The following is a 57671-nucleotide window of genomic DNA, read 5'->3' on the forward strand; positions in this document are numbered from 1 at the left end:
AGGTAGATGAAAATGTTGAAAAATATGTTCAGGAATCTGGTAAAGGCGAAGGTGAAGGTCGCGGCGGTATGGAGTCTAAAATAAAGATTGCAAAAGGTACTGCCAATAAAAACATTACCACTTATATAGCCAATGGGAAACAAAGAAATGTGATTTTAGATATCGTGGCCGGTAAGCCGGTAGGTACTAAATTCACCGCCTAAACTAATTTAAAGAACTCTTTTAGCTGTAGCTGCAAAATCAATAGATTTCAGCTAGACTTAAAAAATGTCCTAATGTTCATATTTGAACAATAAATTGAAGTTTAATCAAACTAAAATATAACTAAGTAATGAAATTAATAGATTCTAAAACCAAAAATAACGTGCTGCAATCCATGATAAATATCCTGGATAAAAGACGTGAAGAAATAGTTGCCGAGAATAAAAAGGATCTCGATGCCTTTGGTAATGGAGACCAGGCAATGTACGACAGGCTGGTTGTAAATAATGCCAAGGTAGATGATATGATTCGCTCTGTAAAAGAAGTAATGGAGCAGGAAGATCCTGTAGGCCAGGTTATAGAGCATAGAAAATTAGACACCGGTTTAGATATCACCAATAAAACTGCACCCTTCGGGACCATCATGATTATTTATGAATCTCGCCCTGATGTTACTATCGAAGCTGCAGTACTTGCGTTTAAAGCAAATAACAAGATTTATTTAAAAGGTGGTAAAGAGGCAAACCACTCTAATAAAATTCTTGAAGATTGCTGGCACGAGGCACTTTTAGAAAACAATTTGGAGAAAGACTGGATAGAGCTGTTACAAATGAACAGAACTGAAACACAGGATTTCCTTAAAAACCCACCGCAACATATAGACCTTGTGGTACCAAGAGGTGGAGAAAAACTTATTGCTTTTGTTAAAGAACACTCTACCGGAGCTGTATTGGTAAGTGGGCGCGGAAACAACTTCCTTTATGTATCTAAAAATGCCAATTTCGACACTGCAAAAAAAGTAATGTTGAACGCCAAAATAGATAAGATTTCAGGATGTAATGCCTTAGATAAGGTATTAATAGACAAAAACCTTCCTGATTTTGAAAAAAGAGTCCAAGAACTCTATGATATGTTCAAGGAAAATAAAGTTCATATTCAGGTAGATGATGCTATCGCTGAAATCTTACCAAATGAAGAAAAGATAAGTTCAGAAGATACCTGGTACGAAGAATTTCTAGCCATGAGAATTGTTCTGGGTGCTATTGATGGAAATAACGCTGCCATTAACAAAATCAATAAATATTCAGGAGGACATTCTTCTGTGATTGTTACTGAAGATAAAAATGAAGCAGCCAATTTTATGGAACAGGTAGACAGTGCTGCCGTATACCATAATGCTTCTACTCGCTTCACCGATGGCGGTCAAATGGGAGTTGGAGCAGAGCTTGCTATTAGTACAGATAAACTTCACCACCGTGGGCCACTTGGTTTAAAACAATTGGTAACCAATAAATATTATGTGTTAGGTGAAGGCCATATTAGAGAATAAATATTTCTAATTTCAAAACATTTGGGCCATACCTGGCTTTTAATATAAAGACTGTCTTAACATAATTTAAGGCAGTCTTTTTTTATTGAACATTTCTTTTTTAATAAATGTAACTTTTACAGATTTAGTGAGTCTTATGAAAAAAGAAAAGTTTATACATGAAAAAAGCAATTTATACGCTGGCCTTTATTGGCACTCTCTACAGCTGTAAAACTACCCAAACCCCAAACCAGGATGAACCGGTAATTGCAAGCATAGATCTTGTAAATGTCGAAAACGATAAAGTTTCGGTAGAAATTAATCCCGATAAATTTACCACTGCAAACACTACTTTTTATATTCCCAAAACCGTACCCGGCACCTACTCTACCGATAACTACGGTAAATTCATTGAAAATTTTAAAGCCTTAGATTATAACGGCAATGAGCTGGAATTTGAAAAAGTAGACGATAATTCCTGGTTTGTTCCTAATGCCAAAGACTTAGATAAAGTAAGTTACCAGGTTAATGACACCTACGATATTCAAGGAGAAGAAGGAGTTTTCTCCCCATCGGGTACAAATATTGAAGCCGGTAAAAATTTTATGCTCAATCTTCACGGATTTGTAGGCTATTTTGAAAATGAAAAAGAAGAAGCATACCAATTACAAATAAAAAGACCACACAGCCTTATTCCCGGAACTGCTCTAAGTAAAACAGTGGCAGCTTCTACCAGTATGGAATTCAAAGAAGACATCTTTTCCTTAAAAAGATACTTTGAGGTTATTGATAACCCAATTATGTATGCCACTCCCGATACTACAAGCTTTATGGTAGAAGGAATGGAAGTGCTTATTAATGTGTATTCGCCAAACAAAAAATACACTTCAAAAAGTATAAAACCCGGAATTGAAAAAATGATAAGTGCCCAAAAACAATTCCTGGGCGAGATAGATAATACCGGAAAATATGCCATCCTGCTATATCTTTCAGATAGCGAGACGCAAGATGCCCGTGGTTTTGGAGCTTTAGAGCACCATACCTCTACCGTGGTAGTACTTCCCGAGTCTATGCAACCGCAACAATTAGAGGAAACAATGACAGATGTGGTTTCTCACGAATTTTTTCACATATTAACCCCTCTTAATGTCCACTCAAAAGAAGTACATTATTTTGATTATAATGATCCAAAAATGTCTCAACATCTATGGATGTATGAAGGAGTAACCGAATATTTTGCTAACCTGTTTCAAATAAATCAGGGGCTTATAGATAAGCAGGATTTCTATGATAGGATATCAGATAAAATAAAAACTGCACAACAGTTTGACGATACAATGCCATTTACTGAAATGAGCAAAAATATCCTTGAAGAACCTTATAAAGACAGTTATTACAATGTGTACCTAAAAGGCGCCTTAATTGGTATGGCCCTGGATATTCGTTTAAGGGAACTAAGCGATGGCGATATGGGAATTCTAGACCTTATGAAAGCTCTTAGCAATAAATATGGTATGGATAAACCTTTTAACGACGAAGAACTTTTTAATGACATTGTAAGCCTTACTTATCCTGAAATAAGAACGTTTTTAGAAACTTATATTAGTGGATCTACCCCTATTCCCTACCAGGAATTTTTCGAGAAAGTAGGTTTAACAGAATCTGAAGCGCAGGTAAACACCGGCTATTTTATTAAAGGTCAAATTCCTTATATAGATGGTGACCCTGCCACTAAAGAGTTGTTTTTTAGAGAAAACATTGAATTTAATTCCTTTCTTAAAAAACTTGGAGTAAAAGGTGGAGATATTATTAAGTCTGTAAACGATGAGGAGTACAATATTCAAAATGTTTACAATTTAATCATGACAGCTGAATCCTGGGAAGAAGGGGAAAAAGTAAATTTTGTAGTAGTACGAGATGGCGAAGAAGTTGAGCTTGGTACAACTGCTTCCCAACCAATAGATACTGAAACTACACTTACCGAAGAAGAATTATCAGAGAATAGTCAAGAAGTTAAACTTAGAAATGCTTGGTTAAAAGGTTAATAGATTTTAATGTAAGTATTCTGGGCGGCGGGAGATTCCCGCCGCTTTTTTATTTCCATAATCGGGTTATATCCTTTAAATTAGGGCGGCCAACTATCTTTAAAATTAATTTATGGAAATACCTATTTTACAGGACATTGTAATTATTCTTGGACTATCAATTTTGATAATTCTTTTATTTCAAAAAATAAAAGTGCCTTCTATTCTAGGCTTTCTTCTGGCAGGAATAATTGCAGGCCCCCATGCTTTTAACCTTATTAGTTCTTCGCATGAGGTAGAATTGCTTTCTGAAATAGGTATTATTTTTCTTTTGTTTGTTATTGGAATTGAGCTGTCTGTAAAAGAGCTCATTTCTATGAAAAACACGGTACTAATTGGGGGAGGACTCCAGGTTGGGGGTACCATTCTGTTTACTAGCCTAATTGCTTACTTTCTAGGTTTACCATTAAATTCGGCCATCTTTTTAGGGTTTTTATTCTCTTTAAGTAGTACGGCCATTGTTTTAAAGCTCATACAGGAACGGGGTGAAATTACCGCCCCTCACGGCAGGGTAGCTCTTGGGATTCTTATCTTCCAGGATATCATTGTGGTTCCCATGATGCTGCTAACTCCTATTTTAGCAGGTGATGGCGGCGATATTGCAACTACCGTATTGTTTCTTATTCTTAAAATTTTGGGTGTTGGAGCGGTAATATTTTTATTGGCGCGCTATATTGTACCACGCATTTTTAGTATGGTGGTAAAAACAAAAAGTAAAGAACTTTTTATTTTAACTACAGTCGTTTTCTGTTTTGCAATTGCATGGCTTACTTCTTCTGTTGGATTATCCCTGGCATTGGGTGCTTTTTTCGCCGGACTTATTATTTCGGAATCTGAATATAGCCACCAGGCAACCGTAAATGTATTGCCGTTTCGTGAAATATTTATTAGTTTCTTTTTTATCTCTGTAGGAACGCTGCTGAATTTAGAATTTTTCATTCAAAACATTTTGATAATCCTGGCCCTTGTTATTGGCGTTGTTTTACTAAAAATGCTGGTTGTAGGTGCTACCGTTCTATTACTAAAATACCCTCCCAGAACCATCTTTTTAAGTTTGTTTAGTCTTTTCCAGGTTGGGGAATTTTCCTTATTGCTCTCGGGAGTAGGCCTGGACAATAATATTATTCCAGATAGTATTTACCAGTACTTCCTGGCAATCTCTATTATTACCATGGGCCTTACCCCCTTTCTTATTGATGCCGCACCAAAAATCACCTACGCTATTTTAAAGGCCAGGGTTCCTTCTACGGTAAGGCATAGATTAGAAAGATTTAATAAACAAAAATCTGCGGAAGAAAATACTACTGAACCAAAGAAATTAGAAGACCACCTAATTATTATCGGCTACGGAATAAATGGTGAAAACATTGCAAAAGCAGCCAGAAATGCCGAAATACCTTATGTTGTTCTAGATACCGATCCCGTAACTTTTAAAAAGGCAAAAAATAACAACGAACCCGTTATTTTTGGAGATGCAACCAATTCGCTTATCCTAAAACACCTTCACGTACAGGAAGCACGGGTGGTGGTAATTGCCATTTCGGACCCGGGAGCGACTAAAAAAATTATAAATAATGTTCGGTTATTTACTAAAACAGCTTTTATAATTGTAAGAACCCGCTATGTAAGGGAGATTGAAGAAAATATTAAACTGGGAGCAGACGAGGTAATTCCAGAGGAATTCGAAACATCTATAGAAATCTTTACCCGGGTGCTAAAACAATATCTGGTTCCCTATAACGAAATAATGGATTTTACAGCTAATATCAGGTCATCAGATTACGAAATGCTTACTTCTGTAAAAGGAAGACCACATAAGCCTTCGCTACAACACCTTCATATCCCAAATCGGGAAATTGTAACCTTAAGCGTTCAACAAAACAACAGGGAAATTGTAGGTAAAAGCATTGAAAGTTCAGGAATTGGTAAAAACTTCAGGGTTACCGTATTGGCCATTAAAAGAGACACCCAATATATTACCGAAGTACTTCCCGACACTAAGATAAAACAAGGAGACTTACTTTATATTTTTGGGAATCCAATAAACATAAGCAGGTTAAACGAAAAGCTTTCTTATTAAATACACTAAAGTAAACTACCTCGGAGCAAGCCCACGAGGCACTCGTTGGAAACAAATTTTTAATTTCAAGGCAAACCTCGAGTTATTACACCCTTTGGCGGTGCCAATAAAAGGCTTGTAAATTATTTATAATAAGCACAAATTAGACGTTTTAAAACTTAATACCAAATAGCAACAAAAAGCTTTCTTAAATATTAGCAAAAAACACGTATGTGTTCCTGAACCTATTGGTGTTATAATTTTAAATAAATATCTTTAATAATTAGATAACTTAACACCAATAAACTATATGTCTGTACTCCCCGATCATCTTTTACGCTATCAGAAATTTATAGGCTTTATGCTTAAATACTGGAATAGCGATTTGTTTGGAAATGCTGCTTCTAAGGCGATGGAAGGGAATACAGCAAATTCTGAAAACAGCTACGAGCAAACGCCCAACGAGCTGGTAGAAGACCTAAAAAATATGGGGCCTACCTATATAAAAATGGGGCAATTGCTTTCTACCCGCCCCGATCTTTTACCCGATGATTACTTAAAAGCTTTGGCCACTTTACAGGACGATGTCCCTGCCATTCCTTATAACGAGGTTCAACAAATTGTTGAAGAAGAAATAGGGACCAAAATTTCAAAAGCATTTAAAAGTTTTGAAGAAAAACCACTGGCAAGCGCATCTATTGGGCAGGTACATAAAGCTAGTTTAAGATCGGGAAAACCGGTAGCGGTTAAGATACAACGCCCGGGAATAAAAAAGCAATTCCTGTTAGACCTTGATACCTTAAAAGAATTGGCCGAACTGGCCGTTAAACACAGTACCACCGCGAAAAAATATGCTTTCGACGATGTTTTAGCTGAATTGAGACGAATTTTATTGCAGGAGCTGGATTACAACAGGGAAGCGCAAAACCTAATTACCTTGGGTGAAAATTTAAAAAGCTTTAAAGATCTAATCGTTCCTCAACCTATTCAGGATTATTCTTCGGGTAAGGTGCTTACTATGGAATATATTGAAGGACAAAAAATAACTTCTATTTCGCCGCTTAAACAAATTGAAGTAGACTATGCTCCTTTGGTAGATCAATTGGTGAATGCCTATTTAAAGCAGGTTATCAATGATGGATTTGTACACGCCGATCCACATCCCGGTAATATTCAATTTACAAAAGACGATAAAATTGCACTTATAGATTTAGGCATGGTGGCCAGGTTTAGCCCTGCCATGAAAAATTATATTTTAGAACTTTTATTGGCTATTAGCAGCAATAATGGCGAAGAAACGGCCAGGATACTCCTAAACATGAGTGAGGTAACCGAGAATGCTAATCTAAAATATTTTAAAAAGACCATTAGCGATATTATTATGGCCAGTGAGCATAGTACAGCAAAAGATATGCAAACCGGCCGTTTGCTAATACAATTAAATCGACTCGCTGCTGAAAACGGGATTCACCTCCCGGTTGAAGTTAATATTCTTGGTAAAATTCTTTTGAATATGGATCAGATTATTGCGGTATTAGACCCCGATTTTGATCTTAGGGATGCCATTAAAAGACACGCCAATAAAATAATGCGAGATAAAATGTATGAAGAGTTGAAACCTGAAAATTTCTTTTCTTCGGTATTGGCTTCCAAGAAGTTTATAGAATATTTGCCCGATAGATTAAACACCATTTCAAAGAATCTTTCAGAGAATGAATTCAGTATTAAAATAGATGCTTTTGACGAGAAACGGGTTACCGATGGTTTCCAAAAGGTTGCCAACCGTATCACCCTGGGATTAATTATAGCCGCTATGATTATTGGAGCCGCCATGTTAATGCAGGTGCCCTCAGATTTTATGATATTAGGATATCCGGGACTGGCCATGATTTTCTTTCTATTGGCCGCTATTGGCGGAATTATTCTAAGCTATATTATCGTTTTTAGAGATGAAAACCTTAATAATAAAGATTGAGGTATTTGGGTAATTGTGCTTTTCAGTGTATTTTTCGATTCTAAAAATTAGAGCACATGAAAAAAATCTTTACCCCAGTATTTTTACTTGTCTTAATAGCTACGGCCTGGAGCCAAAAAGTTGAAGTTCCTGTAGATACAAGTATCACTACCAAACATTCGGTGAACATTAATTCAAAGAATATAGATTATACCGCTACCACCGGAATGCAGCCACTTTGGAATAATGATGGTGATCCTATTGCCAGTCTTTTTTATACCTATTACAAAAGAAGTGATATAAAAAATACCGAAAATCGTCCCCTGGTAATTTCATTTAATGGGGGCCCCGGTTCGGCCTCGGTATGGATGCATATTGCATATACCGGCCCAAGAGTTTTAAAAATTGATGATGAAGGATTTCCTATTCAACCCTACGGAATTAAAGAAAATCCGCATTCTATTTTAGATATCGCCGATATCGTTTATGTAAATCCAGTAAATACAGGGTTTTCCCGCCCTATCCCAAATAAGGAAGGAAAGGTCCATAAAGAAAAATTCTTTGGCGTAGATGCAGATATTAAATATTTGGCCGAATGGTTAAATACTTTTGTAAGCAGAAATAACCGCTGGTTATCACCAAAATATCTTATTGGAGAAAGCTATGGCACTACCCGTGTTTCAGGATTGGCCTTAGAGCTGCAAAACAGCCAATGGATGTATCTTAACGGAGTAATTTTAGTTTCTCCAACCGAATTGGGAATTAAACGCGACGGGCCAGTAGAAGTTGCCAACAGGCTTCCATATTTCGCAGCCGCTGCATGGTATCACGATGCTTTACCGGCAGAACTTCAAAATAAAGAATTAAAAGACTTACTGGAAGAAGTTGAAGATTATACAATTAACGAGTTAACCCCGGTACTTGTAAAAGGAGGATTTACCGAACCTGCAATAAAACAAGCTGCCGCCGAAAAAATGGCTTATTATTCCGGAATTTCCAGGGAAGTGATTCTTCAGAATAACCTGGATGTTGGCTATCGTTATTTTTGGAAAGAGTTAAAAAGAAAAGATGGGGTTACCGTAGGAAGACTGGACTCCAGGTACTTAGGAATAGATGCAAAAGAAGCCGGAGATTCACCAGATTACAATGCTGAGTTAACTTCGTGGTTACATTCCTTTACACCGGCAATTAACCATTACTTGCGTAATGATCTTAAATTTAAAACCGATCTAAAGTACTATATGTTCGGGCCTGTGCATCCCTGGGACCGTAGCGGTAACAATACCGGTGAAAATTTAAGGCAGGCCATGGCACAAAACCCAAACCTGGATGTACTGGTACAGGCCGGATACTTTGATGGTGCTACCACTTATTTTAATGCCAAGTATACCATGTGGCAATTAGACCCGAGCGGTAAAATGAAAGACCGTTTAAGTTTTAAAGGCTATGAAAGCGGCCACATGATGTATTTGAGAGCTGAAGATCTTAAAAATGCCAATGAAGATATTCGGGAATTTATAGAAAACAGCCTCCCTGAAGAAGGTGCTCCTGCAAAGTATTAATAATTCTCACGCAACCCTTTTAAGGTATCTACATCTAATAAGTGAAAATCTTGTAAACTTATTATGAAAAGATTATTTTTTATTTTAAATGTTTTTCTATTAGTATCCTGCTCTTCTGATGATGAAGTTAGGACTAACATAAAAGATGTTGTTGGAGTTTGGGAAAAATCTAGCGATATATCTACGGAAATTTATCCCGAACTTGAGGAGGGAAATTATGAATTTGTACTACAGTATAAATTTCTAGAGGATTCCACCTTTGAAAGTTTCTTTTTTGTTAGAAATTCCGACACAGACAATATTATTGGCTATAGATCTCGTTCTGAAGGTAGTTTCTTTATAGAAAAAAATAGAATGAATTTAAATTATAATCAATACAACTCTAATGTTGAGGCTTCACAACTTGTTGATAGTGCAGATTTAGTTTTAATTGACCAGGATGTAGATTGGAGCTTTAATTTTTCGGTAAATAAAAATGAATTATTATTCGATTTTGATCCCTGTGGACCTTACGCAGATTGTATTGGAGAGTTAAAGTTAAAACGGGTAAAAAAGAATCAATAAAAGAAAAAGCAATTTTTATTGAAACACCATCAAAAAATATCCTTGACAGTAAAAAGGTGCTCCTGCGAAGTATTAATAATCAAGCTGTTTGGGAAGTCTTTAAAACTTGTAATGCTCGTCATTCTGAATTTATTTCAGAATCTAAGTTGAAATACATATTAGACCCTGAAACGAGTTCAGGGTGACGTTACATTCAAAAGACTTACCAAACAGCTTTTACTTTATACTATTGCATCAAATACTCCTTCAATTCAGCATAATTTGAAATCTCTATAGACTTTTTCTCTTTTTGCATCACCTCTCTAATCGATGCGGGAATTTCTACCTTCTCTCCTATTACCTCTTCTACCGTTTCAAGAAATTTAACCGGGTGTGCAGTTTCCAGGAAAACACCATAATACTCAGGGTTTTCAGCTAAAAACTCCTGGAGTCCCAAATATCCAACCGCACCGTGAGGATCCATCGTATAATCATAGTTATTTTTAACCGCTTTAATTGCCTTTCGCGTTTCTTTATCTGAATAACTGAAAGAAGAAAGTTGTTGTGATAGCGAATCAAATTTATTTTCAAACAATTCCAGTATCCGTACAAAATTACTGGGATTTCCAACATCCATCGCGTTAGAGATGGTTTGTACGCTTGGTTTTGGAGCGTATTCTCTAGATTGCAAATAGCGCGTCACCACATTATTTTCGTTATTGGCAGCGATAAAATGAGCTATGGGCAAGCCCATCTTTTTAGCCAGCATCCCGGCACAAATATTCCCAAAGTTCCCACTGGGCACCGAGAAAGCCAGTTTCTTATCTTTTCCTGCTAATTGTTTATACGCGAAAAAGTAGTAGAACATTTGCGGTAACCAACGAGCTACATTTATAGAATTCGCCGAAGTTAATGGTCGTTTTGCACTTATTTCCTCATCGGAAAAAGCTTTTTTCACCATATCCTGGCAATCGTCAAAATTGCCATTTACTTCCAGAGCTGTAATATTTTGTCCTAAAGTTGTAAGTTGTTTTTCCTGAATTTCACTAACTTTTCCTTTAGGATATAAAATCACCACATCTATACCTTCTACTCCTAAAAATCCGTTGGCCACTGCCCCACCGGTATCGCCCGAAGTAGCTACCAAAACGGTAATTTTACACAGGTTTCCTTTTTTCACAAAATACCCAAGACAACCGGCCATAAACCCGGCCCCTACATCTTTAAAAGCCAGGGTTGGACCGTGAAAAAGCTCCAGGGTACCGGTATTTTCAGAAACTGGTACCACCGGAAAGTCAAAATCCAATGTCTTGCTTAAAATACTGCGTAAGCCATCTTCATCAATTTCATTGCCCACAAAAGTTTTTATAGCTTTATAAGCAATTTCCTCTTTAGAAAGTTTATCCAAATTTTGAAAAAACTCTTTGGATAAAACTGGAATTTCTTCGGGAAAATAGAGCGCTTTTCCAGGCGCCAGGCCTTTAACCACAGCACTTTCAAAAGAAACTTTATGATTTTTATCGTTTAAACTAAAATATTTCATCTATATATTATTTAAGCCAAAATTAGTACTGAACACAGCTCAAAAATGGAAGCCTGTTTCATTCTAATTATTGGGTTTAGCATTTTAAATTTCAATCGGATACTATTTTTATTCCTTCCGCATTAATTTTAGACAGGTGTAGATCAAAATCAATATTTTTATCCTGGTAAAACTCCTGAAATTCAGATTTTAGCTTTTGAGCGACAACATCTCCTTTACACATGGCAAAAACCGAAGGTCCCGAACCTGAAATGCCAAACCCCAGGGCTCCGTTTGCTATAGCTAAAGCTTTAAGCTCGTCGAAATAGGGAATTAATATAGAGCGTACTGGCTCTATAATCTCGTCTTTTAAACTTCTTCCAAATAGTTCATAATCCTTAGTGTATAGTGCACTTACCAACGCGCCCAGGTTTCCCCATTGATTAATCGCCTTAGTCAATGCCACATTCTGCCTAATAATTGAACGAGAATCTTTTGTTTTTAGCTCGATTAAAGGATGCAAGACCAATATTCGGAATTCTGGTAAACTCGGTAAACTCAATATTTCTAAAGGCTCGTAACTTCTTACCAGGCTAAAATTGCCCAGTAAAGCCGGGGCCACATTATCGGCGTGCGCATTTCCGCTGGCAAGACGTTCCCCTTCCATAGCAAATTTTATCAATTGATTTGTGGAAAAAGGTTCTCCCAAGAGTTTATTGATTCCAAAAACAGCACCGGCAGCACTAGCTGCGCTACTACCAATTCCGCTGCCTGCCTTAATATTCTTTTTTATTTCTATATCAAAACCCTGTTTTTCACCTAATTCATCTAGTAAAGCTTTGGCAGCAACACCTGCTACATTCTTATCTACTTCCAATGGCAAGTCCTGCCCGGTAATTTTGGGTATTCTAAGCTTTTGTTCTGAATTCTTAGAAATAAGCATTTCATCGCCCACTCCGTCTAAACAACATCCAAGTACGTCAAATCCGCAAGAAAGATTGGCCACAGTTGCCGGGGCAAAAAGTTTTATCTTATCCATAAGCCTACTTTTTTCCTATTCTTATTACATCGGCAAAAATCCCTGACGCCGTAACCTCAGCTCCTGCCCCGGCACCTTTTACAATTAAAGGTTGCTCTGGATACCTTTCGGTAAAGAACAATACTATATTATCGCTCCCGCTTAAGTTATAAAAAGGATGCTCTGAGCCTACCGATTGTAAACCTACCACGGCTTTTCCATCTTCTAATTGGGCGACATATTTAAGTTGTTCAGCTTTTTCTTCCGCCGACTTATATATTTCCTGAAATTTTGGTTCATCTTTCTGTAGCAATTCAAAAAAGTCGTCATTATTAGTGGTGGCCAAACTTTCTTCCGATAAAAAATCTTCGCTTTCAATATCTTCCAGTTCCATCTCATAACCACATTCCCGGGCTAGAATCAAGATTTTACGGGCTACATCTACCCCACTCAAATCAATTTTAGGATCGGGTTCGGTATAGCCTTCTTTCATGGCCATTTCTACGGTTTTATAAAAAGGCTCTTTGGCTTTATAAGTATTAAAAACAAAGTTTAAACTACCGGAAAGTACTGCCTGAATTTTGGTGATTCTATCTCCGGAAGCGACCAGGTTTTTAAGGGTGTCTATAATTGGCAATCCCGCACCAACATTGGTTTCATATAAAAATGATGCGCCATATTCCCGAGCCAGGTTTTGTAATTCGAGGTAATTTTCAAAACTATCTGCACAGGCAATTTTATTGCAGGTTACCACAGAAACCGAATTAGCCAGATATTCTTTATACCAGGCAGAAATATCGGCACTTGCAGTGTTATCTACAAAAATGCTGTTGCGTAGGTTAAAAGTGTTCACTTTTTTGAAAAATTCAGCTTTATCGGCTTTTTCTCCATTTTCCAAGACTTTTTCCCAATTATCCAGGTCAATTCCATTTTCATCAAAAAGCATTTTTTTTGAGTTTGATAATCCGTGTACGCGAACTTTCAACCTTAAATTTTCCAAAAGAAATTGTTCCTGCTTCTTTAACTGCCCCAGTAGTTTACTACCCACATTACCCACACCGGTTATAAATAGATTTAATTCTTTAGAGGGTACTTCAAAGAACTGTTCGTGCAGGGTATTTAGCGCTTTTTTCACATCTTTTTTGGCTATTACAGCTGAAATATTTCGCTCTGAAGAGCCCTGGGCAATGGCGCGAATATTAATATTATTATTTCCTAATGCACTAAACATTTTACCACTTAAGCCATGATGACTTTTCATTCTGTCACCAACCAACGCAATAATGGCTACATTTTCTTCAATTGTTACCGGCTTAATTTTTTTATACTGAATTTCAACCTCAAAAGCTTCGTCTATTGCTTCCTTTGCAAATTGAGCTTCATCGTCTTTTACCGCAATACAAATACTATGTTCTGAAGAAGCCTGGGTAATTAAAACCACATTTATATTTTCCTGAAATAAAACTTCAAAAAAGCGTTTGGAAAAGCCCGGAATGCCCACCATACCACTTCCTTCTATATTGAGTAGTTTTATGGAATCTATATGGGTAATTCCGGTAACCCAGCGAAAGTTCTTTTCGGAAGATCTGGAAATTAAAGTTCCATCTTCATCGGGCTTAAAAGTATTTTTAATACGGATACTAATTTGTTTATCCAACAAAGGCTGTAAAGTTGGCGGGTATAGCACTTTAGCCCCAAAATGTGATAATTCCATCGCTTCCTGATAAGAAATATCTTTTAACGGATAAGCGTGCGGTACAATTTGAGGGTTTGCCGTGTACATCCCGTTCACATCGGTATAAATATCTACTTCTTTTACCGCTAAAGCACCACCAAACAAGGCTGCGGTAAAGTCTGATCCGCCTCGACCAAGAGTACTGGGAACTCCCTGTTCATTTCGGGAAACAAAGCCCGGAACAATATACAATGAGGCCTCATTTTCGTTAAAATAGTGCTCGATATTAGTATAGGTTAGTTGATAATTTACCTGTACTTTCTCGTTGGTGTTTTTGCAAACAATTAATTCCCGGGAATCTACATATTGGGAGTTAATTCCTAAATTTTTAAAATATTCAGCAATAATTATCGAGGATAAAATCTCCCCAAATCCAGACACTACGTGGCGGGTTTTATTGGAAAGCTCGTTAAGTAAGTACACACCCTCATATAAGGTTTCCAACCTATTAAGCTCGGTTTTTACTTTACTTAAAATACTACTTTGAGCCTGTACAGGAATTAATTCTTTTACTGCTTGAAGGTGACGTTTTTCATTTTCCAGTAGTAAATCTTTATAAGATGGATCTTCTTTGGAAGCCAAATCTGCCATTTTAAGCAAATTGTTGGTTACCCCACCAAAGGCAGAAAAAACTACCAGCGTTTTATCTTTTTTTAAATGTTTTTGAACTGTTTTAGCTACAAGTTTTATGCGTTCTGGAGATGCCAAAGAGCTACCTCCGAATTTAAGGACTTTCATAAGTCAAGATGGTTAAATTAGAATGATTGTGTTTTAAAAAAACAGGTGTATACCGAAGCGCTATGTAGAATTATACCCCAAAAGGGGTAATACGAATAATTGTCATACCACCAATGCTCAAGCCAGGAATGCTTGCTGCAATATTGAAAAGTATGTTTTTTGTGGTCTTCATCTATGACTTTATTCTGTTGTTAAAAGTATATATTTTAATGGGTAACACAAATAAAATTTAGCATTTGAGGAAAGAATTATGAATTTCCTTCTATATCACAAAAAAAATTCCCCGATTATTAAAATAACCGGGGAATCATCTTCTTGAATTATCAAATAACTAAAGATCACTTATATAGCTTCCATAGAGATCTTTAAATTGAAGGCTTTTAGCAAACCTGTGCTTGCTTAATTTTTTAAATTCTACCAAAGCCCAAAGCAAAAACTCTTTTAAAAAGTAACTATCTTTTTCTGAAATTTCCGGATGGTACTTTTTGATAAGCTCATTTAAAGGCTTCACAGAATTAAGTTTTTGCTTGTATTCTGCATCTGAGAGATCGTCGGGTAATTCGAAACCGCTTTGTTCAAAAAACCAGGCTATCAAATCGTCGTAAGGTGTGGTTTCGTCTGGTCTTTGCAACTTTTCAATTTTAGGAAAATATGGCGGGAATAATGTCTTTATCGCATTGCCAATTAACTGTAAAGCTACGCTGGCTGCTCCTTCTTCTTCCCCTTCATATACCAACTCTACTTTTCCCGTAATAGCCGGTACAACCCCAATGAAATCGCTTAATCGCAACAAAGTACTATCGTCTCCAGAATTTAAAGACCTCCTCTCTGCAGTACTTAAAAGGTTCTCGTAAGCAGTAATACTTAACCTGGCACTAATTCCGCTTTTTTCGTCTATAAATTCACTCTCCCTGGCTTCAAAGCTAATTTGTTCCAATACATCTTTGGCCAATTCCGGAATATAAACCAAATCACTTTGCCTTTTATCTAGTTTGGCTTCCTGTTCGGTAATGGCTTTAGCAATCTCAATATTTTCTGGATAATGTGTTAGAATTTGAGACCCAATTCGGTCCTTTAATGGGGTAACAATGCTTCCCCGGTTGGTATAGTCTTCAGGATTAGCGGTAAAAACAAACTGCAGATCTAACGGCAGCCTTAGTTTAAACCCGCGAATTTGAATATCGCCTTCCTGTAGGATATTAAATAGGGCTACCTGAATGCGTGCCTGTAAATCGGGTAGCTCGTTAATTACAAAAATACTTCTATTGGCACGGGGAATCATCCCGAAGTGAATTACGCGGTCATCGGCATAGCTTAATTTTAAATTTGCGGCTTTAATTGGGTCTACATCACCTATCAAATCGGCTACCGTTACATCTGGGGTGGCCAGTTTTTCAAAAAACCTATCTTCTCGGTGTACCCATTTAATTGGAGTTTCATCGCCTTTTTCGGTAATCAATTCTCTGGCGTACCTGGAAATTGGATGTAAAGGATCATCATTAATTTCCGAACCTGCCACAATCGGCATAAACTCATCCAACAGATTTACCATTAGACGGGCTAATCTCGTTTTAGCCTGCCCTCTTAAACCAAGCAAATTAATATTATGACGAGACAGAATAGCCCTTTCTAATTCTGGGATCACACTATCTTCATAGCCGTGAATACCTGAAAAAGTTTGCTTTTTATTTTTAATTCTTTCAATTAAATTTCCCCTAAGTTCTTCTTTAATACCCCGGCTTTTATAGCCGGCTTTCTTTAATTCCCCTAAGGTTTTTATGTTTTCAATTTTCATATTTTTTATTTTTCATTCTGTTTGAAATCTGAAGAAAATTTTCCTGATAATCAATTAGATCAAATTGAACCTGCTCATTTATTCAGGCAGAAATACCATTATAAATTATCAAAAACTCAATATTATAAGATTAAAATAGGTGAACTTTATTTTCTCTCAAGCTTACTAAGCCCTTTTCCTATATTGATTTTATAAACTTTTCGTCCTTTAAATTATATTTTTTAGATTGAATTCAGAAATATAAGTTCACCAGAATTAATTTCTACTGCTCGTTAGTTTACCCATACTAAAAACTAACTCCACTAATTGCCCCTAATTCTTTTTTTCCTATTGGTCTCATAATCTTCAAAAATCATTTCACCCAAACCTTTAAGTCCGGTATAAAAAGCCTTTCCCTGGTTGGCATAAGTAAACTCCCTAACAAACTGCATCAAATAAGGGTCTTGCGCTATCATAAATGTGGTAATTGGAATATGTAATTTACGAGCTTGCCGGGCCATGGTATAGCATTTTCCGATAATATATGGATCAAGCCCCATACTGTTTTTATAATAAGAACCATCTCGCTCTCTTAGGCAACTGGGTTTACCATCGGTAATCATAAAAATTTGCCGGTTGGTACTTCGCTTTCTTCTTAAAATATCCATAGCTAATTTTAAACCTGCTACCGTATTGGTATGATAAGGCCCTACTTTAAGATAAGGAAGATCTGCTATGGAGACCGGCCAGGCGTTATTTCCAAAAACAATAATATCCAGACTGTCTTTTGGATACCTGGTCGTTATTAATTCGGCAAGTGCCATAGCCACTTTTTTGGCAGGGGTAATACGGTCTTCGCCATAAAGTATCATACTATGGCTAAGGTCTATCATTAGCACTGTGCTCATTCGGGATTTATAGTGCGTTTCTTCTACCACCAGGTCTTCTTCACTCATGTTAAAATCACCTATCCCATGATTAATTTGAGCGTTACGCAAGCTTTCGGTAATTGAAATTTTATCGGGTGCATCTCCAAACTGAAATGCTTTAAAATCTCCGGTATGTTCATCGCCCCTACCTACGTGGTTAGTTCTATGGCTTCCTGAGGCACTTTTCTTTAGTTTTCCAAAAATTTGATCTAAAGCCTGCTTTCTAATAGCACGTTCGGTTTTACCCGTAATTGCCATCCCACCACCATCATCTTCATTTTCTTCTTTTATATAGCCCTTCTTTTTAAGGTCTTCTACAAAATCATCTAACGTATAATCTTCAGTGGTTAATTTATACTCTTCATCAAGTTGTTTTAGCCAGTCTAAAGCTTCATCTAAATCGCCTGAAGTATGTGTAATCAATTCCTTAAAAACCTCAAATAACCTATCAAAAGGTGACTTTTCCAGTGCTTCAAACTTATTAAAGACAAATCCGCTGCCCTGTCTGTAATCTTTCTTTTTCATAATCTTAAAATTACAGTATTTTGGGTAGAATTGGAAAATCTTTAACTGCAACAGAAACTAAACTTATGTTAATCTATAAGTTTAATCCTTATAAAACTCTTTTTACAAGCCCGCTTCTTTTCTCAATTATAATTGTTTTAAAACTAACTAGCGTAATATTATAAGGGATATTGAAAAAATCACGACCAACTTATAAAGTGAACAGCATTAACTTACAAGAGATAAGAGCAAGCTGAAATAGCGAGCTAGACACCTATATTCTATGTTTTATAACTTAATTTAGAGTGATTAAGGCTAAATAATTGCTTCCAGAATTTTAAATGGAACGTGACAAAAAGATAAAGGTTTACTACACCTAATCTCAACTCCAAATTCAAAAAGTTCACTCAAAACATCTGGTTGACTTGCCTCTCTTATTTTGCTTAAGGCTCATCATTCATCATTCTATTTGATTTACCTAATTATTGTATAGCCCTGCATTTGGTAAGTGGGAATATCTATTAAAGCAGATAAAGTTAATTTGATTAAGGGATTCATTTCGGTTTCCGGGTTAATACCTCTTTCGGCAGCTGCCTGTCCGCAAATATTAATAGGAACCCCATAATCTGTCAATTTTTTAATAAGATCCAGGTTAGGATTGCTCTTCCCTTTTTTTAGCTTATAAGCTTTTTCGGTAAGAACAATAGGCGAAGCTTCGCCACTGATAACCGCTGCTACCTGAATGTTCTCTTTAGGAACATGGTTAGCTTCCAACAGATTAATAAGTCGGGCTATTTTCCACAGTGAAGCATTTACTCCATCACGTTCCTTTTTATTTGTTATATGGAAGAACATTTTATATTCCTTTTGTGGGTTAGGCTTTATAGCAACCTCTTCATATTCTATAATTCTACCGTAACCCTCAATAGCCGGTGTTTTCCAACTTTGTGCCTGTATAGGTAAGCTTATAATTACTAATAGAAAGAAAACAAATCTTATCATTTTTTTACTTGAATTTATATTTTTAAGATACTTATCAACTCCTACCGGTTTATTTCCCATAATTCTTTAAGGATTTACCGCCTCACTTAAAATAACATTTTATTGATCGTAAAAGTGATAAAATCCTCTTATCTCTCAATAGCGATTAATTTATATACTTTCGGCAAAAATATATTCAAATTTAAATCGCCAGCTATGTTACAAAAGTGCAATAAAAACTAGTTTAGACCGAGACAGTTCCTACTTTTCTTAAATAAATTACCGTAATATTAATGAGACTATAGTTAATTTCGAGGCAAGGCTAGGAGTATTAAATCCTGAGTATGGAGTAAAAATATACACTAAGCATAATTTTAGGTTTATAGTAGTTTTCACTCAGCAAATATGCGATTCTTTTAATAAGTTTTTCAGCTTTAAAATTTATTTTCTGGGTATCGCTGGCAATGATTTTTTTTTAAACTTATATACCCTTGTCCAAACAGAATATTAGATTTGAGTTTTATAGTGTTATTCTTTTCTTAAATGCTTCAACAATTCCTAAAGAGTTTAGAGATTTGACTGTTATAATATACAGATACATGAAAAAAATAATATTAAGTATTTTTTGCTTAGGCCTGGTTTTTAATTTTTATGGCCAGAACTCACCTTACGAGACCAATACCTGGAAAGACGGTGCTTACATTGCAGGAACTGTGGGTATAAATATCTTAGGCCTCACTTTAATTCAAAATAAGGATGCGCTCACAGAGTCCGAACTACAGGCACTCAATAAAAATGATATATGGAAAATAGACCGATGGGCTGCCGGAAATTATTCTGAAAAAGCAGATGCCATAAGTTATATTCCTTTTTATGCGGCCTTAGGAATGCCCCTGGCGTTTTTACCCGGAGAAAACGAACGCAAGAATTTTGGACAAATAAGCGTTCTATTTATTGAAACAATGGCTACAACAGGGGTGTTTTATACTATGACTGCCGGTTTAATAGATAAAAGTAGACCTCTAGTGTACAATAAAAACCTTCCTGTAGACACACGTGCCGAGGGAGGTGCACAACGATCTTTTATTGCAGGACATACTGCCGTGGCAGCAGCGGGTACATTCTTTGCTGCAAAGGTCTTTAATGATTTTCATCCAGATTCTAAAGCAGTACCTTACATATGGGGAGGTGCCGTTGGAGTTTCGGCACTTATGGGGTATTTAAGAACAAAAGCCGGCAAACACTTTTTAACAGATAATATTGCCGGTTTTATAGTAGGAGCAGCTAGTGGTATTTTAATACCTGAACTACATAAGAAAGACAAGAAACACATTGATCTTTATCCCACTGCAAGTTTTAATATTAATGGTACGGGCATAAACACTAAAGGACTGGCATTAAGCTATAAATTTTAATTGAATTCGCCATGGAGATTTCAGAACTAATAATGCTGGTGGCTTGTGCCGTTTTATTAATACCCAGTATAGCATCTGCAACACGTTTTGATAAATGGTGGATAAGGGCTTTTGACTTTCCGCGTATCCAAATTTCAATACTAAGTAGTGTTGTGCTTGTTATAGCTATTTTTGTTTTTGATTTTTCTGAGGTAATTCATTTTATAGCAATAGGCTTACTAATTTTAAGCTTATTATACCAATTAGATAAGATCTACCCATATACCTGGTTTGCAAAAAAAGAAGTAATGCAATTTGAAGATGGAGATCCTACCGATAATATTTCTATTCTAGTAAGTAATGTTCTTACCCCAAACAAAGACTATCATAAACTTCTTGAAATTGTAAACAGAAGACAGCCGGATATTTTATTAACGCTTGAATCTGATAACAAATGGGAAGAAGCGCTTAAAGATCTTGAAAAAGACTACAAATATTGTGTAAAAGTGCCCCAGGATAATCTTTATGGAATGCATTTATATTCTAAACTTAAATTAGAGGAAACTGAAGTAAGATATCTGGTAAAAGAAGATATTCCTTCTATTCACGGGTTTGTACGCTTAGATGACAACTCAAAAATTAGAATACATTGTATGCATCCCAGGCCACCCAGTCCTTCTGAAGCTCAAACATCTACTAACCGTGATGCTGAATTATTGATGTTGGGCAGAGACGTAAGAAAACAAGATGAGAGTGTCCTGGTATTTGGAGATTTAAACGACGTTGCCTGGTCCAGGACCACCAGGTTATTTCAACAAATGAGCGGCTTACTGGACCCCAGGATTGGAAGGGGCTTTTTTAACACCTTTCACGCCGATTATTTGTTCTTTAGATGGCCACTTGACCATGTCTTTCATAGCAATGATTTTACCCTTATTGATATTGCCAGGGAAAAACATATAGGATCCGATCATTTCCCTATGTATATTAAGTTGAATTTTGAGCGGAAAGCAGAGCTGGAACAAAATAAACCGGAAGCCGAAGACGAAGAGAAAGAATGGGCTCAAAAAAAGATTGATGATGCTAAACCTCGCGAAAACGGAGTTTAAACCCGCTCAAAAAAATGGCTTATTTCAGGAATTTCTTTAATCTTTTCACAATCTAAAGACGCTATTGGCTTTTCAATAAAAGACCGCACCATACTATATTTTTCGACTTCTTTTCTATCTTTATCGTTAATTGAAGAGGTTACCATTACCACATGATAATTAGAGTTTTCCTTATGCGACTCCAAATGTTTTAGAAAATCCCATCCATTTATATTCGGCATATTAATATCTAAAAAAATCAGAAAGTTTTTATTTTCATTTCGCTGTTGTTGCTCATCTAAATAATTTAAAGCAACCGTAGCCTTGCGGAAACTAATAGGGTTTGAGGCAATATCATGGTTTATTATCATTTTCTCCTGAATAAAAATCACAATCTGGTCGTCATCTACAATAATTACTTCAAGCATTTTAAAGGATTTAGGACAAAAGCTTATAATTCTTCTTCAGTTTTATTGGTAATTTTTCTAATTACCTTATCTAGCTCTTCCGACGAATTTAATATATTATCTATAACTTCATCTATATTGTCCAGGTTATTTCTTTGATTTTTTAGTAAATCAATAAGCCCCATTATTCTGGCCAGGGGCGCCCTAACCACATGAGATTGTGTCCAGGCTATTTCCCGAAGCCTTTCGTTACTACGCTCTATGGCATTAATATACTGTCTTCTTTCAGTAATATCCTGTATAGAGCCAATAATTCGGGAGGGCTTGTTGTTAGCATCGGTTATTACATAACTTCGGTCCAGAATATATTTATAGTTTCCATCGGCACATTTAAAACGATATTCAATATTCAATAGCTTTTTATGGTTTGTAAATATTTCGGAAGTAGCGTTAATTACCCGTTGGTAATCGTCTGGATGGAGTTTCTGTTTCCACCACGATCTAGATACATTGAGTTCCTTTGGACTATAACCGAAGATATCATAAATAGCATTGCTAAATTGAAAAGAATCTTTTTCTATATCGTAATCTGTTATTAAATCGGTGGTAGCTTTAGCAACAATATCATAACGCTCTAAACTTTCCCTCAGCTCCTTTTCCTGTAACTTAAAACGGGTAATGTCTCTCGAGTTTGCCACCAAACCATTTACGGCAGGATCGTCTCTTAGGTCACTAATAATTGTTTCCAGCCATCGCCAATTACCCGCTACATCTTGATACCTGTAAGAAGGCAATTGATAAGATTTAACTTTACCGATAAATTTAATCTTATCTTCAATGAGAGGGCGATCTTCTTTATGAATAAATTGAAAAACATTTGTTCCCTCCAGTTTTTCCGGGCTTACGCCTAGAATGTTCTTAGCGCTCGGACTGATGTAAGAGTAATGAAAATTTTCATCTATAATACTTATTACATCACTGCCGTCTTGCACCAGTGCTTTAAAACGCTGCTGGCTATGTCTAAGTTTTTCTTCCGCCTTGAGTTTTTCGGTTATATCGTGAGCCAGGGTAACCCTTGCTTCACGCCCACCAAACATAATTGGATTGCTTTGTACAGCTATATGGAGTACTTTTCCTGCCTTAGTGAAATGTTTTACATTTATAACAAAAAAATCATGGAAATTATTTTCTACGGTTCTTTCAATTCTATCTTCATCCTCTACCCAAAGATCTCTAACCGTCATTTGCATAAACTCCTCACGTGAGTAGCCATAAAGATTAATTGCAGCCTGGTTTACACTTAAAAACTCAAGAGTATTCCTGTCCAGAACCCACATAGGTAAAGGGCTTGATTCAAATAGGGTACGATATTTTTCTTCAGATTCGTACAACTGTCGCTGTACTCTACTACGCTCTATACTATAGTGAATGCTTTTTGAAAGATTGGACGCATTAATTTCATCTTTTAGAAGATAATCTGAAACTCCCCAGGAAAGGGTTTTCATTCCATAATCTTTATTTGCATATCCTGTAAGAACTACCACGGGTGTAGCATTAGCTAAAGCCAGCACCTCCTTAACAAGAACTTCAGGGCTCTTAATATCTGGAAGCGATAGATCTAATATTACGGTGTCAAAGACTGTTGAATAAAGGAATTCTATTGCATCCTTAAAGTTTTTAGCATGCTTTATTTCCAGGCTTGCATGCTCTTCAGAAAGATAATCCTCAATAAGAATAAAGTCACCAGGGTTGTCTTCAATAACTAATATCTTTAATTGCCCGGTTTTTCTTTTCATTTAATTTAAATATACCTATAATATATTGATAAACGTAAAATTATTCTGTGATTAGAAAACAATATTAAGTAAAGATACTAAAATTGTTCTTGCGTTATAAATTAAAACTTTTTATCAGACTAAAATTTGAACATCATCATTTTCTGTATTGATTATCAATACCTATCATTTATTAAACGTCCTATACAATTTATGGCTATCGCTTTATAAAAACACTTTAGAGATAGATACACCGGCACCAAAATTAGGGGTAGCAATTTCACTAAAATCACCACCTAAATGAAGATTTAAATTCACTATATTTTGCAGTAAATTTAAATCTATATAAGTAGAAAACACGTGCTTACCATTTATGTTTGAACTACCTTTCCCACCGTAGTTTTTTCTAAAACTGCCTAAAAATCTATATGGGATTTTATTAAAAGCCATTCCGCTTAAACCTAAGTGATGTGCAATTATTTTATTATTGGCAATCCTAAACCTGTCCGGGTCAAGGCTAATAAATGGAAGCCCTAAAACCCTATTTTCATAAGTCCAACCAGATCTATAAAGGTTATTATTAAAATAATTATCCTCCCCATCGGTAGTTGGCGTGTTTTTACTTTGATTTTTGGTATAGTAAAATTCGTACATTAAAGCTTGAAGCCAGGAATCTAATGGAGCCCTTGTATTTTCTACAAAAACACCATATCGGCCATCGGGTGTATTTCTAAGTAAACTTCCAGAGCCGTCTTCAAACAAATGATTATAAATTAGCTCAATATTATACCCCGATAATTTGGTTTTCATATTGATCTCATAACTTCCAAGATGATTTCCCAACCCATTAATTTCCTGTTCAGAAATTGCATCTCCGGTATTATTGCCTACACCTCTTCCGGTTACCACTCTTGTATATGCTTCAAAATTAGAAGGTAGATCTCCATATTCAGGATGGGTTCCTCCCCATTGCACAAAATGTCTTAAACCTGCAGAAATCTGGAATTTAGGTGATGACTTATACACCAGGTGAAAGCTTTTATGATGTAATCGGGTATTATCTACAAAGCGTTCATCGTCCATAAGATATTCTTCCAGTGAGGCCCTGAATCCTAATCCTGTATTATTTTTAAAAAATATTGGACGCTTTGTAAAAAACCGAATTCCGGGAAGAGGTCTGGCGTTTAAAGACCATAATACACTTTGATTCGTGGCACTTAAACCTTTATACAAATCTCTTCGCTGTTTACGACCAATTACTACTCCCAACCAGGAATTATTAAAAGTAAGGTAAGACTCGTCTAATTGTAATTTATCGGTATACCCATCCTGATAGAGCGCAGCAAGACCAAGTTCTAACGTGGCGTTTTCAGAAATTTTATAAACTCCATTTGTGCTTATAAAACCGGAAAAATTGGTACGTTCATCTACTCTTCCCCTTTTATTGGTATGAAACCAAAAAGGAGAATCTTCTCCAGTGTATGTTAAACCAAAACTATGAACCTCGCCACTAAAGTCGATTTCTTGCGAATGTAGGCTTAGAAAAAATGAGAGAAATAAGAATACTAGTAATTTTTGTTTCATAAGTAGGCATTAAGGCTTTTAAAAGATGCTAAATTCGATTTAAAATTATGTAATTTTATACTTCTAAAACTTAGAAATGCTATCTATTTTTCAGAAAAAATATTTTTTGGCCGATTTGTTGGGCGGTTTTACCGATTTTCATAACCATTTATTACCGGGCATAGACGATGGAGCAATTAGCGTAGAAGATTCTATAGCTATGATTCAGAAGTTTAATGAATATGGGGTCACAAATTTTGTAGCCAGCCCACACGTGATGGGCGAATTTTATCAAAATACCCCTGAAACCATTTTCCCGGCTTTAGAAAAAGTAAAGAAAGCATTACCCAAAGGAAATTCTATTAAGGCAGCAGGTGAGTATATGATGGACTTGTATCTCATAGAGCAACTGGAAAAAAACAAGGTACTGCCAGTTACAAGTAATTATGTTTTAGTAGAAATGTCTTATTTCCAGGCTCCAATAAATTTAACCGAGATCTTATTTAAAATACAGAATAGTAATTTAAGACCAATACTTGCACACCCAGAACGTTATGCTTTTTATCACGACAGCAATTTTAGCAAATATAAGGATCTAAAAGAAAGAGGCTGTGATTTTCAATTAAACATGCTGTCCTTAAGTTCTCATTATGGAAGCAGTATACAGAAAAAAGCCTTTCAACTACTTGAAAACAGAATGATAGATTTTATTAGTAGCGACGCACACCGAATGGAACACCTGGAAAAAATTGGAAATATAAAATTAAATAAAAAGCAAGTTTCTGCCCTAGAGCCTATAATTGAAAAATCTAAAGCCTTATTTCAATAAAAATTTGAATCTATAATTAGATATAAAATTAAGATAGCTAACTACAAAACACTTCGACTTTCGACTCCTGTGGCGTTGGCTGAGTGTGACAATACGTTTTAATAATTAGCTTCTCAGAAACCAGGAATGTAGGTTCAACCACCTGCAACGCGGAAAAGTTTGTTCTGAAGGCATAGCAGGCGAAGAATCAAAGCGATGTCAGGCTGAGCCCGAATAGACGGGCCGGGAGGACGAATATTAGGAAAGTCGAAGCCGGGCTTCCTAAAAACATCAAATATAGTGGCTTACGACCAAGCATTTCGACTTCCCACTCCTGTGGCGTCGGCTAGCTTTAAAACGAGTTCAAGGTAACTTTAGCCTCTTAAAGTACGACTACTTTTTGTAGATATTCAAAAAATATAGCCTGAAAACCCTTATTTATTACCAGATACTTTATTCTTTATTCGCTGCCAGCGAGAGTCCTTATCTACTCCATAACCATATCCATAACCATACGAGTAGCCATAATTAGCTCCATAAGAGAACTTTGAATAATCTACATCGTTAAGAATAATAGCAGGACTTTTAAGCTTGCCCTGTTGTTTTAGTTCTTTAGGGAAATCCAACATTTTCTTATCGGTAAAATCAGATCGCACTACATACAAAGTTGTATCAGCCAAAGGACTAATCAATAGTGTGTCAGTTACTATCATGGTTGGAGCGGTGTCTACCAATACAAAATCGTAAATTTGAGCGGCATACTCTAATAAACTTTCCAGTCTATCGTTCATTAACAATTCTGCCGGGTTAGGTGGAATAGGCCCTGAAAGCACCATATCTACTTTTATACCAGCCTCCTTTTCCACCGAAATAATTTCTTTTTCGGTCACATCCAAATCGTAAAGATAATCGGAAAGACCTTTTGGAGCAGTATCGCTAATTTCTCCATATCTATGAAGTTTCGGGTTCCGAATATCAGCACCTACCAGCAATACTTTTTTACCGGTACTAGCCAGAGTACGTGCCATATTATAAGATATAAAAGTTTTTCCTTCTCCTTTTATAGTAGAGGTCACAAATATCACCTCTCCCCTGTCCTTATTTTTATTCTGAAATAAATAAGCCAAATTTGTTCGCAAAATCCTAAAAGATTCCGCCAGCGGAGTCCGGTCGTTTAATTCTATTCGTTGGTTTTGTTCTTTACCCACCCGCGGTACTTCTCCAATAAATGGAATATGCTTTGTTAATCCGCTTAGCTCACCCTTATGATGAACTTTGGTATCCAGGAGGTTTTTAAGAAAAATAACTAAAATGGGTATAATTAAACCAATTAAAAACCCACCCACCAAAATAAGCCAGGGTTTGGGGTCTACAGGCTCATTATTGGTAAATGCGGCATCTACAACCCTTGCCACCGAGGCTGTTGCAGCAAATGAAATAGCCGCCTCTTCTCTTCGCTGTAAAAGGAATAGATATAGTTGCTCTTTTATTTGCTGCTGACGCTCAATGCTTCTCATGCCCTTTTCCAAACCGGGGAAATTACTAAACTGGCCCTGAGCCATGTTCCCTCTTTGGTTAAGCTCCCTTAATCTTACATTAATTGAACGCCGGGTGCTTTCGATATTTTCAAAAAGATTTTCTCGTAAGCTATCCAGTTGCTGTGTTAATGTTTGTACCACAGGGTTACGTTCTGTACCTCCCTCGAGGTACATATTGCGCTCCATCACGAGACTGTTATATGAATTTGCCAATCCCGAAACGCCTCCTTCACTAATTCCTACATCGGGAAGTAATTCATAATCCCCCCGGCTTTTTAATAAATCCTCAACCGAACTTAAAAGTTGTAGCTGTGTTTCTAAATTAAAAACTTCCTGTTCGGCTGCGGTAAACTTAGATTGGAATTGGGATGCGCCACTACTAACATCCATTATTTGATTTTCCCTTTTAAAATCGGCAATATTCACTTCAACCGAATCTAATTCGGTAGTAATCATCTCCAACCTGTCCTGAATAAACTTAGTGGTATTTTCTGCCACCTCCTGTTTATCTTTAACGCCTTCTTCATTAAAGCGTTCCATTAATTTAGCAAGAAAATCTTCGGATTTTTTGGGTATTTCCTGCACTAAACTTAGAGCTAAAATGTCTTTTGCCTGCCCTTTTTGAGCTATTTGAAGTTTACCTATATAATTAGCAGCAACAGACCTAAGTGATTGTATTTTAATCGTAACCGGACTGGTTTTTCTAAAAGTTCCTTCCTCTTCGCCAGATTTTGGTAAAATAGTAAATTGCAGATTATCAAGATTAATCACCTCTCCAATACTATGATTTTTTGAATAACCACTGGCTTCTTCCTCCAACATGAAGGAAGTATCAGAGGTTGGAGTCACGACTAAACTTTTGGAAACTGAATGCACTAAACTATCCGGGGTAATAAATTCAATTAATACCGGACTTGATTTATAAGCTTCCACGGCAATTACATTGCCCTCAATAAAATAACTAATATTATGATCTAATTCATCAACAACACTCTCTACGAGCTGTTTAGATCTTAATTTTTCAATATGATTTTGAATACCATCATCCTGTAAAGAAAAAATAGCTCCTCCACCTGATGGAGTTGCATTCATCGCATTCTTTTCCTGGTCATCTACAATCATCATTGTAGCTCCCGTTCTATATTGTGGAATGGTATATCTATTATAAAGATAAGCGATGAGCCCCCCAACAAGGAAACCAAATAATATCCATTTCCAATGGGCTAAATATTTATATAATTCCGCTTTTAAGTCGAAAGTAGATTCTTCCCTCTCCTCGTTAAAATCGTTTAATTCTTCCATCTATCGCGTGAATATAAAAATTAAACTCAGAGTTGAACTAATAAGTCCTAAAATAGCCCCCGGGCTACCAAAAAATCCGGCAGATTTCATTCTGGCATAGGTAGGTTCTACATACACAATATCATTTTGTTTTAAATAATAGTAGGGACTTTCGAAAAGGTCAATTTCGGTCATATCTATAAATCCGACCGATTTTACCCCGTCTATTTCTCTAATAACCCTTATATTTTGACGTTTTCCGGTATAGTTTATATCACCACTCATCGCCAGGAGCTCGGGCATAGTTACTCGACCATCGGTAATTTGAACACGTCCCGGCGAACCTACTTCGCCTAAAACGGTTACACTAAAATTCACGATTCTAACATCTACCACAGGGTCTTTTACATATTCTGAAATTTGTTTTTCTAGTTTTTCCTGTATTTGGGTTCGGGTTAGGCCCTCTACCTCTACATTGCCAAGCACTGGAAAATTGATAGTTCCATCGGGACTTACCAAATACCCGGAAAGCGATTGATTTTGTCCACCACCACTACCTCCCTCGCGTTGCTGATTATTTTGAAAGGGTTGTACTAGTTCTTCATTTACCGAAGAAGAAGAAACATTAATTCTTAGCACATCGTTTCTTTCAATCTTAGGCTCATACTCCAAAAGATTTACCTTGCCCTCTAATTTTTCAACCTCGTTAAAATATACCACCTGATCTTTTGTGGCGCAGCTCGTAACTATAATACCTAAGAAAAGAAAACATAAAGCTTTCCTTATTGATTTAAACATGCAGTTTTTTTTATTCACTTATTACTTCTTCTTTTGTATCCAGGCTTTCAAATAATGAATTATTACTCTTAAATTCAGGAATAAGAATTTTCATTTTCTTAACCATTTTATCGGCTTTTAATGAATTCGCTGATTTAATAATCTTTTCTATCCTCTCTTTAATTTGTTCGTGATCACGTACCACTTCCTGGCCTATCATAATCTTTTTATGATGCGTTGGAAGCGTTTTACATTCGTCATTCAACAACTCTTCATAAAGCTTTTCACCGGGTCTTAAGCCTGTGATTTTCACCTTAATATTTTTATTTGGATCGTAGCCGGCAAGTTTAATCATTTTTATGGCCAAATCCATAATTTTTACCGGTTCTCCCATATCAAAAATAAAGATCTCTCCTCCTTTCCCCATAGCTCCGGCCTCAAGAACCAACTGGCAAGCCTCGGGGATCGTCATAAAATATCTAATAATATCAGGGTGCGTAATGGTTACCGGCCCTCCTTTTTCTATTTGCTTTTTAAATAGAGGAACTACAGAACCATTGGAGCCCAACACATTTCCAAACCTGGTAGTGATAAACTTAGTTGTGTTTGGATCTTCTTTTATTTTTGAGTGATAAAGGGACTGTACGTACATTTCGGCAGCTCTTTTTGAAGCTCCCATCACGTTACTGGGGTTTACTGCTTTATCTGTAGACACCATCACAAAATGTGATACGTTATATTTTAGAGAAAGATCGGCAAGATTTTTTGTTCCCTGGATATTAACAAAAACCGCTTCGTGTGGGTTTTCTTCCATTAAAGGCACGTGCTTATAGGCTGCAGCGTGGTATACCACGTCTATTCCCTGGTTTTGGAACATAAGCTCCAATCGCTTAAAGTTACCTACATCACAAATAATGAATTTACAATTCAAATTAGGGAACTTTGCATTTATTTCCAGACTTAAAGAATGTAAGGGGGTTTCTGCCTGGTCTAGAATAATCAATTTCTTCGGATTATACTGGGCAACCTGCCTTACAATTTCACTTCCTATAGAACCGGCTCCCCCGGTTACCAAAATAGTTTTACCGGTTAATTGTTCAATTTTATTTTCGGGATGAAGCCTAATAGGCTCCCTCTCCAGAAGATCTTCAATTTGCAAGGATTTTACCTTCTTAGCAATAGGTTGCTCGTCTTCTCTCCAGGTAGAAACAATTGGAGCATTAAACACCTTAATATTATTTTCAAGACAATCTTCTACAAAATTGAACTTTTGCTCGGCAGTAAAACTATTTTCGGAGAGTATAATGGCATCTGCATCTAAAGACTGAACCGCTTTATGAATTTTAGTTGAATAATTCACTACCGGCTTATCCAACAACCTAATACTTTTATTGTGCTTCTCATTGGTTAGAAAACCAACTATTTTAAATCTTCTGGGAATTTCAATATCTAAAGCTCCGGCAATAGAAATCGCATTTTCATCTGCCCCTAATATAACGGCTTTTAGAATATCTTCATCCCTACTAACTAGTTTAAAATATTCGTAAATTTGTTTTACACCTAATCTGAATAAAAACAGTAGGGAGAAAGAGGCACATAAATTAATAAATAAGCCACCTATCAAAAATATTTTCTCTCCTATAGCAAAATAACTTACATAATTAATAAGCAATAAAGTAAAAAATGAACTTATGGTTGCTAAAAGCAATTTTAGTGCATCTATGTTGGAAGAATACCTAATAATCCCCGCGTAGGTTTTAAACACATAAAAGTAGAAAATATGAACCGCTATTACGATAAAGGCCTTATCATAAAAACTAAGTATGGTGTAATAATTTGGGGTAAGGTCTACAATAATTAAAACCGTGAACATGGTAGATATGGCTACCAAGGAAAGGTCTATTAAATAAACTGCCCACCTGGGCAGATACTTTATATTCCTTAAATCGAGAGCATTATCGGTTCCCGATAATATATTTCTTAATATTTTACTTAATTTATCTCCCATAATTATCTACTCGTGCATCGAGATTTAATTACTTTTGAGGCCCGGCTCTATGTCAAAAACTGCTTATAGTATCTACTAAAATACCTCGCAGGCTGTTTATTTATTTTCTTTTAAGCAGGACAAAATTCCATTTTTAATTCGTTCTTTTTGTTCCTGAGACAAATTAGATCCCGAAGGCAAACAAAGTCCGTTCTCAAACAAGTTTTCTGCTATGCCATCTCCATAAAAAGCTGCGTTTCTAAAAACAGGTTGCAAATGCATGGGTTTCCATAAAGGCCTACTTTCTATATTTAAAGTTTCCAGATGCAAACGCAAATCTTCACGACCTATTCCACCGGTTTTCTCTTTATCAATACTTACAACGCTCAACCAATGATTGGAAAAAAAGTCATTGTTTGGAGCACTATGAACTTTAACCCCTTCAATTCTAAAAAACAAATCTACATAAAAATCATGCATTTCTCTTCGTGCACGCACCCGTTTATCTATTACCTGCATTTGGCCGCGCCCAATTCCTGCCGAAATATTGCTTAATCTATAGTTGTATCCTATCTCGCTATGCTGGTAATGAGGTGCAGCATCCCTGGCTTGTGTGGCCAGGAAAACTGCTTTTTCTTTAGCAACTAGGGTTTTAGTAATGAGCGCACCACCTCCCGAAGTGGTAATGATTTTATTTCCGTTAAAAGAAAGAATAGCATATTCAGAAAAAGTTCCACATTTCTGTCCCTTATAAGTACTTCCCAAAGCTTCAGCAGCATCTTCAATGACCGGAATATCAAACTCTGAAGCAATTTTATTAATCTTATCTACCTGATATGGCATTCCATATAAATGCACGGCAATTATTGCTTTTGGTTTTTTTCCTTTGGCAATTCTATCTTCAATAGCCCTTTTTAAGTGTTTAGGACATAAATTCAAGGTCTCTTCTTCACTGTCGACAAACACAGGAGTCGCACCTAAATAAGCAATAGGATTTGCTGAGGCAGCAAAGGTCATACTTTGACAAAGCACCTCATCGCCTAATTTTACCCCCAGCATCACTAGTGCTAAATGTAAAGCAGCTGTACCAGAACTTAAAGCCGCTACAGCACCTTCTTTAGAAGATTCACTAAATAAATATTTTTCAATATCATTTTCAAAGCCATTCACATTAGGCCCTAATGGAGCCACCCAATTCTGCTCAAAAGCCTCATTGACGAATTTTTGCTCAGCCCCCCCCATGTGTGGAGAGGATAACCAGATTTTATCCTTATTCATTCAAGTATTTTATAATTTTTCCCGGATTGCCAACAACAACGGCAAAGTCTGGAACATCTTCAATAATTACGGCACCGGCACCTATAGACGCCCATTTGCCAATTTTCACCCCAGGAATGACCGAAGCTCCCGTACCTACCTGAGTACCTTCACCAATATTTACATTACCGGTAATTACGGTATTGGGTGCTATATGCACAAAATCCTTAAGCTGCACATCGTGTTCAACAACCGCACCAGAATTAATAATACAATGTTCTCCTATGCTTGAACCTGAGTTAATGATAGCCCCGGGCATGACCACAGTACCGGCTCCCATTTTAATATTGTCCGAAATTATTGCGCTAGCATGACTAAGTGCTTCAGCTATTGCTCCGGTAAACCTACGTGCAACCGATTTTCTTATCATATTATCACCTATCGCAAAAACAGAGGGGCTGGCCAGCTGATCTTCGCTTGGCTTATGCGTTACCTTTAGGCCAAGAAAATTTTTAATTTCCACATTATCGTCAAATATGGCATCTATTTGAAGATTCCTGCTTTTTACAATATCATAAACCACTTTTCCGTGACCACTGGCTCCGTAAATATTCATCTTTAATTCTTACCGTTAAAGGCTTCCGTAGTAGCCATATTCGCTGTGTTTATTCCTTCAGAAATCAACACCTTCTTTATTGTTTTAAAAATAATTTTTAAATCTAATGCAAAAGATAAATTTTCAACATACCAAACATCATACTCAAACTTTTTGGTCCAACTAATGGCATTTCTACCATTTACCTGCGCCCAACCGGTAATCCCAGGTTTTACATCATGTCTTTTTTTCTGCCTTTCTGAATATAAACTTAAATATTGCGGCAATAATGGCCTTGGACCAATTAAGCTCATATCACCTTTTAAGACATTAATTAACTGTGGAATCTCATCTATGGAAGTTTTTCTTACAAATTTCCCAACGACAGTTAACCTCTTTTCGTCCGGGAGCAAGTTTCCTTCAGCATCCCGTTCATCTGTCATGGTTTTAAACTTGATAATATTAAAAATCTGTCCATTTTTCCCCGGCCTTCTTTGAAAAAAAAAGGGTTTGCCAGCATTTGCCAAAGCTAATAAAATTGTAATGGGAATTAGTAGCGGACTAAACACTAATAATGCCGTAAAAGCAATAAAAAAGTCAAGTATTTTTTTAAAAAAGTGTTTATACATACTAACGCCTTAGACCTTATAATTCCAATATTTTTTTAGCCGCGCAAAACTATGATTTTATATACAGCTTCTCTAATCTTTTGTACTCCTTTAACAAAATTTGCCAAAATTCTTTGCGTTCATAATACTTACAAATCTCTATACGCGCATTTGAAGCCAGTCTCTCGGTATAATTATCATTTTCAACCAGTAATTGCATCGCTCTTAAAAGAGCTGAATTATCTTTAACCGGAATGATTACCCCATTAATTCCTTCTACAATTATTTCGTTGCAACCATTAATATCACTCACTATTGCCGGAAGGTTCATTGCACCGGCTTGCATTACCACATTGGGAAAACCCTCGCGGTAACTGGGAAATGCAAGGGCATTTGCAATCGCAAAATAAGGCCTTACATCTTCTTGATATCCCGTAGTCATTATTTTTTCGTGCTGCTGAATTGTTTTAAAAGTGTCCTCTTTTAACGGATCCAATTCTTTTTCGAATGGGCCAACCAGTAGCAGCGTACTGTTTTGTTTCTGCTTTTGTAGATTTGTAAACGCGGTTACCAATTCGTTGATCCCTTTTTCACTAACCAATCTTCCTATAAAAATAAAAACAAAATCTTCCTGGGGAATACCTAGCGACAGCCTTTTATTCCTTTTTTGGGTTTCATCAAATTGATTAGGATCAAAGTAATGGGTATCGATACCATTTGAGCTTCCTTTCCCCAGTACTTTTAATTTATTTTCTTTAGCAAAACCCTCCATAAGGATGATTTCTCGTAGACCCCGGGAGTTAGGATAAACTTTTGTTGCTAAACTATAGGTAAACTTTTCTACCAAGTTTAAAATCTTTCGTTTACTACCGGTAGTTTCCATAAGTGGCAAACCGGCGACCGTATGCAGTCTAAGTGGTACTCCCGCCATCTTTGCTGCCAGCATTCCCACAATTCCCGCTTTAGGCGTATGTGTATGAACAATCTCAGGTTTTTCTCTTTTAAAATAGTGATACAGTTTCCAAACCGCTTTTATATCCTGCACCGGGGTAATAGCCCTGGTCATTTCTACCCAAAAAGTATGTACGCTATTGTTTTCGCCATATTTCTCCAGTCGTTCTTTCTCAGCAGCCACTGCCGTAACCTTATAATGCTGATTCATATAGGTTAGTTGTCCCTCCAGGAGTTTTTCCAGGGATAGTGGGATGGTGGTGATACGGATTAGTTTTTTGGGCATATAGAAATTGATAATTCACAAAAGTAGTTTTTTGAGTGACATTATCTAAATTCACTTTAAATAAAAAATTAGTAAAAAAACAGGACTAAATACTGATTTCAAGCAAATCCTGCCTTATATTAAAAATTTCCCAATTAACTCTTTGGAATTAATTCTATTATGAGGTTTCATTTAACTTTAATGTAAAAATTGAGTAAGGCCACACCAAATCTAGTAAAACGGATTTTGATATTGTAATTTATAAAGATGAAAGCTAAATACACAACCTAAGAACCGAGAGTGACAATCGGAATAGAATTTCAAACATTCAAAAAAATAACACTTAATAAATAATTCAATTCAGACAGAATTTATTTTACACTCTTAAAAATTTTAATGATTGCTTAAAGCTATTTATTAAAGTTGTTACATTTGTTCCTATATTGGTTTTTGTGATTAAACAAGTATCTAATAACTTATTCTTACCACATGAAAAACGAAAAACTTCTTATTTATGGTAATGGCCATTTTGCTGAGTATGTGGCCTATGTTTTTGAAAATGACACGAAATATGAGTTAATGGGTTTTTGTATTGAAAAGGACTTCTATTCGGGGAAAACAAATGACGGAAGACCAGTTTATATTTTTGAGGAAATCTTAAAAGAAACTACTTTTAAAGATTATAAATTATTTATAGCCGTAGGTAATAATCTAATACGTAAAAAGATATTCGAAAAGGCTAAGTTTGCGGGTTATTCTTTTGCAAATTATATTTCCAGCAAAGCCAATTACTGGCCAAACATAAAGTTAGGGCAAAATATCTTTATAGACGAAGGCTGTACTATTCAACCATTCGTTACTATTTTAAATAATAATATTTTATTCGCTTCTAATATAGCTCATCATACACTCATTAATTCTCACTCTTTAATTAGTGTTTGCACAACCGGAGGGAATGTAACCATAGGGGAGGAAAGTTTTATAGGTATGAATACTACGATAAAACAAAACGTAATTATTGGAAGAAGAAATGTAATTGGAATGGGATGCATAATTGAAAGTAACACCCCCAATGATGCAGTTTATTCTCAAAAAGGAACCGTCAAAAGAGATTTATCATACAGTCAGGTAACTTCACATTTTTTAAAATAGTTATTTGATGGATTTTGAAAAATTTAAAAAAATATATTTAAAAGAAGATCCGATATATTACCCCAATAAGGTGCCAACAGAACCTATAGTTAGTATCATCGTATTAGCTTACCAACACGTCAACTTTATTAAAGAATGTTTAGATGGTATCCTTACTCAACAAACTGATTTTGAATATGAGGTTATTTTAGGAGAAGACGATTCTATAGATGGAACCCGAGATCTATGCATAGAATATGCTGAAAAATATCCCGATAAAATTCGTTTGTTTCTACACCATTCAATAAATAAAATAAAAGTACAGGAGACGATTACGGGTAACTTTAATATTATTTACAATTTTTTTCAAACTAAGGGTAAATATATTGCAATCTGTGATGGTGATGATGTTTGGCACGATAAATCTAAATTACAAAAGCAGTTTGATTTTTTAGAAGATAATACTGACTATTCCATATGCTATCATAATTTCGAAATGATAAATGAGAATGGAGATTTTATTGAAAGTGATAAGGCATCCCCTCTAAGATTCGACCTCTCTCAGGAACAATTAAAATGCCCTTGGATTCATCCTTCCACACTAACCATATTTTTCCGTAATAACTTAAAGCTACCAAAGGAAATAACTAAAGTGCTTAATCTAGATATATTTATCTATAGCCTTTTGGGAGAAATTGGCAAAGGGAAATTTATTAGTGATATTAATTATTCGAAGTATAGAATTCATTCTGGTGGAATTTGGAGCCAGGTAAACAAAGAAAAAAGCATAGTTTTCAAAATTCACGCGTATAAACAACTTTCTAAATATTATTTTAGAAAAGGTGACAAAAATGCATTTAAAAAATTTAATAAACAGAGCCGAAAATTAAAAAACTCCTTACTATTATATTATTTTAAAAAACGAAAATTTAAAAAAATGTTTAAGTCATTTTTTTATATTAATAAATTTAGCCGTTAAGGTGTTCTACCAAATGGAAGTCCTTTTATGTTTAGTTTCTATCAGTCTTCATTTTATAAATAAACTAAAATAAACACTCTTTATTAGCGCCTTGAAGTTTAGTGGATTAGTAAAAAAAGAAGATATATAATATCCTTTTGCTTTTTCTTTTTTACCCTTTTGTTCGTATACAAAACCCAGTAAATATTGCATTTGACTATGAGATTTCCTGTCTTTTTGAAATTTCTCTTTATGTTTCTCGTATAAATTATGATATGATTTCCATTTATTGGCCAAGGAATTACTCTTACGAGTTTTTGGTTCAATTATATAAAGTATAAATTGCTGATTTAAAATTTTAATTTTTAAATCAGCAATTTCGGAAATCCGCATGCCTAATTCATAATTTTCACCAAAAAACATTTCCAGATCAAAACCACCTACTTTTAAAAAGATCTCCTTTTTATAGCAAATACTTCCCGCCAAAAAACTAGCGGTAATATTATTATAGATCTTTTCAAGCTTTTGTGGTCTCCAAATAAATGATTTACCATCAATTTTCTTTAATACTTCCCAGCATATCAAATCGTACCTATTGTATCTAATTTCATTAAGCCTGGCAATAAGCCCGGGTAAAAAGTAATCATCTGAATCGAGGAAAATCAAATAGTCCCCCTTACTTAATTCAACTCCTTTATTTCGGGCTGCCGAAACCCCTGAATTTTCCTGGAAAAAATATTGAACTCTTTCATCTAATAGGTATTTTTTTATCGCTTTTTTTGTTTTATCGGTAGATCCATCATCTACAATAATAAGTTCCCAGTTAGTAGCCGACTGGTCAAAAACGCTTTGGACAGCTTTAGAAATACGTTGTTCTCGATTATAAGTAGGAATAATAATAGAAATTATATTATTCATAATGATTATCTACAGCAGTTTTATTAATACCAGACATTGTCAAAGATTGGAAACCAAACCTATTTTGACAAATTTTAAAATGTTCTAATATAATTTTTAATTCCTGTAAATTTTTTCCCGGATTAGCTCCAAAATTATGAGGATGCCACCACAAATGATAGATCTCCTTATTTTTAGCTGCAGTACTCATTTCACTTAAAATCCTTTTTATTCGCGTTTTATCAAGCAAATTTTTGCCACTATTAGGTCTCAGTAGTCTACTGGCTTTTTGTCCGGAAATACCGGGAACTATTTCAGGAATATTCCTGTAAGATTTATTGTTTAATCCAATATAGGCATCCCCGGTCCTAAAGAGTTTCTGCTTAAAACTATCTTTTTGGGCATTTCTCCAATACCAAACAGCCGGATTAGTTCGTACAGTGTGTAAACCAAATTTTCTGCATACTTCCAGATAATCTTCATTATACTGATTTCTGGGAAACACCAGTGATTTTAATTCAATCCCAAAATTTTCAGCTAGCTGTTTGGATTTTTGCAAATCGGCATTAAAACTTTGGATATCCTGGCCCGGTTCCAGGCAGTAGTAATGTGAATAAGTATGCGTACCTAGTTCCTGATAAGGAGTCTTAGAAATCAATTTAATAAGTCCAGGAGCAAAACAAAGTTCTTCCGTCTCTTTACTTTGAATAGAACTTCCATATTTATAGGCTGATAGTTTCTTATTGTCATAATCTGGCAGTTTCTCCGGAATATTGGCATTCCATTCCTCCCAATTCTCGTTGAATAACATCCCTACCGTAGCCCAGGTACAAGAAATTTTATACTCTTCAAACAGCTGAAGCATCTCGGGAATTACTTTACGGGTGTTTTGAAAATACTCCTCCTTTTCTCTCCAGTCTACTTTATCAAACACTCCCCATAAAAGTTCAAAATCCAGGGAAATCACTAAGGTACCTTGCATTGTTTTTTTTGTTAAATCGCTAATTGGTTAATTCGTTAGTTCGTTGGTCGTAGTTTGGACTTATATTAGTTTCGATTAAACGGCAATCTTTAATAGCTATATTAAGAATTTTTAATTTAGGCTTTTTACCGATTCCCGAATTAACAAATCCCTAATCCCAATTAAGCATTTTCTATTCTTTATTGCGCAGCTAAAGCCGTTTCTTTAGCTTTCTGTCTTTTTTGCATTAATCTTCGCTTTTTGTTTATTCCGTCATACTTCTTTTGCGCCAGATAATAATAAATCACAAAAAACAGAAAATACATCACCATAGACTTTTGTCGCATAATAATTCCCAGGTTAGACATTACAAATGCCATTGCGAGGGATGCTAAAAAAAAGGTGGTTAAGCTCATTTTTACGCTAATTGGGGATTTCTTTAAAAACTTAATAAAATCTCCTTTTAATATTTTAAAAAATAAGAGTAAATAAATTAAATTTTCTACCGACACAATAAGTCCCAAAACCCCTGGAGCATCAAAAAACAACGGGCGGAACCAAAACGTAAATAGTTTAACCGGTAATGGATAGTTGGCCATATCTACTCCTGAACCAGATTTGGACAACTCAGCTCCTCGTTCCGTCGAAAATTGATCAAAACCTTCTACAAGATTTTCAGACTCGTTAAGCCCTGCCATTCCTAAAATAGTATCCTGCACCATAAGTAACCCCCCAATCATTCCAATATAAACGAGCATTTTTTTCCAAAAGGCAATTTTCTCCTTTCCCGTCATAAAGCCCAAAACAGTTCCCGCTGCAACAAATAAAAATACATGGGGCCTAATGTAATAAGTTATCAAAGAACCTATTAATAAAGTTCCCCACCTGGTTTTAGGGTCTTTAATAGCATAGGCAAACATCATCAAACTCATAAAAATAGGAGCTCCTTTCCCCAAAGAAGCGGTCCAAAAATGCATATTTGGCAAAAAAAGAATAAGTGTGAGGAAATCTATATTAAAAATCTTGATTTTAATAGGAATATTTTCCCGAAAAAACAGATAAGCATATACAAAACCTATATATCCAAACCAGGCAAAAAGCACCATCATCATTTCATAACTAAAGCCTAGCACATTAATAAAAGGCCAGCTCATAAAATCGATAAAAGTAGTACTGGTCCCGAAATATTCCCACCAGGTATCTCCCCACTGAGGCCTTGAATAATATAATTTAGAATCGGAGCGATTAAATATAGTATAAGTATAATACACCCCAAAGAAAAAGAGATGGTATAAAAAGAGCAAATTCATCAGTTTTTTGGAAAACCATCGATATTTTTTCTCAAAACTGTTAAAAAGCCCTTGATTTAGCAGGAATAAAAAAAGTATTAAAACTATTGCTCCTATCATAATCTAAAACAATTCCAGGTCGCCCAAACTATAGGTCCAATTTTCTAAATTTAAAAGTTCAGGAGCATGTAAGTTTATCGCTTTATAAGTTAATACCGGGCCAAAATTTCCCGCAATACCCGCTTTAAATTGAATGCCAGTTGCAGGAGCAATACTTAGCACTTGTGCTCCCGATGCTTTTGCCAGGTTAAGAATAGCCTTTTTTGCATCATTTTTTCCATTAGCAGCACTAATAACTTCAGACAACCTAAACTCTCTAAATTTATCTCTTTTTTTTACGTAACCGGCAATAAAATATTCTTTATTACAAATCACGGCATAATCCTGCAAAGGATTATTGATATAGCGCCAGGTTAAATACAGTATATTTTTAGGCGTAAAAAGTTGGTTGGTCTTTTTTTGCTTTTCGAAAAACAAAGCCAGCAGGTTTTCACTGGAATTTATTTTTCCCTGGACCTGATAAGCAAACTGCTTATTTTTTTTAAAAGGATATAAAGCCCGTAACTCAATTTTTAGTTTAGCAACTTCTTTCCATCCCATCTTAAGATAGCCAGGCTTACTTTGGGAGTTTGGCGTATTAAACACAAAATGATCGCCACGCTGTTTTCCCAGGTCTAAAGCTTTTAAGGTAAGCTTTTTAAAGATGCCCTTCCCCTGATGCTCAGGATGCGTAGCTGTATCTACTGCGCGAAATGCACTATATACCTCTTCCCCACGCTGCCATTGCCATCGCATAAAAGCCCTTACACCAATAATTTTATTGTCTTCCTCAGCTACCAATACCAGAGACTCCCCGAATGGATTCTCTATATGCTTATAGTGCCACATTCCTTCTGTTTTCTTAGAAGAGGTTTCCCCCAAACTGGCTTTTAGTACGCTTAAAATTCCAGGAATATCAGAATGATCGGCTTCTCTTATTTGCATTATTTATTGTTTTATATTCTGAGTGTAAGGCTGTGATGTAGTGACCTTGTAATCTTTTTAACTTGTGATCCTGTCTCCTACACTAGATCACTCTTCATCACTTCATTACTTCCTCACTCATATCCATATAATAAGCTTCCAACTCCTCCACCATTCGCTGAAGACTAAACGAGTCTACTGCCCTTTTCCTCGCTGCCAGTTTTAAGCTGCTTAATTCTTCAGGTTTATTGATTAGGATTTCAACTTTATCCGCTAACTCAATCCAATGGCCTACCGGAACTATTAAGCCGTCTTGCTTATCTCTGATCACTTCTTTAATCCCCCCTGCATCTGTAGACACCACTGCACATTCCATACTCATAGCTTCTAACAAGGCTATAGGCAAGCCTTCAAAAGATGAACTCATCATAAAAATATCCATAGCCTCAAAATAAGGCTTTACATCAGTTTGTAAACCGGGAAAGAAAACCACTTTTTCCAGGCTTAAGTCTTTCCATTCTTTTTTTATTTCTTCTTCCAGGGGACCGGCCCCAACAATTATTCCATAAATATTTGAATGCTGATCTCTAATTTTATTAATCACTCTTAACCACTCTACCAGGCGTTTCTGAAAACGAAATACGGCTACATTACCAAGCACTATAGCGTCTTTTGGTATCCCTAATTCTTTTCTAATTTCAGAAATGCCTGTACTTTGAAAAGATTCGGTATTAACTCCGTTTAGTAATGTTTTAACCGGAATTTTTGGCTGAATATTCTTATTGATGGAATTAGTAACATCCTGTGATACTCCAAAGGCCAGGCTTTGGGAATTAAATGTAAATTTATTTATCGTTTTAGTTGCTATATGGTAGCGTTCCTGCATATTGTGCTCTGTATACAATACCGGAATTCCTGTTTTTTTATGTACCAATCTACCTACAAAACCGGCCCAGGGCAAATGACAATGAATTAGATCAATTTTATGTGCTTTACAATAAGCAATAATTTTTTTGTATTGCGATAATAACCTGATATTGTCTTTGGCTTCCAGGCAGGTTACTTTTCCCCCGGCATCTTTAATTGCTGACTCCATTTGATCTTTCCAGGGTAAGAAATAGATATAATGAAAATCAAATTTTTCCATGTTATGCAATTTGAGCGTTTCAGGAAGCAGCATTTCAGCCCCACCCCTGCCAAGGGATTTAATAATATGAAGAACTTTTATTTTTGCCATAACTATTTTAATGCAACAAAGTTAAGCCAATCCTTTTTGCAAGCAAGGATTTTGAATTTAATTAAGAGAAACCAAAGTTAGTTTACAGGCCAATAAAATTAGAGGTATTAAATTATTTTTTTATATAGCGCTTCGAATTCCCACACCAGGCTTTCATTCATATAATTTTTTAATACCAGGTCGCGGGCTTTTTGAATTTGGGCTGAATTATTTTCATTTAGAACCTGAAGAATCGCTTTTGAAAATTCATCTTCATGATCCCTTTCAATAAGAATTCCTGTATCTGCATTTACAATTTCATTTATGCCTCCCACATTATTGGCTATAACCGGGGTTTCACAATACATCGCCTCAAGTAAGACTCCGGGCAAACCCTCTATAATGCTTGGGAGCACCAGGACATCTGCTTTTGCTATCATAGGTAAGGCATTTTCCACAAATCCGTAGAACTTTATCTTATCCTGTAAATCTTGTTTCAGAACCTCCTTTTCAATCGAATCCCTTAAAGGTCCATCTCCTACCAGGTGTAAAATAACATTTTCATCCTCCCGTAAAACACCTTTAAAAATACGAATAAGGCCTTGATGGTTCTTTTCAAAACTAAAACCTCCTACGTGAATAATATTTTTTTGGTTTTGCGGAAAAGAAAATGAAGTATTTATAGAGGTTCTCTCAAGGCCTACCGGTATCACCTCTGTTTTACTTTTCAAAAAAGGAAAATGAGCTATAAGATCTTTTTTCGATGCTTTTGAAACGGAAGCTACACCAGCTATTTGCTGATAAAAAAAGGAGTTAATTCTTTTCTGATTGTTATTTTTTAAATATCTGCCTACCTCACTTGCATTTCTAAAAATAATAGGGGGTTTCCATCCAAATATTTTTTTTGAAAATACCGTATATTTTAAAGTGTCTCCGGCATTGGCCTGTATAATATCGGGCTTAAATTCCTCTATGATTATATTCATTTTTTTCCAGGCCTTATAATCCAGAAACCTCAATTTAGGAGAGGCATCTAAACTTTCTATTTCGTGCTTCCAGGCTAAGTTTGCACTACCTGAAAAAACTGAAACCAATTTTACGATATTACCTTTCCTTTTTTGATGATTGGCCAACTGACAGGCAAAAGTTTCGGCCCCACGATTTTGTGGTTTTTGAATTAAGTGAAGAATCCTTATTTTTTTTTCCTGAGCCTGCTCCAAAGTGGAATTTTCTTTTGGAGAAACAGCATTTAGATAGAAGCTTTCATATTCTGTTACCACTTTTGAGAGCTCAAACTTTTCAATTGCTTTTTTTCTTGCATTTTCAGCTAGAGCCCGATACTGCTCAGGATTTTTTAAAACTCTTAAAATGTGAGCAACCAACTCGGGGATATTCCCTTTTTTATAGATTAACGCACAATTCTCATCTACACATTCCAGGTTTTCCGGAATGTTAGAAGCAATAATTATTCTTTGAGCCATCATAGCCTCTATAAGCGCACCCGGCAAGCCTTCAGAATAAGAAGGATAAAGAAAGATATCTGACCTAACCAATAATTTTGGGATATTATCTATTCTACCTAAAAAACGAATATTATCCTTAACTTCTAACTTGCGCGCATAGCGCTCTAAATACTCCCTAAAACTACCGTGGCCTGCAAACACCAATTGAATTTGAGGATAAACCTTAATAACCTGAGGCATAGCTTTTAGAAGGTCCAATTGTCCTTTTAAAGGTATTAATCTGCTAACATTTAATAATATTTGATTTTGGCTGTTTAAATATGGAAGCTTGCCCTGAACCTTTTGGGAATTAAAGTCTACACTTTTCCTGCCCCTATATATTACACTAACCTTATTTGCATCAATACCCAGGGCCCGTGAAGTACGGTCTTTTATAGTATAGGAGTTCGAAATAAAATGATCAACTGATGAGGAAGAGCGTTTATCAAGATTTCGAAAATAGGAAAGTTTAAGTCTGTCCAGAGCGTCCTTTTTCCTAAATCTTTCCGGGGAATAAGCATTACTTACAAAACTACCTACTAAAAATATTTGAGGGAATGCTTTTTTTAATTTCCTGGCTATAATCTCAGACCTGAATAAGGTAGCGTGAACAATCTCAGGTTGCTCCTGTAAATAAATCACCTTAAGTTTTTTAACGGCAAGATTAAAAGCATATTTTTTTGTTAAGTCTAAAGAATACACTCTAACTCCTGCTTCTTCTAACCTTGGTTTAAGCATATCGCCCTGGTAGATATGTACAAAAATCGGGGTGATTCGGGTAAAATTACTGGTGATCTCTACCAGGCTTTTTTCTGCCCCATAGCCCTCCAGGGTATCAATTATATATAAAACTTTTATTTTATTCACGGATTCCTTTTATTTCTTTATTCCTGAAGATCACTTAACGACAAATTATTTAAGCAGGTTTCTATATAGCTTCAACATTTTTTTATTAACCTCCTCTAATTTAAAATTATGTACATAATTTCTTAAACTTGCCTCACCCATTCTTTTTCGATCAGTCTCTAAAACATTTAAAAATTGTACCGACAAAGATTCTGGATTATTCACTTTATGAAATAAAGCATTTTCCCTTGTAACCACTTCTTTAAACACAGGAATATCCGAACAAATAATAGGCAAACCTGCCGCCTGAGCCTCAATAAGTGAACCTCCTAAGCCTTCAAATAGTGAGGGAAATACAAAGACGTCAGCAGCAGCTAATAATTCATAAATATCATTTCGATGACCAAGAAAATGCAAAGGAGTATTAATGTTAGCTGTGTCTAATTTTTTTTTGATTTGGGAAGTAGCATTCCCCTCTCTTCCACAGAAAAGGAATTGGGCACCAGATTGGCTTAAATCAGCATCAACCCTTTCTATTGCCTTTATAATATCAAGATGTGCTTTTTGAAATTCCTGCCGACCTACATGAATAAAAATTGGTCCATCTGGATTTACATCTATTTCTTTCTCCAATTGCTTTCTTATAGAATCTTTATCCCCGAGAAAATCATTCCCTTTACGTCCCCTCGGTATCACCAATATTTTTTCAGATCTAACCGATAAATGTTTTTGATAATGCTCTGCAACCTCCTTGGTAATAGCTACAAAGTGATCGACCCCTATTTTTTCTGATAACTTATCTACTTTTTCATATATCTTAAGGGCTTTGGAATTAATTTTAGGATCCTGATATCTAATTTCAGCGTAAGTACAATTGACAAGACTTTCAATATTTGTAAAGTTGATCAACTGTTTAGCAGAACGGGTTCGCATTGCTGCCTTAAAAAGTACACTATGTACTAAATCAGGTTTAAAATGCTTTACAATGTTTTTAATTTGCAATACCTGATTAATAAAAGATCCTGGTTTTAAAAATTCTACATCAAATCCTGCATCTAAAATTTCCTGTTCTATACCAACTTTGCGATGTTCAAGGACTATAATTTTGATCTGTATTTCTTTTGATCGTAAATAATACCAGAGTTCCGCATTAGATCTTTCGGCACCACCGGTTCCTAAACTGTCTTGAATATATAAAACTTTCATTTCTCCCTTATTTCGTAACCATAGTTTAGCATGGTTTCTTTAGCAATTTCATTAATAGCTTTATAATCTTCTTTTTTAAGTCGATTAAAACTGGAAGCATTCATATTCCTTATTTTACTCTGCTTTTCGTGAATATTAAAAGATTTATCGAAATAATCATCGGCAAACCTTTCTAAACCTATTTTATCTAAAATTGTATTTATGGTTTTGGAAGGGTTTTCAGCAAGTTCTTCATAGGAGATAGTTATCACATTTTGCAGACGTTTTTGTTCCTTCTCAAAAACTTCTAAAGATCGTACCCATTGCTTTGCACATAATGAATATGGATAACTGCCTAAATTATAATATTCATTCTCTTCCATCACTTCTGCCTTTCTATGAATGCCTTCAGCTACAGCATAGCCATTTCTAACAATATGAATAAACCAGGACGGTAAAAAATTAGTATCAAAAAATTTTAGACGAATTTGGTTGGATATTGATTTTTCAATAAAAAAGTCTTTTTTAAAATCATAAAAATGAGACCAGTGTTTTTTAATGCGATTAGCATCTTTTTCATCAAAAGGTGCTAATTCTTTTATATCATCTTCACATTCGCTCCACATTCTACGCCAGTTAAAATCTTCCGGTCTTACTAATTTATCTGTCAGCATTACACCTTCATCAGGCAGTCCACTAATTTCAGGATGAGTAGCAAGAATCTGATCTAGAAGAGTAGTCCCAGAATTATAACAACCACTTATAAAAATCCATTTTTTATTTTTAATAACTCTCCCGGTTTGGTTCAATAATTCCATCCAAATACGATTATAGCGCAGTCTGGCCGTAGTTCTATGCAGAAATTCCAGTTTTGTCATTTTCTTAATTTTCCAAGGGCTTTAGTAATAGGCAAAATTCGACTATGCCAACCACTTAAAATAAGTTTAAACTTCCAAAGGGGTGTAGTGTCGTTAACTACTAACCTCGAGATTCTTAAAGGATTCTCCTCTCCTTTATTTATTTTATGGTCAAATAAGTAAGCCTGCTTAATTCCATATTTCTGTAATATAGATTCCGCAACAGGAGAATAATTGCCATTGGGATAAGCAAATATATCAGGAGTAAAGCCTAATTCTTTTAAAAAATTAGTTGAATTTTTTATTTCATTTTCCAATTCTTCACAAGTACATTGATCAAACATAGGGTGTGTATGAGAATGATTAGCAATAATTATCCCTGCATTCTGCATTTCCTTCAACTGTGCTGTAGTTAATTGTTCATATTTAAGAATAGGTTTAGAAGATTTCCCCCTTAGGTTCTTTAAATATGATTCACGTTTTCTATTTTCCCAGCCTTTTACTTCCCAAACTTTTTTATTTCCTTCCTCTTTTCCCAAATAATATTCAATTTCATCCCACCAGAATGGCTTTTGAGTATTAATTAAATCGGTTATAACAAACAAAATAGCGGGTATATTATATTTTTTTAGAATTGGAAAGGCATTGTGGTAGAAACTGGGATCTCCGTCATCCACAGTAATGAACAGGTTTTGGTTAGAACAATCAAAATCATTATTTCTGATCAAATATTGGATTTGACGTAGAAACGAATGTCTATTCAAAATTTTATGGTAGGCTAAGACTTTAGTTTTTTTCATCAAAACAAATGATTTCTCTAAATTTTATTGATTTTATATAAATAAATTAATCCAAAAAATGATTAATTAAACTATCTCTCAAGATTTCTGGAGAAAATGATAGGATCTTTTTTTCTGCATCCTGTTCTAAACCTAAAAAATTATTTGGTGATGAAGAATTTATCCTAATAGTATTAAAATCTTTTATGCCTACTCCGCTATAATAATCGCTGTACTTAAAGTCGCCACCTTGAATTTCATTTTTTTCAAATACAAAGCGTGAACTCGGAATGGAATAAGTATCCGCTATTATAAGCCCATGTAATGAGCTTGAAACAATATTTTCACACTTCAAAATTTCATCAATAAATTGATAATGATCATTACCAGAAACTAGCGGGTTAATTATATTAATATTATTTTTTATAAAGAATTTATAATGTTTAGCAAAGAAATTCATCTCAGTATAATGGGGAATTATCCCCAGTTTAAACTCACTATTAAGGGTAGGCTTGTAAATTTCTGAAAATAGTAAAGCTGGATCACCATATACTTTGTTAAATTCGATGTTACTATCATGAAAAATTTCAGCGGACAAAACCCCTCTCAGTGCTAATACTTTTTTAGGCTTATTCTCTATCCTAGAAATAGGCTTAACGAAATCTGAACCCCATATTACACTATTCGACAAATTCCTTTGAAGAATACTTCCTACTCCAAAGAAAACTTCCTTTTTTTTCCAATTATATATCCTCTTCGCCGATGCAACTTTTTTTCCAGAAATTTCTTCAAATAAAAATCTATTTATATAATCACCCCAGTTTTTAGAAAAGTCGTGAAAATGAACCAAAATGCTATCTTTTTCTAAAAAATAGCTTAAATTATCATTACTTATTAAATTCCTGCTTTTTCGATAATGTTTATAGAGGTATGACTTTATTTCTTTATTCATGCTTTCCTAATTTTTTTGTTAAACCATCAAATATTGCAGAGAAGGTATATATAGCGTTTCTATTGCCAAATTTAAAACCATTAAAATAACCCATAAAAACTTTCATTGTTGCTCTTATAATAATTAAAATTGCCAAACGCTTTAAGCCTAGCTTATGGTAAAATATATAAATATGATTTCGGTACGAATAATATTTTCTTTTAGAGGCAGCTTCGTCCAATTTGGGAATTAATTTTCGATTTATTTTATAATTTAGTCTATTACTAGCCTTTCTATGTTGAAATAATGAATCCCCACTTACTAATATACTATAACCTACTTTTTTAAGTCTTTGTAGGAAGTCAAATTCTTCAAAACCAAAAAACAGTTTTGGATCTGGTAAGACACCAGTTTTTCTTATAGCTTCTCCATTCAAAATTAGATTATGCCCTCCTCCTATAGTATCGGCACTTAAAACCCCCTTCAACTCTTCATCTTTAAATCTCACGGTAAGCCCATTTTTAAAATCAAATTTAGATCCTACAGAACCTATAGCACCTGTATTTTCATTTTTACTTGCAATTTCTACTAGATTTATAAATATATTCGGGAATTTCGGCGGGTCATCGTCATCCCCCCAATAAATCCAATCATATCCCAATTCTGACAAAAATTTAACGCCTCTATTAGCAGCTCCAGCAGGACCAATATTTTCAGGCATTTTAATATATTTTATTTTTGGATTGTTAAGTTTTTCTATTGCATACTTTGTATAATTATTTTCACTATTATCTATAATTAATAAAATTTCAGGACTCAGAGATTGTTTGAAAATTTCTCGAATACTTTCCAGTAATATCTTCGGTCTATTATAAGTCATTACAAAACCTGCAAAACTAAAAGATTCTTGCTTATAGGTTTTCATAAAGCGCATTTAAATTTTTTAAGTAAATTCCAGAAGAAAATTTACTTTCAAAAGTACTAACCGAGTTTTTTTTCAATATCCAATAATCGGTTTTTCCATTATTTAAAAATTCAAAAATTTCGTCCGCTGTTTTCTCTAGATTGTTAAAATCAACCCTGAGACCATTATAATTATTTTTCACGATCTCTTTTAAGCCTCCCACATCAGAAGCAATTACAGGTAAACCAATACTCAAAGCTTCTAAAACACTTATTGGCATAGCTTCGGAATAGGAAGAGTTCACATAATAATCAATTCCTGATAGATAGAAAGGTACGTCATCTGTAAACCCTGTTATCTCAACATCATTATCTATTTGTAAATTTTCAATTACCTTCTCGAGATAAGATCTTTGACCTCCATCGCCTATTAAAATTAATTTAATCTTAAGCCCCTTCTCCTTAAGTATAAAAATTGTTTTTAATAATCTTGGTAAACCCTTTATAGAATGAAATCTACAAGCCGTACCAAATACAATTTTATTATTGTTATTATTATAAGGTGCTACCTGCAAAGCTTGTATCCCATTATAGATTACTGTTATTTTTTTCTCCGGAATACCTCTATTATCGATTGAAAACCTTTTAGCAGTCTCTGATACAGCAATAATTTTGTCCATAAAATATTTATCAATAATATTTTCAAAATCATTTTTTAATTTATTTTTTAGGTATACGTCCGCTTTATTATTATCTGCCGAATGAATAGTCGAAACTTTTTTAATAGATCTACTACCTAAAGTAGCGAAAGTTATTAGTGCTTTATCTAGAAATAAATTAGTATGGATAATATCAATATTATTTATTTTTATAAATTTTCTTATAGATCTAACAGTCTTCAATAAATCTTTAGCACCATTATAAGGAATTCGTAGAGGCATTATACCTTTTTCTATGAAATTCTTTTCCATTAAGGTATTAGGACCAAAATAAATTAAATAAACCTTATGAACTTTAGCTAAATTTTCAATATTTTGATACAACAAATTGGAGGTTCCCCCAAAATGGAGGTCAGGAAGTGTGTATAGAATATTCATGATAATTTAATTTTCTTTTTCCTAAATGGATATCCTACGATGTAAGAATTACTTTTGAGCAAATATTTTATGAAAACCAAAAATTTCCATTTTTTTAGCATATGTAAAGCTGCACTCAAATATAAACTCGCTAATTTATTTTTTAAAAATGCTTGAATTTTCAAACATTTAATTACATATAAAACAGACTGATAAATGCATATATTATTATTAATTAAATTAAATTTATTTTTATTGCCTTCGCTCGCAGTAACTCCTCCAATGTGTTTCCTGTAAACACTCATTCTATCATTTAAAACCCATCCATTTCCTTTTACTAAAAGAAATAGTATAATTAACCTGTCTCCACTAAGTAGATGAGGGTTCAATAAATAATTATAAGATTCACTAATGTTATTTTTAAAAACTAAAGTTGCCGTATGAATCGTATGCTTCTTTAATTCATCTTTAAGCTGTAATTTATCAGATTTAACTTTAATTTTTTTTGAAGTTGCACCTTTTTCAGTTATAGATTCAAATTTATGGCTACATAAAACAATTTCAGGATTTTTTTCCAAAAAATTCACCTGCTTTTGCAATTTATAAGGATCTGTCCAGTAATCATCCCCTTCACATAAAGCAATATATTTACCTTGAGCAGAAAGTAAATTGGTAATAAAGACAAACCTTCCGGTAGGAGATCCTCCTATAGCTATATTATTTTCCCTATGGTGTAAAAACAAACGAATTCTATCAGGAAATTTTTTAGCATATTCTTTACAAATTTCTCTAGTTCCATCAATCGAAGCATCTTCACCCAAAAGAATCTCAAAATCAAAATTGGTTTTCTGCATTAAGATACCATCTAAACATTGTTTGATATATCTAGCATGCTGATATGTTTGTACACATACCGACACTAATGGATTCTGAGCTACTAAATTTGGCTCTTCAATAACCGGTTTATGCTCAAATCTTTGTTTAAATTCTATTATATCCACTTAAAAATCTTATTTAGTTCCTGAAAATCTTTATCAGCTTTTATCTCATCAATAATAAATTCCGGGAGTTCATCCTGCCATTTATCATCTCTAGATTTCTGTTTAAAAACAGAATAGGCATCTTTATCATTTTTTTCAGAAGACTTATTTAAAAACTCTTTAGTTTGTGCCGTCATTTCAAGGCCACAAAAATTAAAAAGTTTCTCAACTTCAACCACTTTATCAGTTAAGAGTGCATTGTAATCTACGAGGTAGAACCTATCAGGATATTCTTCCTTTAATTTTAAAAATAAAAAAGCTGCTTCTTTCCATTTATTGTATCCAAAATAATTTTCATTGATATTTTTATTCTTTTTTTCAGCCATTTTCCATTCGCTTGCTACAGACCAATTAGGATCAAATTCTTTAGGAATATTTATCCAGGAATTAATAACGGAAAAAGGCGAACGAATTAGCCCAATAACTTTACTATCAGAATTAACCAATAAATTAGGGATAACATTTAAAAAGTGAGTTTCTTTAAAAACTAAAGTATCAGGAACCTTCTTTTTAAAAAAAATTCCTTTTCTACTGCTAATAGTAAGTTCACCTTTAACAAAGGCATCTTTCGTTATTGAAAGATTTTTATAAAATTCTTCAATATCTGTTTTTGAATCTCGCTCCGATAAACTGTGATTAAAACTATAGGCGAAATTAGGTTGAAATCTGAAAACTACTTTAGGCTGGCTATTAAATATTTGGCCAAGCCACGATGATCCCGAACGAGGAACAGAAAATATTGCAACTTTATTCATTATTAATCAAATCAATTATTATCTTCATATCAGCCTCATCATACCTTTGATCGATAGGGAGACAAACTAAGTTTTCAACTAAGAATTTTTCAAAACTATTTTCATGAGTCCATTCTAAAACATTTGGCCAATAGGTAGGAATATATATATTATTTTGAATCAGTGCTTTCTTTAAGGAGCCACCATCTTTCAATAGAAGTGGATAAACTAATGGAACCGTATCATTGTCCAGATTGAACTGTAATAAATTTATATCATTAAAATACTTTCCTAAAAATTTGTAATTACGTCTACGTTTTTTCTTTACATTTTCATAAGCAATGTTTTTCAAAATATTTTGCGTCAACGAAGACATTCTCTTTATAGGTTGATCTTTTAATTTTTCTTCATTTCTTTGATAATCTTTATAAAATTTTTGGGCACCCATATCAACTCTACCTAATAAATGTTTCATATTGTTATAGGAAATATCAGTTTTCAAAAATTGGGAAATTTTTCTTTTAGAGTATAAATAAGCCCCGTCACTGACTCCAAAAAATTTTCTAGGTGAATAAAAAGTATCTATATCTAACAAAGTTCTATCAAAAAAGGCCTGAGAATTATCTACAATAATATTTTTACATTTTGAGCGGATCGCCCCTATGTTATTACCCAATAAACCAAAATAGTTATTGTAAATAAAAGCTTGATTATTTTGCACTTTCTTAAAATTAAAATCAGGTAATAAATTATTGTTTATACTATAAAATTCATAAGAAATTTTTAGCTTTTTAAGTGGTTCAATCATGGCGTCACAAGTAAAATATGGAAGATAAATATGGGTATAGTTGTTAGCTTCTAAAATATATTCAAATGCATTTCTCCCTGTATTTAAAGCAATAGCAGCCCCGTGATACTCAAACCCATTATTTAATTCAAGTTCAAAAAACCCACCTATTTCCTTCGAATTCGCCATAAAATCATTTATAAATAATTCTTACCAATCTCTCTCGGTTCCTTATCAAATTTTCTACTTGTTTTTTATCATTAAAGTTAAAAACCAAAGTTCCAATAGCATAGTTTGCGGCTAAAAACGAATATACCTTTTCCCCGTTTTTAACCCAGAGATCTTCCTCAACTAAAAATTTTTTTACAGTCTCATCTATTTCAAGTTTATAAAAATTGCCTTCCCTGTTACTATAAAGTATCAACTCAGCCCAATTCCCTTTGTAAGTTTTACGTTTTGGGATAGAAAAATTTTCTCCCATAGCAGCTTTTATAGCGTATCTTATTAAATTTAAACCGGTGGAATATTCTACCATTTCAGATAACCTATTTCCCCCACCCCTGGGAGCCATCTCCATTATATAAGCTTTACCATCCTTCCCTTCTCTAACTTCAACATTATAAAGCGAGGTTTGTAAACCTAATAAGTTAATTAATCTTTGCAATTCTTTTGTTAATTCCTTCTGATTTTTTGTACTAATCCCTGAAGGCCAACTATATGCTGAAGGAGTAAAAGGATTTTTAGAATCTTTATCAAAGTATTGATTGGAGAAAGTTACAATCTTCAATTCTCCATCAATCGAAAAACAATCTGAATCTGACGGATTTCCTTCTGCTTCAATAAACTCTTCAATAATAAAAGTATCGGTGATGGAGTGTTTTTTTGATAAATTTACAGCCCGTTCAAGATTTTTCAAATCAGAGACTTTAGTAACCCCCTTGCTACCAGCTGCATCCACAGGCTTTACAATAATCGGTAAACTAAATTCCCGAATTTCATTATTAGCTTCAGAAAAGCTACTATAGGCTTTCGCCTTAGGCACTGTAAAGTTATGCTTCCTTAAAAACTCTCTAAAAAGCCCCTTATTTTGAAGAATCTCAACCGATTTTAATGAACAGCCGGGCAAGACCATCTTTTCAGCTACATAGGCCGCAGTTAACACCCCCGGATCAACTGCAAATGACATAATTCCCGTAATTTGAAGTTCCTGCGCAAGGGATAGGACTGCCTCCCGATCTGTTATACTAATATTATGATACTCATCAGAAAACTTATGAGCCATATTTTCAGGAATATAATCACAGGTAATGGTGTAATACCCTAATTTTTTTGCTTCTTTAATTACCGGAATTAAATATCTAAGTCCTCCTAATAGCAATAACTTCTTCATTATATACTTTTAGTAATTTCAAACAATACATCAGTTTCTAAATCCTTATAGAGTGGCAAACACATAATTCTGGAAGCAATATCTTCTGAAACAGGCATTGTCTCTCTATTTACATAATTCAATAAGTTCAAGGAAGGATAAAAATATCTGCGAGGATAAATTTTCTGTTCATTTAATTCTTTTTGTACTTTTAAAAGCTTTGCTTCACTTTCAAATATCACCGGATAGTAACTAAAGTTCCAATGGGTCTCTTCCCGAATTTTAAGTTTTTGAAGTTTTGAGAAATTAAGGTTTTTATTATAAAAATCCACAATATTTTTTCGAGCTTTCAAAATATCGTTCATATAAGGGAGTACACTTAAACCCATTGCCGCTTGCAGTTCGCTCATTTTGGCATTGATCCCAACTCCGTAAAAATCTTCCGGGCCGTTATGTCCAAAATTATGGCTATAAAATAACTGATGATTTAATTCCTCATCTTTACAAAAAAGAGCACCACCTTCCCCGGTATGAAAGATTTTAGTAGCATGAAAACTACAGGTACTTACATCGCCATAATTAAACAAACTATTTCCTTTATATTTTACGCCATAACAATGAGCCGCATCATAGATAACCTTAAGATCATGCTTTTGGGCAATTCTTTCTATTTCTTCTACATGACAGGGGTTTCCAAACACATGGGTAGCCAGAATAGCCTTGGTTTGAGAAGTAATAGCTGCTTCTATTTTTGTTTCATCTATAGTAAGATACTCCGGGTGGATATCTACAAACACCGGTTTACAACGTTCCCAAATAATGGCTGAAGTGGTAGCTACGTAACTAAAAGGCGTGGTGATAACTTCCCCTCCTTTTGCAAGAACTTTCAACGCTATTTGTATAGGTAGTGTACCGTTTGTAGTTAAGGTTATATTTGGAACACCTAATTCAGTTTTTAAATTAGTTTCCAGTTCCTTTACCAATTCACCTCGATTGGTAAGCCATTGGTTATCCCATATACGTTGCACCTGGCCGTGATAATCTTTAATTGGGGGAAAAAATGTTTTTGTTACTGGGATCATTGTTTATTTATTTCTGAGGTTTTGTTTTCCCAGGGAAAGTCTTCTCTTTGAGATTTCAGTCCTAAAAATTCTGTCAATTTTTTATAGCCCCCATTTTCAGCAACATTTAAAACCAAAAGATCATGGGGTCTATGTCTGAAATAATCTTTTACTGCTTCATTATGTCGAATATAACTTTCTATTAACTCTTTCTTCTCATAGGGATTATCTTCGGGAGTGGTATAGCTCCAACGGTTAGCCTGCCAGGGTCTACCTTTTGAAATATAAATAGCTTTCTGAAGATCATCTTTAGTTGGTATCCTTCCATTTTTTCCCCACAATCGGGCGTGAAAATTTGTCAAAGAATTATACCATTGTTCAGGAGAATCTCGAACTGTTAAAATGAATTTACTGTTTGGAAAGGCCTGATCCATCGCTACAAAAGTATAAGGAAGGCTAAAGGGAGTATCTTGAAAAAATTGGGCAGAAAAACAATATCTTTTTATAGAATTGAAATCCCTTATTGCCCAATCATCAATTAAATTCTCAGCTTTACGTTGAATTCCTACTATAAACCCCAGATCCTCCATAGCGGCTTTTAGTGAAGTAGTGCCCGTTTTATTAGCGCCAATTCCAAATATTTTTGGTTTATTATATACGCTAACATGTCTTTTTAAACCTATTAACTTATTGGTTACACTCATTTTTTAAAAATTATTTTTCTAAATTCAATTAAACTTTCAAATCTCAATAAATAACTAAATAAAATATAAAAAACCCCTCCAGTAATTCCTCCAGCAACCAGCCTAAACAAGTCGATCTGCCCATATAAAAACTTGTCCAAGTACCAAACAATGCCTCCACATGCTAATGCTAATCCTATTATTGGAAGAATATCTCTTATTTGTTGCCAGGCAGAGTAATTTATAAACCGATTGGTATAAAAAGCATTAATGAAGAAAGAAAAACCTGACAGGGCCACTTGAGCATATAATAGGCCGTATATGCCAAACTGGACACCTATAATAATCCCTACAACAGTAATGCTCTTTTTTATTACGGCCAGTTTTAAAAATAAATCACTTCTTCCTTTAACTTTTAAAATATTTAAATTGTAGGCATGAATAGGATATAAAACTCCACTTATACATAAAATTTGAAAATAAGGAACCGCAGGCAACCATTTTTTAGTAAATAAAAATCGAAATGTCGGTTCAGCCAATACTGCTAAAAACACCAATGTGGGTGCAATAACAAAAACGACCATTTGCATCAATTGACTATATACTCGCTTTAACCGCACATCATCGTCCTGGATTTTTGCAAATAATGGATAAGTCACCTTGTTTAGGGCAGTTGAAATATTGCTTACGGGCAATTGTTTCATTGTATCTGCTCTAGTATAGAAGCCTACCTGTGATGCTGAAAAATATCTCCCTATAATAATTACGTATATATTAATAAAAATTTTATTCAATAACGCAGAAAGAGTCAATTTATACCCAAAATTAAAATGTTCTTTAAATTTCTCGAAATTAAAAACCCAACTAGGCGACCATTTTGAATAAATCCATAATTGAACGGTGCTTATTAAAGCCGTAACAATCTGGTTCCAAACTAAACTCCATACCCCATAGCCCATATAAGCCATTACAATACCCACGATTCCTCCAACAATTATTGAAGGGATAGCTACCAGGGTCTGAGTTTTAAAGTCCATTTTTTGCGTTAACCTGGCTACTTGCACTGCCGAAAAGGCAGTTATAATAAAGGTAGTACAATATAACCGAAGAATAGGAGTAAGTAGAGGTTGATCATAAAAATTGGTCACTAAAGGAGCCGTCAAATAAACAATAATATAAATTAAAATACTCGCAGCGAGATTAAAATAAAACACGGTAGAAAAATCCTCCTGATCC

General features: G+C 34.8%; 47 protein-coding genes (2 of these 47 cut by a window edge). 12 read left to right on the forward strand and 35 right to left on the reverse strand.

The window, feature by feature from the left end; genetic code table 11:
* The 7 genes from proB to I6U49_RS11255 form a co-directional block, all read left to right on the forward strand.
* Positions 1–203, forward strand: partial view of a glutamate 5-kinase gene (gene proB, locus I6U49_RS11225; protein WP_193709861.1) — the final stretch only. It extends 568 nt beyond the left edge of the window; the window shows 203 of its 771 coding nt (coding positions 569–771); its start codon lies beyond the left edge, outside the window; it ends in the stop codon at positions 201–203.
* 128 nt (positions 204–331) lie between these two features.
* Positions 332–1531, forward strand: a complete 1200-nt coding sequence (locus I6U49_RS11230; protein ID WP_193709862.1) for a glutamate-5-semialdehyde dehydrogenase — start codon at positions 332–334, stop codon at positions 1529–1531.
* 158 nt (positions 1532–1689) lie between these two features.
* The gene (locus tag I6U49_RS11235) at positions 1690–3555 is read left to right on the forward strand and encodes a M61 family metallopeptidase (protein ID WP_198628725.1); all 1866 of its coding nucleotides are present in this window, start codon (positions 1690–1692) and stop codon (positions 3553–3555) included.
* 112 nt (positions 3556–3667) lie between these two features.
* Entirely contained in the window at positions 3668–5674 is a 2007-nt protein-coding gene (locus tag I6U49_RS11240) for a monovalent cation:proton antiporter family protein (RefSeq protein WP_193709864.1), read from the forward strand.
* Positions 5675–5963: 289 nt separating this feature from the next.
* The gene (locus I6U49_RS11245) at positions 5964–7628 is read left to right on the forward strand and encodes an ABC1 kinase family protein (protein ID WP_198628726.1); all 1665 of its coding nucleotides are present in this window, start codon (positions 5964–5966) and stop codon (positions 7626–7628) included.
* A gap of 56 nt (positions 7629–7684) precedes the next feature.
* The gene (locus I6U49_RS11250; protein WP_198628727.1) at positions 7685–9169 is read left to right on the forward strand and encodes a S10 family peptidase; all 1485 of its coding nucleotides are present in this window, start codon (positions 7685–7687) and stop codon (positions 9167–9169) included.
* Between the two features lie 63 nt (positions 9170–9232).
* Positions 9233–9733 carry a hypothetical protein gene (locus I6U49_RS11255; RefSeq protein ID WP_198628728.1) on the forward strand — a complete coding sequence of 167 codons (501 nt, stop codon included), beginning with the start codon at positions 9233–9235 and terminating at the stop codon, positions 9731–9733.
* A gap of 226 nt (positions 9734–9959) precedes the next feature.
* Here the strand turns inward: I6U49_RS11255 and thrC are convergent, their stop codons facing one another.
* The 6 genes from thrC to I6U49_RS11285 form a co-directional block, all read right to left on the reverse strand.
* Entirely contained in the window at positions 9960–11255 is a 1296-nt protein-coding gene (gene thrC, locus I6U49_RS11260) for a threonine synthase (RefSeq protein WP_198628729.1), read from the reverse strand.
* A gap of 91 nt (positions 11256–11346) precedes the next feature.
* Complete coding sequence (locus tag I6U49_RS11265; protein WP_198628730.1) at positions 11347–12273, reverse strand: homoserine kinase; 927 nt, start codon at positions 12271–12273, stop codon at positions 11347–11349.
* A 4-nt stretch (positions 12274–12277) separates the two neighbouring features.
* Entirely contained in the window at positions 12278–14725 is a 2448-nt protein-coding gene (gene thrA / locus I6U49_RS11270; RefSeq protein WP_198628731.1) for a bifunctional aspartate kinase/homoserine dehydrogenase I, read from the reverse strand.
* Between the two features lie 331 nt (positions 14726–15056).
* Positions 15057–16520 carry a magnesium chelatase gene (locus I6U49_RS11275; protein WP_198628732.1) on the reverse strand — a complete coding sequence of 488 codons (1464 nt, stop codon included), beginning with the start codon at positions 16518–16520 and terminating at the stop codon, positions 15057–15059.
* Between the two features lie 302 nt (positions 16521–16822).
* On the reverse strand, positions 16823–17953 hold the full coding sequence (locus tag I6U49_RS11280) for a vWA domain-containing protein (protein WP_198628733.1): 1131 nt from the start codon (positions 17951–17953) through the stop codon (positions 16823–16825).
* Between the two features lie 453 nt (positions 17954–18406).
* Positions 18407–18934: a DsrE family protein gene (locus I6U49_RS11285; protein ID WP_193709872.1), complete on the reverse strand. Its 528-nt coding sequence runs from the start codon at positions 18932–18934 to the stop codon at positions 18407–18409.
* Between the two features lie 578 nt (positions 18935–19512).
* Here I6U49_RS11285 and I6U49_RS11290 point away from each other — a divergent pair.
* Both I6U49_RS11290 and I6U49_RS11295 read left to right on the forward strand, forming a co-directional pair.
* Complete coding sequence (locus I6U49_RS11290) at positions 19513–20328, forward strand: phosphatase PAP2 family protein (protein WP_193709873.1); 816 nt, start codon at positions 19513–19515, stop codon at positions 20326–20328.
* Positions 20329–20339: 11 nt separating this feature from the next.
* A complete protein-coding gene (locus tag I6U49_RS11295; RefSeq protein ID WP_198628734.1) occupies positions 20340–21416 on the forward strand; it encodes an endonuclease/exonuclease/phosphatase family protein in 1077 nt (358 codons plus the stop codon).
* On the opposite strand, the gene I6U49_RS11300 is transcribed toward I6U49_RS11295, so the two are convergent.
* From I6U49_RS11300 to I6U49_RS11310, 3 genes are all read right to left on the reverse strand, one after another.
* Positions 21413–21823: a response regulator gene (locus I6U49_RS11300; protein ID WP_193709875.1), complete on the reverse strand. Its 411-nt coding sequence runs from the start codon at positions 21821–21823 to the stop codon at positions 21413–21415. The genes I6U49_RS11295 and I6U49_RS11300 overlap by 4 nt on opposite strands.
* A 23-nt stretch (positions 21824–21846) precedes the next feature.
* On the reverse strand, positions 21847–23598 hold the full coding sequence (locus tag I6U49_RS11305; protein ID WP_198628735.1) for a PAS domain S-box protein: 1752 nt from the start codon (positions 23596–23598) through the stop codon (positions 21847–21849).
* Between the two features lie 204 nt (positions 23599–23802).
* Positions 23803–25161, reverse strand: a complete 1359-nt coding sequence (locus I6U49_RS11310; RefSeq protein WP_198628736.1) for a capsule assembly Wzi family protein — start codon at positions 25159–25161, stop codon at positions 23803–23805.
* A gap of 76 nt (positions 25162–25237) precedes the next feature.
* Between I6U49_RS11310 and I6U49_RS11315 the strand changes: the two genes are divergently transcribed.
* Entirely contained in the window at positions 25238–25969 is a 732-nt protein-coding gene (locus tag I6U49_RS11315) for a tyrosine-protein phosphatase (RefSeq protein WP_198628737.1), read from the forward strand.
* A gap of 413 nt (positions 25970–26382) precedes the next feature.
* On the opposite strand, the gene I6U49_RS11320 is transcribed toward I6U49_RS11315, so the two are convergent.
* The 7 genes from I6U49_RS11320 to I6U49_RS11350 form a co-directional block, all read right to left on the reverse strand.
* Positions 26383–28788: a GumC family protein gene (locus I6U49_RS11320; RefSeq protein WP_198628738.1), complete on the reverse strand. Its 2406-nt coding sequence runs from the start codon at positions 28786–28788 to the stop codon at positions 26383–26385.
* The gene (locus I6U49_RS11325; RefSeq protein WP_198628739.1) at positions 28789–29565 is read right to left on the reverse strand and encodes a polysaccharide biosynthesis/export family protein; all 777 of its coding nucleotides are present in this window, start codon (positions 29563–29565) and stop codon (positions 28789–28791) included. It abuts the gene before it with no gap.
* A 10-nt stretch (positions 29566–29575) separates the two neighbouring features.
* Positions 29576–31552: a polysaccharide biosynthesis protein gene (locus tag I6U49_RS11330; RefSeq protein ID WP_198628740.1), complete on the reverse strand. Its 1977-nt coding sequence runs from the start codon at positions 31550–31552 to the stop codon at positions 29576–29578.
* A gap of 96 nt (positions 31553–31648) precedes the next feature.
* Positions 31649–32809 (reverse strand): DegT/DnrJ/EryC1/StrS family aminotransferase, encoded by a 1161-nt coding sequence (locus I6U49_RS11335; RefSeq protein WP_198628741.1) that lies wholly within the window; start codon positions 32807–32809, stop codon positions 31649–31651.
* Positions 32802–33404, reverse strand: coding sequence for an acetyltransferase (locus tag I6U49_RS11340; protein WP_198628742.1), 603 nt, complete (start codon positions 33402–33404; stop codon positions 32802–32804). Before I6U49_RS11340 ends, I6U49_RS11335 begins: the two co-directional genes overlap by 8 nt.
* Before the next feature lie 2 nt (positions 33405–33406).
* Positions 33407–34012, reverse strand: coding sequence for a sugar transferase (locus tag I6U49_RS11345; RefSeq protein WP_198628743.1), 606 nt, complete (start codon positions 34010–34012; stop codon positions 33407–33409).
* 49 nt (positions 34013–34061) lie between these two features.
* Complete coding sequence (locus tag I6U49_RS11350; protein WP_198628744.1) at positions 34062–35228, reverse strand: glycosyltransferase family 4 protein; 1167 nt, start codon at positions 35226–35228, stop codon at positions 34062–34064.
* A gap of 468 nt (positions 35229–35696) precedes the next feature.
* On the opposite strand from I6U49_RS11350, the gene I6U49_RS11355 reads away from it, so the two are divergent.
* Complete coding sequence (locus I6U49_RS11355; protein WP_198628745.1) at positions 35697–36359, forward strand: acetyltransferase; 663 nt, start codon at positions 35697–35699, stop codon at positions 36357–36359.
* Positions 36360–36366: 7 nt separating this feature from the next.
* Positions 36367–37317: a glycosyltransferase family 2 protein gene (locus tag I6U49_RS11360; RefSeq protein ID WP_198628746.1), complete on the forward strand. Its 951-nt coding sequence runs from the start codon at positions 36367–36369 to the stop codon at positions 37315–37317.
* 48 nt (positions 37318–37365) lie between these two features.
* On the opposite strand, the gene I6U49_RS11365 is transcribed toward I6U49_RS11360, so the two are convergent.
* The 19 genes from I6U49_RS11365 to I6U49_RS11455 form a co-directional block, all read right to left on the reverse strand.
* Entirely contained in the window at positions 37366–38214 is an 849-nt protein-coding gene (locus I6U49_RS11365; RefSeq protein WP_198628747.1) for a glycosyltransferase family 2 protein, read from the reverse strand.
* Positions 38207–39175, reverse strand: coding sequence for a polysaccharide deacetylase family protein (locus I6U49_RS11370; RefSeq protein WP_198628748.1), 969 nt, complete (start codon positions 39173–39175; stop codon positions 38207–38209). Before I6U49_RS11370 ends, I6U49_RS11365 begins: the two co-directional genes overlap by 8 nt.
* A 179-nt stretch (positions 39176–39354) precedes the next feature.
* Positions 39355–40464, reverse strand: coding sequence for a hypothetical protein (locus I6U49_RS11375; RefSeq protein ID WP_232804701.1), 1110 nt, complete (start codon positions 40462–40464; stop codon positions 39355–39357).
* Positions 40465–40566: 102 nt separating this feature from the next.
* Positions 40567–41487: a GNAT family N-acetyltransferase gene (locus I6U49_RS11380; protein ID WP_198628750.1), complete on the reverse strand. Its 921-nt coding sequence runs from the start codon at positions 41485–41487 to the stop codon at positions 40567–40569.
* A 97-nt stretch (positions 41488–41584) separates the two neighbouring features.
* Positions 41585–42703, reverse strand: coding sequence for a glycosyltransferase (locus tag I6U49_RS11385; RefSeq protein WP_198628751.1), 1119 nt, complete (start codon positions 42701–42703; stop codon positions 41585–41587).
* A gap of 107 nt (positions 42704–42810) precedes the next feature.
* On the reverse strand, positions 42811–45051 hold the full coding sequence (locus tag I6U49_RS11390) for a glycosyltransferase (RefSeq protein WP_198628752.1): 2241 nt from the start codon (positions 45049–45051) through the stop codon (positions 42811–42813).
* Positions 45052–45096: 45 nt separating this feature from the next.
* The gene (locus tag I6U49_RS11395; RefSeq protein WP_198628753.1) at positions 45097–46236 is read right to left on the reverse strand and encodes a glycosyltransferase family 4 protein; all 1140 of its coding nucleotides are present in this window, start codon (positions 46234–46236) and stop codon (positions 45097–45099) included.
* Positions 46233–47093 carry a sulfotransferase family protein gene (locus I6U49_RS11400; protein ID WP_198628754.1) on the reverse strand — a complete coding sequence of 287 codons (861 nt, stop codon included), beginning with the start codon at positions 47091–47093 and terminating at the stop codon, positions 46233–46235. Before I6U49_RS11400 ends, I6U49_RS11395 begins: the two co-directional genes overlap by 4 nt.
* Positions 47090–47872 (reverse strand): polysaccharide deacetylase family protein, encoded by a 783-nt coding sequence (locus I6U49_RS11405; protein WP_198628755.1) that lies wholly within the window; start codon positions 47870–47872, stop codon positions 47090–47092. The genes I6U49_RS11400 and I6U49_RS11405 overlap by 4 nt, the downstream gene beginning before the upstream one ends.
* 46 nt (positions 47873–47918) lie before the next feature.
* The gene (locus I6U49_RS11410; RefSeq protein WP_198628756.1) at positions 47919–48803 is read right to left on the reverse strand and encodes a polysaccharide pyruvyl transferase family protein; all 885 of its coding nucleotides are present in this window, start codon (positions 48801–48803) and stop codon (positions 47919–47921) included.
* Positions 48796–49707 carry a glycosyltransferase gene (locus tag I6U49_RS11415; protein WP_198628757.1) on the reverse strand — a complete coding sequence of 304 codons (912 nt, stop codon included), beginning with the start codon at positions 49705–49707 and terminating at the stop codon, positions 48796–48798. Before I6U49_RS11415 ends, I6U49_RS11410 begins: the two co-directional genes overlap by 8 nt.
* On the reverse strand, positions 49694–50782 hold the full coding sequence (locus I6U49_RS11420; RefSeq protein ID WP_198628758.1) for a glycosyltransferase family 4 protein: 1089 nt from the start codon (positions 50780–50782) through the stop codon (positions 49694–49696). The genes I6U49_RS11415 and I6U49_RS11420 overlap by 14 nt, the downstream gene beginning before the upstream one ends.
* On the reverse strand, positions 50779–51762 hold the full coding sequence (locus tag I6U49_RS11425; protein ID WP_198628759.1) for a glycosyltransferase family 2 protein: 984 nt from the start codon (positions 51760–51762) through the stop codon (positions 50779–50781). Before I6U49_RS11425 ends, I6U49_RS11420 begins: the two co-directional genes overlap by 4 nt.
* The gene (locus I6U49_RS11430) at positions 51753–52556 is read right to left on the reverse strand and encodes a sulfotransferase domain-containing protein (RefSeq protein ID WP_198628760.1); all 804 of its coding nucleotides are present in this window, start codon (positions 52554–52556) and stop codon (positions 51753–51755) included. The genes I6U49_RS11425 and I6U49_RS11430 overlap by 10 nt, the downstream gene beginning before the upstream one ends.
* Positions 52549–53511 (reverse strand): hypothetical protein, encoded by a 963-nt coding sequence (locus I6U49_RS11435; protein WP_198628761.1) that lies wholly within the window; start codon positions 53509–53511, stop codon positions 52549–52551. Before I6U49_RS11435 ends, I6U49_RS11430 begins: the two co-directional genes overlap by 8 nt.
* 4 nt (positions 53512–53515) lie before the next feature.
* Positions 53516–54712, reverse strand: a complete 1197-nt coding sequence (locus I6U49_RS11440; protein WP_198628762.1) for an ATP-grasp domain-containing protein — start codon at positions 54710–54712, stop codon at positions 53516–53518.
* The gene (locus I6U49_RS11445) at positions 54712–55773 is read right to left on the reverse strand and encodes a DegT/DnrJ/EryC1/StrS family aminotransferase (RefSeq protein WP_198628763.1); all 1062 of its coding nucleotides are present in this window, start codon (positions 55771–55773) and stop codon (positions 54712–54714) included. Before I6U49_RS11445 ends, I6U49_RS11440 begins: the two co-directional genes overlap by 1 nt.
* Complete coding sequence (locus I6U49_RS11450) at positions 55770–56456, reverse strand: sulfotransferase (protein WP_198628764.1); 687 nt, start codon at positions 56454–56456, stop codon at positions 55770–55772. Before I6U49_RS11450 ends, I6U49_RS11445 begins: the two co-directional genes overlap by 4 nt.
* Positions 56453–57671 carry the 3' portion of a lipopolysaccharide biosynthesis protein gene (locus I6U49_RS11455; RefSeq protein WP_198628765.1) on the reverse strand. The gene runs 215 nt beyond the window's last position, so only the last 1219 of its 1434 coding nucleotides appear in the window; its start codon lies beyond the right edge, outside the window; its stop codon occupies positions 56453–56455. The genes I6U49_RS11450 and I6U49_RS11455 overlap by 4 nt, the downstream gene beginning before the upstream one ends.

Origin of the sequence: Salegentibacter maritimus (assembly GCF_016236915.1) — a bacterium.
Classification (GTDB): Bacteria; Bacteroidota; Bacteroidia; order Flavobacteriales; family Flavobacteriaceae; genus Salegentibacter; species Salegentibacter maritimus.

Bases quoted from the DNA above. Each gene is read 5' to 3' on its own strand.
- I6U49_RS11230 (WP_193709862.1), top strand. From the start codon at position 332: ATGAAATTAATAGATTCTAAAACCAAAAATAACGTGCTGCAATCCATG.
- I6U49_RS11235 (WP_198628725.1), top strand. From the start codon at position 1,690: ATGAAAAAAGCAATTTATACGCTGGCCTTTATTGGCACTCTCTACAGC.
- I6U49_RS11240 (WP_193709864.1), top strand. From the start codon at position 3,668: ATGGAAATACCTATTTTACAGGACATTGTAATTATTCTTGGACTATCA.
- I6U49_RS11245 (WP_198628726.1), top strand. From the start codon at position 5,964: ATGTCTGTACTCCCCGATCATCTTTTACGCTATCAGAAATTTATAGGC.
- I6U49_RS11250 (WP_198628727.1), top strand. From the start codon at position 7,685: ATGAAAAAAATCTTTACCCCAGTATTTTTACTTGTCTTAATAGCTACG.
- I6U49_RS11255 (WP_198628728.1), top strand. From the start codon at position 9,233: ATGAAAAGATTATTTTTTATTTTAAATGTTTTTCTATTAGTATCCTGC.
- thrC (WP_198628729.1), bottom strand. From the start codon at position 11,255: ATGAAATATTTTAGTTTAAACGATAAAAATCATAAAGTTTCTTTTGAA.
- I6U49_RS11265 (WP_198628730.1), bottom strand. From the start codon at position 12,273: ATGGATAAGATAAAACTTTTTGCCCCGGCAACTGTGGCCAATCTTTCT.
- thrA (WP_198628731.1), bottom strand. From the start codon at position 14,725: ATGAAAGTCCTTAAATTCGGAGGTAGCTCTTTGGCATCTCCAGAACGC.
- I6U49_RS11275 (WP_198628732.1), bottom strand. From the start codon at position 16,520: ATGAAAATTGAAAACATAAAAACCTTAGGGGAATTAAAGAAAGCCGGC.
- I6U49_RS11280 (WP_198628733.1), bottom strand. From the start codon at position 17,953: ATGAAAAAGAAAGATTACAGACAGGGCAGCGGATTTGTCTTTAATAAG.
- I6U49_RS11285 (WP_193709872.1), bottom strand. From the start codon at position 18,934: ATGATAAGATTTGTTTTCTTTCTATTAGTAATTATAAGCTTACCTATA.
- I6U49_RS11290 (WP_193709873.1), top strand. From the start codon at position 19,513: ATGAAAAAAATAATATTAAGTATTTTTTGCTTAGGCCTGGTTTTTAAT.
- I6U49_RS11295 (WP_198628734.1), top strand. From the start codon at position 20,340: ATGGAGATTTCAGAACTAATAATGCTGGTGGCTTGTGCCGTTTTATTA.
- I6U49_RS11300 (WP_193709875.1), bottom strand. From the start codon at position 21,823: ATGCTTGAAGTAATTATTGTAGATGACGACCAGATTGTGATTTTTATT.
- I6U49_RS11305 (WP_198628735.1), bottom strand. From the start codon at position 23,598: ATGAAAAGAAAAACCGGGCAATTAAAGATATTAGTTATTGAAGACAAC.
- I6U49_RS11310 (WP_198628736.1), bottom strand. From the start codon at position 25,161: ATGAAACAAAAATTACTAGTATTCTTATTTCTCTCATTTTTTCTAAGC.
- I6U49_RS11315 (WP_198628737.1), top strand. From the start codon at position 25,238: ATGCTATCTATTTTTCAGAAAAAATATTTTTTGGCCGATTTGTTGGGC.
- I6U49_RS11320 (WP_198628738.1), bottom strand. From the start codon at position 28,788: ATGGAAGAATTAAACGATTTTAACGAGGAGAGGGAAGAATCTACTTTC.
- I6U49_RS11325 (WP_198628739.1), bottom strand. From the start codon at position 29,565: ATGTTTAAATCAATAAGGAAAGCTTTATGTTTTCTTTTCTTAGGTATT.
- I6U49_RS11330 (WP_198628740.1), bottom strand. From the start codon at position 31,552: ATGGGAGATAAATTAAGTAAAATATTAAGAAATATATTATCGGGAACC.
- I6U49_RS11335 (WP_198628741.1), bottom strand. From the start codon at position 32,809: ATGAATAAGGATAAAATCTGGTTATCCTCTCCACACATGGGGGGGGCT.
- I6U49_RS11340 (WP_198628742.1), bottom strand. From the start codon at position 33,404: ATGAATATTTACGGAGCCAGTGGTCACGGAAAAGTGGTTTATGATATT.
- I6U49_RS11345 (WP_198628743.1), bottom strand. From the start codon at position 34,012: ATGTATAAACACTTTTTTAAAAAAATACTTGACTTTTTTATTGCTTTT.
- I6U49_RS11350 (WP_198628744.1), bottom strand. From the start codon at position 35,228: ATGCCCAAAAAACTAATCCGTATCACCACCATCCCACTATCCCTGGAA.
- I6U49_RS11355 (WP_198628745.1), top strand. From the start codon at position 35,697: ATGAAAAACGAAAAACTTCTTATTTATGGTAATGGCCATTTTGCTGAG.
- I6U49_RS11360 (WP_198628746.1), top strand. From the start codon at position 36,367: ATGGATTTTGAAAAATTTAAAAAAATATATTTAAAAGAAGATCCGATA.
- I6U49_RS11365 (WP_198628747.1), bottom strand. From the start codon at position 38,214: ATGAATAATATAATTTCTATTATTATTCCTACTTATAATCGAGAACAA.
- I6U49_RS11370 (WP_198628748.1), bottom strand. From the start codon at position 39,175: ATGCAAGGTACCTTAGTGATTTCCCTGGATTTTGAACTTTTATGGGGA.
- I6U49_RS11375 (WP_232804701.1), bottom strand. From the start codon at position 40,464: ATGAATTTGCTCTTTTTATACCATCTCTTTTTCTTTGGGGTGTATTAT.
- I6U49_RS11380 (WP_198628750.1), bottom strand. From the start codon at position 41,487: ATGCAAATAAGAGAAGCCGATCATTCTGATATTCCTGGAATTTTAAGC.
- I6U49_RS11385 (WP_198628751.1), bottom strand. From the start codon at position 42,703: ATGGCAAAAATAAAAGTTCTTCATATTATTAAATCCCTTGGCAGGGGT.
- I6U49_RS11395 (WP_198628753.1), bottom strand. From the start codon at position 46,236: ATGAAAGTTTTATATATTCAAGACAGTTTAGGAACCGGTGGTGCCGAA.
- I6U49_RS11400 (WP_198628754.1), bottom strand. From the start codon at position 47,093: ATGACAAAACTGGAATTTCTGCATAGAACTACGGCCAGACTGCGCTAT.
- I6U49_RS11405 (WP_198628755.1), bottom strand. From the start codon at position 47,872: ATGAAAAAAACTAAAGTCTTAGCCTACCATAAAATTTTGAATAGACAT.
- I6U49_RS11410 (WP_198628756.1), bottom strand. From the start codon at position 48,803: ATGAATAAAGAAATAAAGTCATACCTCTATAAACATTATCGAAAAAGC.
- I6U49_RS11415 (WP_198628757.1), bottom strand. From the start codon at position 49,707: ATGAAAACCTATAAGCAAGAATCTTTTAGTTTTGCAGGTTTTGTAATG.
- I6U49_RS11420 (WP_198628758.1), bottom strand. From the start codon at position 50,782: ATGAATATTCTATACACACTTCCTGACCTCCATTTTGGGGGAACCTCC.
- I6U49_RS11430 (WP_198628760.1), bottom strand. From the start codon at position 52,556: ATGAATAAAGTTGCAATATTTTCTGTTCCTCGTTCGGGATCATCGTGG.
- I6U49_RS11435 (WP_198628761.1), bottom strand. From the start codon at position 53,511: ATGGCGAATTCGAAGGAAATAGGTGGGTTTTTTGAACTTGAATTAAAT.
- I6U49_RS11440 (WP_198628762.1), bottom strand. From the start codon at position 54,712: ATGAAGAAGTTATTGCTATTAGGAGGACTTAGATATTTAATTCCGGTA.
- I6U49_RS11445 (WP_198628763.1), bottom strand. From the start codon at position 55,773: ATGATCCCAGTAACAAAAACATTTTTTCCCCCAATTAAAGATTATCAC.
- I6U49_RS11450 (WP_198628764.1), bottom strand. From the start codon at position 56,456: ATGAGTGTAACCAATAAGTTAATAGGTTTAAAAAGACATGTTAGCGTA.